This is a genomic window from Acinetobacter sp. P1(2025) (genome assembly GCF_051390655.1).
Taxonomy (GTDB): domain Bacteria; phylum Pseudomonadota; class Gammaproteobacteria; order Pseudomonadales; family Moraxellaceae; genus Acinetobacter; species Acinetobacter junii.
In genome coordinates this window covers 1-57671 of the sequence record NZ_JBPKBJ010000008.1, presented here as the reverse complement: position 1 = coordinate 57671, position 57671 = coordinate 1, and the positions used below count along the sequence as shown (strand labels likewise).

Below are 57671 nucleotides of genomic sequence, written 5' to 3'. Positions count from 1 at the left end.
GAAAATCATGATTTTTTTGCGATTAACCAAGGTTTAACTCAGCGCTATCATGCATTATCAGTTGCTCAAATTAGTGGCGATAATACCGCTGTTGGTATGAGTATTTTTCATAATTTATGCGCAAGAGGGATTCCGTTTAAAATAGACATGCTTGAACGTCATCCTCACGGTTCACAATCCTTCATTCCATTACAACAACAAAAATTTATCATCATCGTAGCGCTACCTTTGAATCACTCACAACCAGATGAACAGCAAATCTTTGCCTTTTTAAGTAATGGTAAGCAGGGGGTTACCTATCATCAAGGGGCTTGGCATCATCCATTAATTACCTTAGAAGCTAAAAGTGATTTTGTAGTGGTGGATCGTATTGGAGGTGGACAAAATTGTGATGTTCATCCTTTGGTTGTATCACGATGGGTTGTTGAATCATGATTAAGGGAAATGGATTCTGGGTATTTCTAGCGTAATTTTTTATTGATTTTTTTAATTCATCTTTTTTGTTATTCTTAGTGCATTGAAAATATGTATAGAACAACAGAACTATTAATTTTATATGTCTAAAAACCGTTATGTATCTCCTGAAGCACTTGAGCAACAAACTAAACAAAAAAAGCAGAATAAAATATTATTCATTCTTTTATTTATTTTATTTATCCCACCACTAGTTTTATTTCCTGCATATCCTAAAAACCAATGGCAATACGATATTTATCGCTATATTACTAATGAGATGCTTGTTATCATCGGAACAGAAGGTCCATTGCCATTTTTTACTATTCTTTCAAGTGTTTATACTACTTTTATTTTGCTTGTTTTTAGCTGTTACTTTTGTTTTGTATTTTATAAAAAAATTGGAATAAACGATGAATTTCAAGTGTTCTTCTTTAGTAAGTTTTTTCAGATTGAATTTGAGTCTTCCAAAAAGTATCCATTTCTTGAAAAACCTATAATAAAAGAAATTATTGTTTCATTAATCTTTGTAGGTTGTTTCTTTCTTGCACTTTATCATTTTGTTGCTTTTGAAAATATTACATTACATGATGGTAGTCATCGAGGTGCTTTAATTCAATTGAGTTATAATTTTAAAATTGGAGTGTTAATTTGGGAGTCTTGTCTTAATCTACTTTTGATTTTTCCAATATTTTATTTTTTATTTTTGATTATTTATCTAATTAATTACTTTGTTAGAGGGTTAGGCTCAGGAAAAATTATTCTTACTCAGAAGACAGGAGCAAAGCCAAAGAGAAGAGGTAAAAGAAAAAATTAGACTAATTCTGGAAGCTTAAAATTCACATGATTCATTTAACTAAATTTTTAGTGTCTATATCATCAAATTATCAATAAATAACGGTTAAATCTTTTTTAGATGAATTGATATAATTTGAGAAAAGTCTTTTGATATATAAGCTTATAAACTCTCGCAAGGATGATGTCTATACCAGTGCTCCGCAATCTGTTGACGAGTACAAATCCATACCCGATCTTGATTTTGCACATAATCCAAAAAGCGCTGTAGTGCTTTAAAACGAGCAGGGCGACCTAATATTCGACAATGCATCCCGATAGATAGCATTTTCGGTGATGTCGTTCCTTCAGCATACAACACATCAAAAGCATCTTTTAAATACTCAAAAAAATCTTCACTACGATTAAAACCAGTCGGAGAAGCGAACTTCATATCATTCGTATCAAGTGTATATGGAATAATCAGATGTGGACGAGTTTCACCATTCTCTTTCGATAGTGTTGTCCAAAAAGGTAGATCATCTCCATAATAATCACTGTCATATTGAATCTGATCATAATCAGCCAAGAGTTGACGCGTATTGGGGCTATCACGCCCTGTATACCAACCTGTTGGATATTTCCCAAATAAATTTTTTAAAATTTGCATGGCTTCAGCCATATGTGCTTTCTCAGTTTCAATATCTACATTTTGATAATGAATCCAACGTAAACCATGCGAAACAACGTCATAGTGATTTTGTTTGATTGCTTCAACCACTAAAGGATTTCGTTGTAATGCCATCGCAACAGCAAAAATCGTCATAGGTAAATGACGTTTAGCAAACTCCTGTTGAATTCGCCAAAACCCGACACGTGAACCATACTCGTAGATTGAATCCATCGAAAGATGACGAGCAGGATAACTATCAGCTCCACTGATTTCAGAGAGGAACTGCTCTGAACCATCATCACCATGCAAAATGTGTCTTTCTCCACCTTCTTCATAATTCAATACAAACTGAACGGCAATTTTGGCTTTATTTGGCCACTGAGCATGTGGAGGATGATTGGCATAACCTAGCATATCTCGAGGATAATCATGGGTGACATGGTTAGTTTGATCTATGAGTGTCATGGGTTTGCCTAAGAAGATAGAAATGTGAAACTTCTCATTAAATTACTTGATGAATTGTTTGGGTGTCAAACAATAAAGTAATATAAATCAAATGTTTGTGTGTTTTATTTTGGTGCGTTAATCGAGTTTATTTACTGAATAATCTCAATCATGCGCAATTTTAGTGCTTCCATGTGTTCAATGATTTGATTCATCATAATTTGTGATATTCGTGAGAGTTGCTGTTTTGGTGCAATACACAAGGCAAGGGTTATTGGATGTAGTCCATTTTCGTGAATCGTTCTGAACTCAAATTCACCATTTTCAATAAAAGCATAGGCATCTAGATAACTCATGATACCAATGCCTAGATTATTTCTAAGCAATGACAGCATCATACGAATATCATTGCATTCAATTTGATGGGGTGGATTAAAATCATGTTTTTTATATAAAGCTATCACATGATCATGAATAATCAGTGGTGCGGCAGCGATAATATGGTTGAATTCCAATGTATCGGAGAAATAGATTTTTTCTTTATTTGCTAAGGGATGTTGTTTGGGAATGACGAAACCAAGTGGCATTTCAATAAAAGAGCTGACTTGCAATTGATGCTGATGTTTCGGATTGAGGATTAAACCAAAATCGAGTTCTGCGTTAATTACGAGTTCAGCAACATAGTCGCTATCTAATACGCGAATATTGAAATTAATCCAAGGATAATCTTGATGAATGGATTGAATAACATCCGTGATAAACTTTCACTGAGCGCGGAAATGACACCAAAATCAATTGAACCACGCTGTAAGCCTTGGATTTCATTCAAACGTTTTTGTGTTATTTGAAAATCTTTTTGCCAACTTCGCAAATCTGCATATAGCAACTCACCAGCCAAGGTCAGTTTTAAGCCATTCCGCAGACGTTCAAATAGAGCTACACCAAGTTCTTCTTCAGCCAAAACGATTTGACGATGTACCGCTGATACTGAAATAAAAAGCTGATCTGCTGCTTTTCTTAAACTACCTGTTTTGGCGACTGCAATAAAATATTCAGCGAAGCGAGAAAAGGGTAATGCCATTACTTGTACGTTTTATAAAAATAAGTATTTATACAAAAGCAATTTTAGTGCTGTTACTGTTCTAATTTTTAGAATGAATGATCAAATTCATTCTAATAGACGAAAAAAATGTTCTGTTCCACACTGCATTTAAGCCATATAGATCCGTGATCTTTAGTAGAAAGAGAACAAAACATGAATGCAATTCCTTCAATCAATCTTCCAAATAAACCTTGTCACAGTCAGTTTGACGATCAGGATTGGCACATATTGGCTCAACATTGGTATCCCGTAGCACGAGTTGAAGATGTAACGACTAAGCCACAGCAAGTCACGTTGCTTGATCTGAATATGGCAATTTATAAAACGGAGTCAGGCAACATTCATTTAGTTCGTGATATTTGTCCACATCGAGGTGTACCGTTAAGCAAGGGTTGGGTTGAAGGCGAAACGATTATTTGTCCTTATCATGGTTTACATTTCAATGAGCAAGGTAAATGCACAAAAATTCCTGCGCAGCCCGATTTAACCAAAATTTCTGATCGTTTTTCCTTAACCAAATTTCCAGTAGTTATAAAATATGGTTTGGTATGGACGAGCATTTTAGGCAGAGATGAAAGCTTGGCAAATTTCCCAGTACTAGATACATGGGATACAGAAGAACACCAAGCAATTCTACCTCCATATGTGGATATTGCTGGTTCGAGTGGTCGTCAATTAGAGGGCTTTATTGATGTGGCACATTTTGCTTGGGTGCATCATGAAGCGTTTGCTGACCGTGAAAATCCAGTTGTTCCGAAATATTTAACTGAACGCACCGATTATGGGTTACATACGGAATATGTCAGTAACGTCAGTAATTACCCGCATGGGATGCAACATTTAGCGCCTGATGATTTTCCTTGGGAGCGGATTTTTGATGTTTATCCACCATTCTCAGCAGTATTGACGATTCATTTTCCAAATGATGGTGTACTAAAAATTTTAAATGCCTGTTGCCCAATCTCACATAACAAAACTCGGTTGTTTGTACCACTGACACGTAACTTTGATACTACTGGGGATTTGCAAGCTGTTTATGACTTTAATGCACAAATTTTTGCAGAAGATCAGGAAATGGTAGAGTCTCAAAAACCTGAAGAGTTACCTGTAGATATTACAATGGAAGCACATTTTGAAGCAGATCGCTCTTCGACCATGTATCGCCGTATATTGGCAGATTGGGGGTTGAGTAAGCGTTATACAGTTTAGGGTTATACAAGTTTAGAATTTTGAAAAACCAAGCAAATGAAATTCAACATTAATTTAATTTTAGAAGTTTAATTGTATAAGCTTGTATATACAAATTGGCGATAATCTATATACAATAGCTCAAAGTATTGTGTATGAGTTTTAGTCAATGTCAAGAACATCCAAGCAAACTGATTTGGATTTATCACTCGGGGAAGACAGTCCTGTACCTTTGTACTTGCGAGTGAAACAAATGATTTCACAGAAAATCTACGAAGGCACATGGACAGTCAATAAAAAGATTCCATCCGAAAGTGAATTAGTCAACTTGCTTGGTTGTAGTCGTATGACAGTTAATCGTGCGTTGCGTGAGTTGACCAGTGAGGGCTTGCTGGTACGCATACAAGGTGTAGGTTCATTTGTTGCAGAAGGACAAGGACGCACAGCTTTATTTCATGTGAATAATATTGCCGAAGAGATTATCGCTCGAAATCATAAACATCGTGCAGAAGTATTGGTGTTGGAACAAATTCAAGCCAACACAGAGCAAAGCGTATTAATGCAGATGCGTGAGGGACAAAAGCTATTTCATTCGATTATTGTGCATTATGAAAATGATGTGCCTGTACAAATAGAAGATCGTTTAGTTGATCCAGTGTTGATACCTGATTATTTAGCTCAAGATTTTACAGCGATTACGCCAAATGCTTATTTGATGTCAAAGGCACCTGTGACTGAGGGTGAGCATGTGGTTACGGCGATTTTAGCATCGGCTCAAGAATGTAAATGGTTGAAGATTAATAAGACAGAACCTTGCCTATTGATTCGCCGTCGCACATGGTCAAATAAACAACTGATTTCAAGTGCACGTTTGATTTATCCGGGCAGTCGTTATTATTTGGAAGGTAAATTTACGCAATGATTCAGCATCTAAGCTCAGCAGATTATAAATGCATGCTGTGGAAAAATGGTGCAGGCTATACAATTGAACTTGCTCGGAGTGAAGGGAGTAGCCTTGAGTTATTTGATTGGCGTATTTCCATGGCGGACGTCAAAACGTCTGGTTCGTTTTCCAAATTTGATGGTATGCAACGCTATTTGACGGTTTTGGAAGGTCAAGATATTTTGCTGAATATTGATCATCAAGTGAAGCATTTACAATATCTGGAATCGATAAAGTTCAGTGGAGACAGTCAGGTTAGTTGTGAATTGCCCAATGGAAAGATTCGAGACTTTAATCTGATATATGATGCTAAAAAATTTCATGCAGATTATGAATGGATGTTCGAGTCTGCTGCTTCTGAAATAAAGAGTTCTGCTGATTTAATTTTTGTTTTTAATCAAAGTTTAGAACCTTTAGAAATTAAAATAAATGAATCTATTTTCTATCTGGAGCATCAAGAAAGTTTAATCATAAAAGATCGGAATTACTTGAAAAGTATTTCTTTTGGTAAGCAGGATAAAAAACAAGTTTGTGCGATTCGACTCACAAAAATTTAAATAATTAACACTTTTTTGAAACCCATACAATTTTTAGTTGTATGGGTTTTTTATGGTCTTAATAAAAATAAATCAATTTATTTCATATGTTTAAAATTTATTTTCATAAATGGAATGAAATGCATCTTTTCAAGATAAAAGATTTGTGTAGTATATGGATGTATATACAAGTTAATACATTGCTATACGTTAAAAGCAGTTTAATTTGCGGTTCAAATCTCAAAGGAAGGAGTCCGATTGTGACTACAATGACAACAAAATTTCGTGACGAAGAAATTCGCGCACCACGTGGTACACAACTGAATGCAAAAAGTTGGTTAACTGAAGCGCCGTTACGCATGCTGATGAATAATCTTGACCCTGATGTGGCAGAAAATCCAAAAGAACTCGTTGTTTATGGTGGGATCGGTCGTGCTGCACGTAACTGGGAATGCTTTGATAAAATTGTTGAAACTTTAAAAAACTTAGAAGCGGATGAAACCTTGTTGGTTCAATCAGGTAAACCTGTTGGTGTATTCAAAACCCATAAAGATGCGCCACGTGTTTTGATCGCAAACTCGAACTTAGTTCCACATTGGGCGAATTGGGAACACTTCAATGAGCTAGATGCAAAAGGTTTGGCAATGTACGGTCAAATGACAGCAGGTTCTTGGATCTACATTGGTAGCCAAGGCATTGTACAAGGTACATATGAAACTTTTGTTGAAGCAGGTCGTCAACATTACAACGGTGATTTAAAAGGTCGTTGGGTACTGACTGCTGGTTTAGGTGGTATGGGCGGTGCTCAACCATTAGCAGCAACATTGGCTGGTGCATGTTCATTAAATATCGAATGCCAACAAACCAGTATCGATTTCCGTTTACGCACACGTTATGTTGATGAACAAGCGACTGATTTGGATGATGCATTAGCACGTATTGAAAAATACACCAAAGAAGGTAAAGCTGTTTCGATTGCATTACATGGTAACGCAGCTGAAATTTTACCTGAATTAGTTCGTCGCGGTGTACGTCCTGATATGGTCACTGACCAAACGAGTGCACATGATCCACTTAATGGTTATTTGCCAGTGGGTTGGACATGGGAAGAATACCGTGAGCGTGCTAAAACTGAACCAGAAGTTGTGGTGAAAGCCGCTAAACAATCTATGGCAAAGCATGTTCAAGCGATGCTTGATTTCCAAAAAATGGGTGTGCCAACATTTGACTATGGCAACAACATTCGTCAAATGGCACAAGAAGAAGGTGTTGCGAACGCTTTTGATTTCCCAGGTTTCGTACCTGCTTATATTCGTCCATTGTTCTGTCGTGGCGTAGGACCATTCCGTTGGGTGGCACTTTCAGGTGATCCAGAAGATATCTATAAAACTGATGCAAAAGTAAAAGAGTTAATCCCTGATGATGAACATTTGCATCGTTGGTTGGATATGGCTCGTGAACGTATTAGCTTCCAAGGCCTACCAGCACGTATTTGTTGGGTCGGTTTAGGTTTACGTGCCAAACTTGGTTTAGCTTTTAATGAAATGGTTCGCAGTGGTGAGCTTTCAGCGCCGATCGTCATTGGGCGTGATCATTTAGATTCAGGTTCAGTATCAAGTCCGAATCGTGAAACAGAAGCAATGCAAGATGGTTCAGATGCAGTATCAGATTGGCCATTATTAAATGCGCTCTTGAATACAGCAGGTGGTGCAACTTGGGTTTCTTTACATCACGGTGGTGGTGTTGGTATGGGCTTCTCTCAACATTCAGGTGTTGTGATTGTATGTGATGGTACAGATGAAGCGGCAGCACGTATTGCTCGTGTATTAACCAATGATCCTGCAACAGGAGTGATGCGTCACGCTGACGCAGGCTATGACATTGCGATCGAGTGCGCTAAAGAGCAAGGTTTGAACTTGCCTATGATTACGCAGTAAACAGACAACAACATTACGATGCTTTTTGCAATTGTGTAAGCAGCATCGTAAGCGAACAATACAATGCAAAACAGGACGCCAACGATGGAACTTTTAATTCAACCCGGCAAACTTACCTTAGCAGATCTTCGTCATGCCTACCTAAATCCAATTAAAGTCAAACTTGATGACAGTGCATCAGCAGGCATTAATGCCAGTGTTGCATGTGTCGAAAAAATAGTGAATGAAGGCCGTACCGCTTACGGGATTAACACAGGTTTTGGCCTGCTCGCTTCAACTAAAATTGCACCAGAAGATTTAGAACAATTACAACGTTCACTGGTACTTTCTCATGCAGCAGGTGTTGGTGAACCATTAGATGATGCGATGGTTCGTTTAATCATGTTGCTCAAAGCAAACAGCTTGGCACGTGGTTTCTCAGGTATTCGCCGTAAAGTGATTGATGCCATTCTTGCGTTGATCAATGCGGAAGTGTATCCACATATTCCACTTAAAGGATCGGTAGGTGCATCTGGAGATTTAGCACCATTAGCACATATGTCTTTAGTGTTATTAGGTGAGGGTAAAGCTCGCCATAAAGGTGAATGGCTTTCAGCTGTTGATGCATTGAAAGTTGCTGGCTTAGAACCTATTTCCCTAGCGGCTAAAGAAGGCTTGGCGCTGTTAAATGGTACACAAGTTTCAACAGCATATGCATTGCGCGGTTTATTTGAAGCAGAAGATTTATTTGCTGCTGCTACGGTTTGTGGTGGTCTAAGTGTAGAAGCGATGTTGGGTTCACGTGCGCCATTTGATGCTCGTATCCATGAGGTGCGTGGTCAACGTGGTCAAATAGATGTTGCTGCGGCTTATCGTGACTTACTCACTGATTCAAGTGAAATTGCACATTCGCATGAAGATTGCAGCAAAGTTCAAGACCCATATTCATTACGTTGCCAACCGCAAGTGATGGGTGCCTGTTTGACTCAAATTCGTCAGGCAGCGGAAGTATTGGAAATTGAATCAAATGCAGTATCAGATAATCCACTGGTTTTCGCAGCTGAAGGCGATGTGATCTCAGGTGGCAATTTCCATGCTGAGCCTGTGGCGATGGCGGCAGATAATTTGGCACTGGCAATTGCAGAAATTGGTTCACTGTCTGAACGCCGTATTTCGATGATGATGGATCGTCATATGTCACAACTTCCACCATTTTTAGTCGCTAATGGTGGTGTCAATTCTGGATTTATGATCGCTCAAGTGACTGCCGCAGCATTGGCAAGTGACAACAAAGCTTTAGCACATCCTGCAAGTGTGGATAGTTTGCCAACTTCAGCAAACCAAGAAGACCATGTTTCTATGGCACCAAATGCTGGTAAGCGCTTGTGGTATATGGCAGATAACGTTCGTGGCATTCTTGCAGTGGAATGGTTGGGTGCTTGTCAGGGGCTTGATTTCCGTGAAGGTTTAAAAAGCTCTCCAAAGCTTGAACGTGCTCGAAAAATATTGCGCGACCAAGTTCCTTACTACAGTGAAGATCGTTTCTTCGCTCCTGATATTGAACAGGCAAGTGAATTACTCGCTAGTGGCTGTTTGAATGAGCTCATCCTCCCAAATCTTTTGCCTAGTCTATCAAACGCTTAATCAAGATAACGGTCACATGGAGTGACCGACTCTAACTATATTTCCTCAAGGATTGGAGATAATAATGTCACAACACTCCACTTTACAGCGGGGATTAAACACCCGCCACATCCGTTTCTTAGCATTAGGTTCAGCGATAGGAACGGGACTTTTTTACGGTTCAGCAACAGCCATTAAAATGGCAGGTCCATCTGTTTTGCTCGCATATATCGTTGCAGGGATCGCAATATATATCGTGATGCGTGCATTAGGCGAGATGGCTGTTCAAAATCCAGTTTCAGGCTCTTTCAGTCACTATGCTTCACAGTACATTGGACCACTTGCAGGTTTTACCACAGGTTGGACTTATGTATTTGAAATGATCATTGTTGCGCTGGCTGATGTGACTGCGTTTGGAATCTATATGGGCTTCTGGTATCCAGATGTTCCTCGATGGATTTGGATTCTGTCACTGATCATGTTCTTAGGTGCAATTAACCTCATTCATGTCAAAGTTTTTGGCGAGCTAGAGTTCTGGCTTTCAATCGTAAAAGTGACCGCGATTGTTGCCATGATTTTGGGTGGCTTAGGGCTGATGATTTATGGTTTCAATGCCGATCAAGCAGGTTTCACAACAGGTATTCAAAACTTATGGATTCATGAAGGCTTTATGCCAAATGGTATTGCGGGTTTGATTGCTTGTTTATCTGTCGTTGTATTTGCTTTCGGTGGTATTGAAATTATTGGGATCACTGCTGGTGAATCTAAAGATCCAAAGACCTCTATTCCTAAAGCAATTAACGCTGTTCCAGTACGTATCTTATTGTTTTATGTGCTAACAATTTTTGTTTTGATGTCGATTTTCCCTTGGAATCAAATAGGTAGCCAAGGTAGTCCATTTGTACAAATTTTTGAGAATTTAGGAATCGGATCGGCTGCAACAATTTTGAATATTGTCGTCATCACTGCTGCGGTATCAGCGATTAATAGTGATGTATTTGGTGCGGGACGTATGCTGTTTGGTATGTCGAGTCGTGGACAAGCACCGCAAGTGTTTCAAAAAATCTCTAAAAATGGTGTGCCATGGATGACTGTCGTTGTTATGGCTGGAGTCTTACTTATCGGTGTGCTTCTCAACTATTTAATTCCAGAAAATGTATTCCTTATCATTGCATCAATCGCAACATTTGCAACGGTTTGGGTATGGTTGATGATCTTACTTTCACAAGTTGCGATGCGTCGTAAGATGTCGAAAGAACAGATTAAAGCACTAGATTTCCCTGTGATTGGTTGGCCGTATGCTCCTGCATTTGCGATTGCATTCATGTTGTTTATCTTGGCAATGATGGGTTATTTCCCTGACTCAAGACCTGCATTATATGTCGGTATTACATGGTTGGTTTTACTGTGTATTGCATACAACATTTGGGTTAAACCAAAACAAGATGCGATCAAGGTTGATCAGGATTTACCACAAAATTTCAAAATGGAAAGCTAATAACCTAACTGTTCAAGAGCGTATAGCTCTTGAACAGGGAGAGGATCTAAAATGAAAAAGCTTTGGAAAAACTGTCATATCGCTACTATGCAGGATGGGAAATACAACAGTATTGAACATGCTGCTTTAGTGACATCTGGACATCGCATTCACTGGATTGGTCGTGAAAGTGATATTCCAAATGACAATTATGCTGAAACCATTAATTTAAATGGATCATGGCTAACGCCCGGTTTAATTGATTGTCATACCCATAGCGTATTCGGTGGCAATCGTAGTGTTGAGTTTGAGCAGCGTTTGCAAGGCGTTAGCTATGCTGAGATCGCGGCAAATGGCGGTGGTATTGCCAGTACTGTTCGTGCAACTCGTGAAGCGAGCGAAGATGAGTTACTTGCTTCAGCACTAAAACGTATTCGCTGTTTACTCAAAGATGGGGTTACCACCATCGAGATTAAATCGGGATACGGTTTGGACTATCTGAATGAACGTAAAATGTTGCGTGTGATTCGTCAAATTGCAAATATTTTGCCAATCACTGTACGCAGTACATGCTTAGCAGCGCACGCTTTACCTCCTGAATATAAAGATCAAAGTGATGCGTATGTTGATCATATTTGTACAGAAATGTTGCCAAAACTACATCAAGAAGGACTCGTGGATGCGGTCGATGCATTTTGTGAGTATTTAGCATTTTCACCTGCACAAGTTGAACGTATATTTAACACAGCACATGCACTCAATCTCCCAGTTAAATTGCATGCTGAACAACTGTCTTCTCTTGGTGGCTCTAGTCTTGCTGCTCGTTACCACGCATTGTCTGCAGATCATTTGGAATTTATGACTGAAGACGATGTCAAAGCAATGGCTGCTTCAGGAACCGTTGCAGTGTTACTACCCGGTGCATTCTATTTCTTGAGGGAAACACAACTTCCTCCACTAGAGAGTTTGCATAAACATGGTGTTCGTATTGCTTTGTCGAGCGACTTAAATCCTGGAACTTCTCCAGCATTGTCATTACGTTTGATGATGAACATGGGAAGTACCTTATTTCGCTTAACACCTGAACAAACATTGGCAGGGGTGACTCTTCATGCTGCACATGCTTTGGGACTACAAGATTCACATGGCAGTTTAGAAGTAGGCAAAGTTGCTGACTTTATTGCTTGGGAAATTGAACATCCATCTGAGATTGTGTACTGGCTAGGTGGAGATTTGCCTAAACGTATTATTCAGCATGGCAATGAAATTTGTGTGTAGTGCAAACAGTTTTAATTAGCGATATTTGATATGAATCATTCATTTACATGGCAAGGACGACATGATGGCGATGGTGAAGAACATCGACGTATCCATCATGTGGTAAATACCACACAACATGCTTCATTTGCCTTAATTGGTTTTGGTTCGGATGAAGGTGTAAAACGAAATAAAGGTCGTTTAGGCGCAGCGGATGCACCTGATATGATTCGAGCACAATTGGCAAATTTACCTGTACACCAATCTGTATCAATTGTTGATATTGGTACAGTCGTATGTGAGCAAGGTCAACTAGAAAAGGCACAAGCTGAGTTAGCAGATCAAGTTGAACGAAGTTTACAACAGGGAATGAAACCGATTGTTCTAGGTGGTGGTCATGAGGTTGCTTTTGGAAGTTTTTCAGGACTGTTCCAATACATCCAACATCATGAGCCGCAGCAAAAAATTGGAATCATTAATTTTGATGCACACTTTGATTTGCGTGAAGCAGAGCAGGTGACATCAGGTACACCATTTTTAAATGCTGCAAAATTATCAGAACAGAATCAAAAAGAATTTCATTATTTGTGCATCGGTGTCGCGAAGCATTCAAACACGAAAGCTTTGTTTGACACGGCAGATCGCCTGAACTGTCAATATATATACGATCAGCAACTTCAACTTTCAGAAATTGACCATTTGATATCGAAAATTAACGGTTTTATAGAAAAAATTGACGCGTTATACATTACAGTAGATCTGGATGTATTTAGTGCCAGCATTGCTCCCGGTGTGAGTGCACCTGCGGTCAAAGGAATTGATCTTTCGGTCTTTGATCCATTGTTTCAAGCCATAAAGAAATCTGGAAAAATTCGAGTTTTCGATGTGGCTGAATGCAATCCACGGTTTGATTTGGATAATCGAACAGCCAAATTAGCCGCTTATATTATTTTTAACTACATTTTTGACTGATGGCTTGGCGTGAGCTGACCCATCTATTTTCTTTTTATAAGGATAGACAATGTCTAATTTATCTTATATCTCTCAAAATAACGGTCCATGGTCAACTTACCTCGAACAAATCGATCGAGTTGCGCCTTACTTAGAGCATTTAAAAGATTACATCGACACATTGAAGCGCCCTAAACGTGCCTTGATTGTGGATGTGCCGATTGTAATGGATGATGGTACGATCCAGCACTTTGAAGGCTATCGTGTTCAACACAATTTATCACGTGGTCCAGGTAAAGGTGGTATTCGTTTTCATCCAGATGTTGACTTAAATGAAGTGATGGCACTCTCTGCGTGGATGACGATTAAAACTGCAGTTTTAAATCTTCCATTTGGTGGTGCTAAAGGTGGTGTACGTGTTGATCCGCGTAAACTTTCACCTCGTGAGTTAGAACGTTTGACACGTCGTTATACCAGTGAAATTAGTCACATCATTGGACCACAAAAAGATATCCCAGCACCTGATGTAGGTACAAACCCAAATGTCATGGGTTGGATCATGGATACATATTCATCTGGCCAAGGTCATACTGTGACAGGTGTTGTAACTGGTAAACCTGTACATTTAGGTGGTTCATTAGGTCGTATCAAAGCAACGGGTCGTGGTGTGTTTATCACAGGTCAACAAGTTGCTGAGAAGATCAAATTACCTTTAGATGGTGCGAAAATCGCAGTTCAAGGTTTTGGTAACGTAGGTAGTGAAGCAGCGTATTTATTCGTTGAGTCAAAATCTAAAGTCGTAACTATTCAAGACCATACAGGTACGATTTATAATCCAGAAGGTATTAACCTTGAAGAGTTAAAAGTTTATCTTCAAACAAATCAAGGTGTGGGCGGTTTTGCTGGTGCGCAAGCGATCAGTGATGAAGCATTCTGGGATGTGGAAATGGATATTTTGATTCCAGCAGCTTTAGAAGGTCAAATCACAGTTGAACGTGCACAAAAATTAACTGCGAAGTTGGTTTTAGAAGGTGCAAACGGACCAACATATCCTGAAGCCGATGATATTCTAGTTCAACGTGGTATCACGGTTGTCCCAGACGTTATCTGTAATGCGGGTGGTGTAACTGTTTCTTACTTTGAATGGGTTCAAGATATGTCGAGCTACTTCTGGTCAGAAGAAGAGATTAACGAACGTCTTGATAAACTGATGATTCAAGCAATCCATGATGTTTGGAATACTGCCAATGAGAAAGTATGTACGCTAAGAACCGCAGCATTTATTCTTGGTTGTGAGCGTATCTTAAAAGCACGTAAAGAGCGTGGTATTTTCCCGGGTTAATACGGGTGAAATAACAATAAGCGACCTTAAGACCATAGTTTTAAGGTCGCTTTTGTCTTAGAAGTTAATCTAAAAAGAAATCTTTTTGTAATTCTGTCTTTCCTTCAATACAAGCATAGCAGCCCAATTCAGTGATCCCAATTCTTGCAAGCGCTTGCTCATCAGTTAAACTTTGTCCTGTGAGTTCACCACGATTAGTCGTATAAATTGCATAAGCTGCATCTGCCATAATTTCTGGTTTGCGACTTAGTTGTAGAGTATTTTCTTCTCCTAGGTTTTTTGAAACAGCCGCAGTCGCAATATAAGTTTCTGGCCATAAGGTATTACAGGAAATTCCATATTGCCGAAACTCTTCTGCCATACCTAGCGTGAGGATAGTCATTCCATATTTAGATAGTGCATAGGGAGAAAGCATTCCTAACCATTTCGGTGACATATTGACTGGTGGAGACAAACTCAAAATATGTGGGTTTGAAGATTTTTTTAAGTAAGGTAGTGCTGCTTGGGCGCAGATAAATGTTGCTCTGTGATTAATAGTTTGAATCAAGTCATATTGTTTCAGTGAAGTTGACTCAACACCAGTGAGAGCGATTGCGCCTGCATTATTGATGAGCACATCTAATCCGCCGAGGGTTTCAACTGTTTGTTGGATAGCAGAATGAATTTGTTGCTCATCTCGTACATCTAAAATGAGAGGAAGTGCCTTACCACCTCCAGCTTTAATTTCTTCTGCAACACTGTATATCGTGCCTGATAATTTAGGTGTTTCGACAGCAGTCTTCGCAGCAATCACGACATTAGCACCTGCTTGGGCGGCCTTTATTGCAATTGCTCGACCAATACCACGACTTCCACCTGTGATAAAAACAGTTCTTCCTTGCATAGTTTTCATTGTAATTTCCTATTTCTAATTCATGTTAAAAATTAAGTTAAAGAATAAAAGGATGTGCAAATTTTTCAGGATTATACAACTGTCGTAGTTTGGCAATTTCGACAATTCGATGGTGCAATTGACGTTTAATTACGGCATAGGTCAGGCGATGTTTCTGTGACATATCTTCTGCAAATCGTAAAGTTTCAGTCTGTAAGGATTCAACAGAAAGTATCTGGCTCACTACTTGAGCTTGTAAACATTCAACGCCTGTCATCGATTTGCCTGTCAACGACATTTCCCAAGTTGCATATTGATTAGGTAGCAGTTGGACAATTTCTGCAATGATATCGGTAAAAGGAATGGTAAGTTTTATTTCAGGAAAACAGAATCGACCTTTATCTGACCGCATAAATCTAAAGTCACAAGCTGATGCTAAGATCGCACCGCCTGCATAAGCATTGCCATTGATTTCAGCAATGACAGGGAGATTCAATAATGCTAAGCGAAGTAACATATCTTCCAGTTGAATAGTAAATGCTTTTTTATCTTCGATAGATTGTTGCATCAACCACGCGAGATCTAAACCATTACAAAACGTTTTGTGATGATCACTTCGAATAATCAGGCTCGCGTTATTTTTATCGTTTTCAATTTCATCAAAAACCGAAATATATTCATCTAAAACGTCTTTGTTGAGCGCATTTTCCTGATCGCCGTTGATTAATGTCAGCACATAAATGGATTGTTGTTTATCGAGATGTAGGCTTGCCATTTAAGCAATTCCTCTAAGTTTATTCATTTATCTATGACTGATTATTCAGAATAAACTGCTCGCCCAATAGGGTAGACTATGCCATATTAATGATCATTTTAGGACACAGGATGTACTATGCGTGATCCTTTTGGGCTGTTTCAAGAAAACATTTCAGTTTCTTATGCCCATGTACTATTAGAAATTACTGAAGCCTATGGCATAGAGAATCAAACTGTTTTACATAATACTGGGTTGGTTCTATCAGCTATGAAACATGCTGTGCCAAAATGAGTGCTCATCAGTGGTCTAAGCTGGTGGTGAATGCATTACAACTCACAGGCAATCATCGCTTGGGTATTGAGTATGGACTCAAACTTCGTCCTACTTCACATGGGGCATTGGGCTTTGCATTTTTAAGTTGTGCTGATGTTGAAACTGCTTTGACACTCTGTCAGCAATATTTCTGTACTCGGATTCTGAACACCTGAATGGACTGTTGATCAGGATTTTGTCTATGTTTATTTAGATGATGTACATCCTGTTAGATTTGGTGATGAGCAACAATCAGCGCAATTACGATCTTTTCTAGTCGAATGTTTGATCTTTGGAGCAATTCATTTTTTAAGTTTATTTTCAAAAGAGCTGATTGAGCAGAGTGAAGTCTTTCTTGATTGGGAAGAAAGCAATGATTACCAGTGTATTGAGCTTTCAAAAGTTAAGATACATTTTAGTCAAAAAAGAAATGGGCTTCGTTTTCCTAAATTCTTCCTTAACTGCAAAAATAAAAATGCTGATCAAGTTTCTTTTCAGCAGGCACTTTTGTATTGTGAAAATGATAAAGGGCGGTTAGTTAAAGAAAATATAAGGGATTTACAGAAAAGTATCCGCTCTGAATTATTGTATAACTCAAGCAATGGTTATCCCACATTGCCCATGATTGCTGAACGTTTGAATATGTCTGAACGAACTCTAAAAAGACATTTACAGGCGCAAGGGACGACTTTCTTACAGATTCTAGCTGATGTACGATTTACGGAGGCTAAAAAAATGCTGCAACACAAACAATATAGCATCCAAGATATTGCAAGTATTGTTGGTTATGAAGAAGCGACCAATTTTATCCGTGCCTTTAAAAAGACATTTGGAGAAACACCAAGCCAATATCGAAAGCGTAGCTTAGCCAAATCTACTTAAATCGAGATTTCTTTATCAATAGCTAGAATAAATTGATCCACCGCATGTTGAATTTGCTCTGTCCATTCAAAAGAACAATTCATTCGAATAAAGTGTTGATGCGAGGGCAATACATTAAATAGCGGACTGGGTGCTATACCAATCTGTTGTTGAATCAGTTGTTCATAGATTTGCATGCTGCTGACTTTTTCAGGCAATTGAATCCAAAGAAAATAACCACTTGGATAATTATATACCTTGCAGTTTTCGGGTAAATGTTGTTTTAGGTATTGAAAAAATTGTTTTTTACTCTTTTCTAATGAGCGTCTGAGCGTTCTTAAATGCTTTTCATAATGATGATGGGTTAAAAAATCAACAAGGGCATTTTGTATGAGCGCATTCGCAGAAATCGTGCTCATCAGTTGTAAATGTTGAATGTGCTCTGAGAATTTACCTGCATAGACCCAGCCCATACGAAAACCAGAACCTAAAGTTTTCGAGAAAGAAGAGCAGTGCAATACCAAATTTTGTTGATCAAAATACTTCATTGGAAGTGGTTTCTGACTGCCATAAAACAATTCTTCATAGACATCATCTTCAATTAAATGAATTTGATGTTCATGCAAAAGTTGAGCAATTTTAAATTTGATTTCATCGCTGACTGTAAAGCCAATTGGATTGTGTGCATTGAGCATAAACCAGCAGACTTTGATTGGATACGTCTTAATTACTTGTTCAAAAGCTTCAATATCAAAACCATGCTGTGGATGCTCAGGAAGTGTAATGACTTTCAATCCTAAACGTTCGGCTGCCTGCCAAGCGCCATAAAAAATAGTTTGCTGCAATAAAATATAATCACCAGGTTGTGTGATCGCTTGCAAAGACAGATTGAGTGCTTCCAAGCCTCCAGATGTGATAACAATATCATCCGCATCGGTTGGAATACCTTGCATACAATAACGTTGGGCGATCAGTTTCCGAAGTTCCAAATTCCCAGGTGGAAGATTGGTGGTTTGGTCGTAACTATGTCGGTTACGGGAGAGTTGTCCCATGATTTGAATCAGCTTGGGTGGATAGAGCAACTGACTATCAGGAAATGCCGAACCTAGCGGACTGACATGTTTAGATTGGATCGATTTTAGATATTTAAATACTAGAGAGTTAATTTCAATTTTGGGATTCAATGCAACAATTGAGTGTGTTTGTGGAATTTGGGTCGATACTTGCTCAGCAACAAAATAACCAGATTTTTCTTTTGAATAAATTAATCCTTGTGCCTCTAATTCTTGGTAAGCATTCATCACAGTGATCAAGCTAAAACCTGAACGTTGTACTTGCTCACGTAGAGATGGAAGTTTGCTATGTGCCTTCCAAGTGCCATTTTCGATCAGTAATTTTAGATTGTGTGCTAACTGTTCAGACTTATACATGAAGTTTGCAGCCCTAATGATATCTGCTTTTATTTTAAAGAAAATCTATCAGGATTTTATAACAGATTTAGTCTAACCGAATCATCTGTTATATTTTTTTAAGCATGCTCTGTAGCTATTCAATACTTTAAGTAACGCTCAAAATAAAACCATGAACGATTAAAACTCCAAACACAAAATTTGAGTTTATTTGGTTCTAAAGAATGTTTCGATTTGACAGGGCGTATTCGATGTTTGTGACCAAAGAACTTAATGCGATGACAGCAGTTTTTGAAGACAGTATGCCTTCATCACTGATTAAGGAAGAATTACAACTTGAATATGTGAATCTTGAAGCGACTTTATTAAGAGCAAAAGTCTTAAGAAATTTTGCTAAAGAGAAAGTGACTTACATTGTGCAAACTCAAATTTATGAGAATGACCAAAATTTAGCATATTTATTTGCGCCGTTTGTGCTTGCCAATTTAAATCAGCCTGTGATTTATACCACGCTCAATTCATCTTCGGTTTTAAAGATATTAAATCAATATTATCAGGCAGAAAAAAGAGTGAAGTTGAATGTCATAGATTTGCTGCAAAGTCTGAAAGTTTATGTAGATGTTGTAGATCAACCCAAAAACCAAGAGGACTTTCTATTTAGAAACTTGGTTAAAGCACTCTGTCGATCAGATATTTCGCAAATTTTTCTGATCACATCATCAGCGATGAATCATCACCAACTTCAACAGTTGCAGGATTTCTTAAGTGTAAAGATTAGTGTCATTCAGACAGTATGTGAAGAAAGTATTGTAAAGGATGAAATGTTAAATACTCGGAAATTGTTGTTTAAAAACAAAGATGATTTCCATCGAAATATTTGTACATTGTTTTCATCTTTAAACGCAAAACTTATTGCACAAATAAGTCAACTTAGTGAAGTACAGGCAGCTCATCTTATTGAAGACATGTTTTATTCGGAACATATTTTTGAAAAATTATCAGTCTATGCCGAATACATGCAGACCCATATCCAAAATGGATCAAGTTATAAAACTTTATCCATGATTTAAAGATTTTAGAACCGAATACTTGTATTTAAATAGGAGTAGACAATATGTCTCAGCAACAATCTAAGTTTCCATACATAACAGTTGGTATCAGTATTTTACTTGGTTGCTTATTTTTAGTTTTCTTCTTCCTTGCGGTCAGTAATCAACCAGATTATATGCCTTCACAACAGAAGCAGAATATTCAAAAGATTCAACCAGCACATTCATCAACTGAATGAACTTAGAATGCTAAATCACTTATATTTTCAAACTTACTGCTGACGTTGTGTCCAACAGTAAGCTTTTTTTAGACGAATTATGAATATCGGCGAGGAGACTTGCCTGTCCATCTTTTGAATGCGGGCGAAAAATTAGTGATGTTGGTATAGCCTAAATGATCTGAAATGTAGTTTAAGCTTAGATTATGATTTCTTAACAACATGACTGCTTTGTTGCAGCGGACTTGCTCCACAATATCTCTAAAGTTCGTTTGTTCATCTGCGAGTTTTCTTTGCATGGTACGTTCTGAAATTTGAAGTTTCTCACAGATCTCCGTGATTGAGCTGATTCCTAAGACTTCATCGTAAACCAAGTCTTGAACAAGACTGCTAAAGGTTGAGTGTTTAATTAAATGCGTAATTGAGTTTTGCATTGTTCTCGCATTAGACGAGCCGTGATTGGATCAGCAGTTGGTAGTGGAATCTCTAAAATTTGTTTGTTAAAAACCAGTCGGGTTGAAGATTGATTAAATCGAACCTCTCCTGGCAACAAGTGTAAGAGTTCATCAAAATACTCTGGACGCTCAAATTGCTCATCAGCAAAGCCTGTTAGTTTATGACCTGATATTGCTTGCCCCATTTGTACGAAACCAAGTAATAAAGCAGTTTGAATCACCTCATCGTATTGATATGGTGTGGTTTGTTCAAAATATAGATACGCAAACTCATCATCAGTGTTTAATTTAATTTTATGTATGGTTGACTGTAGCGCAATAAACTCTTGAGCTATTTTTAAGGCATCATGCACATCTTGAGCTGCCAGTGCTGCAAAACCGATAAGTCCATGGCAGGTCACAGTCATCTGCATACCTAAATAAAAACCGAAAGCAAATGGCTGAGCTTTTGTGAGCAATAACGCTCGATCAATAATATGAATTGTCTGATCAAAATCAGCATGCCACATAGGTTCCAATAGCTTCGCTTGTTCAATCCCTGTGCCATTTAATAATTCTTCTTTTGTGACATTCCAACGCGTCACAACATCCGCAATCAATGCGATGTATGTTCCAGGTACAGTGTTTCTGTATTTGGTTGTGATTTGCATGAAGTGCCCATGTGTGTCGGGAAATGATAATAAGTTGACATATTCTGAACTATTGTCACAAGTTTTTTCTAGGAAAAATAGCAGTCTCTTGGTTAGAGGGTGAAAAGTGATGGCGCATTTAGATACAGTTCAAAAACAAAGCAGTAGAAAACCACTTGGCGCTCAGGTCAATATTCCACCACGACGTATGGATTTTGATTTTTCTAAAGCACCGATCAATGGTTATGCCAATGATGCTTATATGACAACTTTTTGGGCTGCATTTTCTGCACTATTTCCAAAAGGAGAATCTTTTTTCGTTGAGTCAGTACGACATTATCGCAACCAAGTACAAGGCGATATTTTTAAAGCTCAAATTGCAGGGTTCATTGGTCAAGAAGCTATGCATAGTAAAGAGCATGTTTCATTTAATAAGTTCTTTGCTGCACAAGGCTATCCAATGGATCATTTGGACCGAGATGTAGGAAATTTATTGTCCTTAATACAAGAATACGCTCCACATCGACTGCAATTAGCGATCACCGTTTGTTTAGAGCATTACACGGCTATCATTGCTGAATATTGTTTGAAAGCCGACCATATGCATCGCTTGGCTGATCCAGAAATTTTAAAAATATGGTTGTGGCATGCCTTAGAAGAAAATGAACACAAAACAGTGGCTTTTGATGTGTATCAACAAATTGGAGGGCACTATCTTGAGCGCAGCCTAATGATGATTCCAACGACCGTCACTTTGGCATTCATGTTCTTGTGGTTTCATGGACGTTTATTGGCTCATGACAAACGATTATTTTCGATTACCAAAAATTGGCGTGGTATTAAGCATTTTTGGGGACGTGGCGGTATGTTTCAGGGAATCGTTCCACAATTATTAGATTTCTTTAAACCTAATTTTCATCCAAGTCAGCATGACACTGATCAGTTGTTGAATGAGTGGAGAGAAAAGTTATTTGGTGAGTACGGAATTTTAAAAAATGAAATGAATTCCGCAAACAATAAAAAGTTAATGAATTAACTGAAATTCAATAGGAAATAAAATGAGAAAAGGATTTCTATTGATTGCCTTGATGTTGGGCTTTCAATCAGTACAAGCAAAGATAGATATTTGTGTGTTTGATTTGCAGGGTAAAGCAGGAGAATCATATAAAACCGTCGAGGAGTGGGCTTTGGCAGCCAAAGCCTGGAAAGTGGATATGAATCTCATCCCTTATCAAGATGAAGCCAAAGCGCAAAATGATTTTGATGCTGGGAAATGTGATGGTGTTTCCATGACCTCCATGCGAGCACGTAAATATAATAAATTCGCAGGTTCGATCGATGCGCTGGGTGCCGTGCCAAATAATTCGATTGCTAAAAAAGCAATTACTTATGTACTTGATCCTCGTAATAAAAATCGCCTAGTTACAGAAATGGATGGCGATAAGTATGAGGTTGCGGTGATTGTCCAAATTGGACTGGCTTATGTTTTTGTACGGGATAGAAATATTGATACGATCGAAAAGGGTAAAGGGAAAAAGTTTGCTTACTTACATTATGATCAAGCACAAAAGATGATTGTAGAGCGTTTGCAATTGGTTGGTGTGCCATCTGAAATTTCAGACTTTGCAAAAAAGTTTAATCAAAATCAAGTCGATGTGATTGCTGCACCTGCTTATGCATATAAACCTTTAGAAATTGAAAAAGGTATTAGTGCAAATGGGGCGATGTTTAACTTCCCCGTGGTCAATTTAACGGGTGATATTATTATTCGACCGAACAAATTCCCTCAAGGCTTTGGGCTCAAATCACGAGCTTGGGCAACTCAACAGTTGAATAAGAATTTTACGAATATTGCTCGTTTGGAGTCGGAAATACCGACAAAATATAAACGTAGCTTATCAGTTGATGATAAACGCCGTTATCAGCAAATGTTGCGCGATGGACGCATCGAACTGACTAAATTAGGCGTATATGACCGTACGATGATGAGTGTACTAAAGCGTGCTCGTTGTACGGTGGAACGTACAAATTTCGAATGTTCTTTGAGTGGGGAATAATTACAACTACTAATTATTCATGAGGTAGCTGATAGTCTCTAGAGGATTCAAGAGTAATAAGAATTTTTGAATCTACATTAAAAAACAAAAGCCTACAGAAAGTAGGCTTTTCTATGCATAAATTAGAATAAAACAAACTGAATCCGACAAATCATAAATAGAAAAGAATCTCAATTCGTGATAATTCTATCTCCAATATACGAAAAAAAGCTCAAATGAGGGCAAAATGGATAATTCAGAACAAAACATCCACAAGCAAGAAAATCAAGGTTATGCGCGTATAGAGCCATATACTCAACCCGCTGGTGGTTGGGGAGCATTGCTTAGCGTTGCGCGAAACTTAAAACGCCAAGATGTTCTAAAAAAAGGTTCAATCACACTATTAAACATTAATCAGCCGACAGGCTTTGATTGTCCAGGTTGTGCATGGCCTGAAAAAAAAGATACTCATGCCTTTAACTTTTGTGAAAATGGTGCAAAGGCTGTTGCTTTTGAGGCAACTAGTAAAACAGTAACACCAGAATTTTTTGCAAAACATACTGTGAGTTGGTTATCTGAGCAGAGTGATTTTTATTTAGAGGATTTAGGTCGCCTTACTGATCCTATGCGATATGACATCGTGTCAGATAAATATATTCCGATCAGTTGGGATGAAGCTTTTAAGCTGATTGCAAAACATCTCCAAGCACTGGATGACCCCAATCAAGCGGCTTTCTATACATCAGGACGTACCAGCAATGAAGCAGCTTTTTTATATCAATTATTTGTAAGAAGCTTTGGAACCAACAATTTCCCTGATTGCTCGAATATGTGCCATGAGACCACCAGTGTGGGATTAAAGCAGTCGATCGGTTTAGGGAAAGGCACTGTAATTCTAGATGATTTTGATCAGGCTGATGCTATCTTTAGTTTTGGTCATAATCCAGGAACTAACCATCCTCGAATGTTAGCAACTTTAAGAGAAGTTTCTAAACGGGGAGGTAATATTGTCGCAATTAATCCAATTAAAGAGCGTGGTTTGGAGCGTTTCCAAGACCCACAAGCGCCTTTGGAGATGATGACTAACAGCAGTACACCAATTAGTCGTTATTATTTTCAACCTAAAATTGGTGGGGACTACGCATTACTTTTAGGGGTCCTTAAGCATTTATCTGAATGGGATAAAAAAGCATTAGCGCGAGGCAAATCTAGCGTATTTGATCGAAGCTTTATCGAAAAAAATACGGTTGGTTTTGAGCAGATGATTGCTGAGGTTGATCGAACAGAATGGGAGCAAATTCATAAATACACAGGGCTTCCACCTGAACATTTGGAATCAATTGCACAAATGTTTTTAGATGCTAAAACCGCGATTTTTTGTTGGGGGATGGGAATTACTCAACATCGTCACGGTACAGCCAATATTCATATGTTAGCCAATCTGATGTTGGCTCGAGGACATATTGGACGACCTGGTTCAGGTCTATGCCCAGTTCGTGGTCATAGTAATGTACAAGGCGATCGGACAATGGGTATCAACGAAAACCCAAGTGACCAGTTACTTGATAGTCTCGATCGAGTTTTTGGCATTCAATCACCACGAAAACATGGATATGGTGTGGTTGATACCATCAAAGCAATGTATGAGGGTCAAGTAAAGGTCTTTATTGGTTTAGGTGGGAATTTTGCAGTTGCAACACCTGATACGCCGTATACACAAGAAGCTTTACGCAAATGTAATTTGACTGTTCATATCGCAACTAAATTGAATCGCAGTCATTTGGTGTGTGGTGCAGATGCTTTAATACTCCCATGTTTAGGGCGGACAGAAGTTGATCAACAGCTTCATGGACCTCAAGCAATTTCTGTCGAAGATTCCATGAGTAATGTGCATTTATCAGCAGGACGCAATCCTCCAATCTCAGAAAATATCTTATCGGAACCTGATATTGTTGCTCGCATGGCTGAGGCAGTATTACCAACGAGTCAAGTCAAATGGCGATGGTACATTGAAAGTTATGATCGCATTCGTGATTCGATTGCAGATGTATTTGATGAATTCCATGATTTTAATCAACGTGTTTATCAAACAGGAGGTTTCCATTTAGAACATCCAGCTAATCAACATGTTTGGAATACGCCAAGCGGCAAAGCACAATTTTTAATTACCCCTTTGGCGGAAGTGTATGAAGATACCGAACATCAATATGCAGCCGCGTATACTCAACAAAAAGTTTATACCTTAATGACCACTCGATCGCATGATCAATACAACACAACCTTATATGGACTTGATGATCGATATAGAGGTGTTTTTGGTCAACGACGAGTGCTGTTTATGAATCAGTTAGATATCGATTCGGCAGGCTTTGAGGCAGATCAATGGGTCGATATTGAAAGTGTATTCTCTGATGGTGTTAAACGAATTGTGCATAGTTTTCGCATCGTGCCATATAACATACCTGTGGGCAGTTTGGCTGCATATTATCCAGAGACTAATCCATTGGTCGCACTCGGTAGCCATGACAAACAGGCAAAAATTCCTGCATCAAAAAGTGTGCCCGTGATACTACATGCTGGAAAAGCCCCTGAGCATTTTAACTTGGCTGTAGAAGTTGAACCTGAGTTAGCAAATCAACGTGTGAGCAATCTCTAGTGAATAAATTTGATGCTTGTTGAGATGAATGGGAGACTAAATACTGTGGTGGTAGATACATTAGGCTATGAAACTGTAGAGGTACATCGTTTTCATCAGAATACGTCTGAAAATGAAATGGATTATATTGTTCAAGAATATCCTGTTGCATTGATTTATAACGGTATTTCTCATGCAGTGATGATGGCGACACCCGCTGATCTTGAAGTTTTCGCAAAAGGATTTAGCCTTTCTGAAAGTATTATAAATAGTTTAAATGAGCTATATGCAATTGAAATGAATCAAAATGAACTTGGAATCCAAATAGAGATGACGATTTCATCACGTGCTTTTATAGCTTTAAAACAACATCGACGCATGATGGTGGGTCGCACGGGTTGCGGGTTATGTGGAATTGAAAGCCTGAAGCAACTCTATTTAGATCTTCCGAGTATTTCTACACGTTTAAAGCCTTCTTGGTTAAATCAAATTCCAAGTGCGATGGCACAACTCAAGGTGAGACAAACAATCAGTGAACTTACAGGTGGTGCACATGCAGCAGCTTGGGTTGTTAATGGACAAATTGTTGCTTTATTTGAAGATGTCGGTCGGCATAATGCATTGGATAAATTGCTTGGCTATTTGGCTGAGCAAAAGTTAGATGTCGGAGATGGATTTATTGTGATGACCAGTCGTGCCAGTTATGAACTGATTCGCAAATGCGCCCAATACAACATAGCTTTGCTGGCAACGATTTCTGCTCCAACCAGTATGGCGATTGAGATGGCAAAAAAATTAAATTTAACTCTAGCCAGTTTTTGTCGTGGGGATAAGTTTGTTCTATATAGCCAATAATTATCAATATCTAGAATTTTTAAAGGCAATCAATAATTTATGCCTCAGCTTTTGCTAACTCTGTTTCGATATAGCTAATAATCATCGTACTTAAACCTTTAACCATTTCATCAAAGCTAATTTGAGGGTTAGGTAAGATGAGATGACGAGCGACGTTAAAGATACTGCTGTTGATACTGATATAGGCTGTAACGCTCAAATTATTAACTTTTAGATATCGAGGATGGCGCATCATATATTTCATGAGCACTTCCATCAACGCCATTTCAATTTGTCCGATATAGCGTTCATATTTAAGTTCTGTGGCATAGCGTAGACATATAAGATAACGATCATTGTCGCGTGTGAGCAAATCTCGGAACGTATAAAAGATCATCTGAAACAATGGTTCAAGCTCCATTTCCACGATGATAGGAGTAAGTTCTTTCACCATATCTAATACTTCTTTTACAAAAGATTTGGCCATCGCATCATAAATTTCTTCTTTATTCTTAAAGTATTCATAAAGTGAACCTACACTCACTCCAGCAATATCAGCAATATGGCGGGTCGTTGTTCCACTAGTTCCATTGGCAGCAACAGCGATAAAACCTGCTTCGATGATAGTATCAACAGTAACTTTTGAGCGATTTTGACGAGGTTTACGAGTAGCCATTTCAGTGAAAAATAAAATCCGAACATATTGTCAGATTAGCATGCCCTGATATCTCATGAAAGTTCTATTAAATTAATCCGAACAAAAATAATTACTAATTTTTAAATTATGCTTTTGAATTTGTAATAAATACCAGTTTAGATAAGATAAATAAAATTATTTCATTATTTTTTCTTAATTATGTTTTATTTAAATTAATGATAATTATTGTTTTTTATTTTAATTGCTGTGAATTTTTATGATTGAGATTGCTTGTTGGGTCGTATCAATATTAGAAAAATATAGGATAAAAAATCTTCATTTTTACCCGAATTGAATCCGAATATAAGATCGGTTTACATTGGTTCTAGTAGGGAACTAGGTTCAATAAAATCTCCCGAATCTTTTTTCGTAACTTAAAAAAGAATGAGTGTGGCGAAAAGAGATGAACCTAATCCAAAGAATATTAAAGGGCAAATGATGCTCAAGTGAAGTAGGTAGGTGTAGCCATGATTAGCAGCACGTTGAACAAAGGTTTGAGTTTATTTAAATCCAACCCAATAACTGAGCAAATCGATTTTGCGAGTAAAAAAAGCATACCCATTCGACACTTGGCAATCGGATTTGAAGGTAAACAGATTGATTTATCATTCTATATGAATAACCAGTTTGCAACGATTTTCTTTGCAACGCTTTCTGTTTTCTTGACTTATGGTGAAGATTTAGTGATTGAAACAGCACGTCACCATCGTGATTTGCTCAAAGATCCTATTTTAAAACAACGTGTAACCTCTTTGATTGGCCAAGAAGCGATTCATTCTAAATTACATAATGAATTTAACGACGCAATTGTTGAACTTGATTATCCTGTGCGCTTGTATCGTTTTCTTGGTGAAAAGTTTTTTGATCATATTTTCTTGAAATTCCCACAACTATTAAAACTTTCTCTAATGGCTGGAATCGAGCATTTCACGGCCGTGTTAGCAGAATACATGATGGCGCATGAGCAGAACTTCTATTTTTCTGATGATGCAAAGACACGTGCTTTGTGGATGTGGCACATGCTTGAAGAGTCTGAACATAAGGATGTTGCTTATGATGTTTATCAAACATTGAATGGTAATTATGCGTTACGTGTTACAGGATTCTTCCTTGCATATTTCACGATTCTTGGGCTGATTCCATTCTCAGCAACATTAGTTCCAGTCTTGCGTAAACCACAAGAAATGTTAACTGTGAAGTTTTGGAAAGATGCTCGACGTGGTGTGAAATTAATCTTTAGCCCTAAAGATGGTGTGTTCGGTAGTACTCAGGCTCGAATCTTTGATTATTTACGCAGAGATTTCCATCCTAACGATCATGATGCATCAGAATATTTTAAATACTACGAGAAAAAATTGTTATCAGAAGGCGGTGCTTTACATCCTTTCTTTGTGAAAGAGTTTACACCTAAAGTTCAGGCAGCTTGATTGATTTAAAGTTATGCAGTGCGCTAGTGAATTATCGTTTTCGAGTGGCAAAAATGATCAATTCGTTATGAGCAATTTGGTTCTTGTTGGTCATATTTTGCTAGTGCACTATGCATCGAATATCTTGATAAAGACCAGTATTAGATTTTATCGAGATAATGTTTGGCACAAACATTCTTAGAAATTTTTTTAAGAGCTGAGATGTTTCAAATTGCAGAAATAATCTTAAAGACAATTTGATCATTTCATTGGATGTGCCGCTATTAATTTTTATATTACTCTCTCTGTGGGGGACAAGCGATGGTCGCTCAAGTTATTCGAAATGTATTTTCAGACAAACTTAGTACTAAATATCAAGGCATTGTCCAAAATTTAGCGAACAAGGCTCCAATTCCTATTCGTCATTTTGATTTCAAATTTAATCCAGCTGAGTTGGATCAGAAGTTCTTCTTAAATAAAGAGTTGGCGACTTCTTATTTTCATGCTTTATCGATTTTCTTAACCTTTGGTGAGGATGTGGTCATTGAGACAGCTCGTCACCATCGTGAATTTATTAATGATCCGATTTTGAAACAAAGATTGACTTCATTAATTGGTCAAGAAGCAATTCACTCAAAAATTCATAATCAATTCAATGATGAAGTTCTCAAAGAGAATGGTTATCCAGTCGAATTGCTCCGCGCCATTGCAGATAAAGTGTTTGAGTACGGAATTTATAAACTACCGCACTCTATGCAGCTATCTTTAATGGCAGGTATTGAGCATTACACCGCTGTACTCGCTGAATTTATGATGCAGCATGAAGAATATTTACTTGGTTCACAAGATGAAAGACAACGTGCGATGTGGATGTGGCACATGCTCGAAGAATCAGAGCATAAAGATATTGCTTATGATGTTTTTCTAGAGTTATCGGGCGATTACTGGGTTCGTATCACGGGATTCTTACTTGCAAGTTTAACCATTTTAGGTGGTGTTTCTTTAGGTGGTTACTTGATGCCATTTATTCGTAAGCCAAGTAATTTGATCAATCCACGTTATATGAAAGATGTATTAGAAAGTACAGCTTTGTTATTCGGTAGTGAACGAGGTGTATTTGGTAGTAGCTTTATGCATATCTTGGAATATTTACGTCCAAGCTTCCATCCAAACGACCATGACACTACAAAATACATGGAATATTACAAAGAGCGTTTATTAAATCCAGAAACAGGTTTGTTATCACCTTATTTCTTAAAAGAATTTGTGCCACCTGTTCGTGCAGCATCTGCATAACTTGGTCAAGCTGAAACAATATTTTGGAATACAAATATGAAATTATTTGGAAAGAAAGCCAAACCAAGCCAAAACGCATATGCAGTGGTAACTGGTGCGGGAAGTGGGATTGGTCGTAGTTTTGCACTTGAACTGGCAAAGCGTGGCGGGACTGTGGTTTGCTCCGATATTAACTTGGAAGCAGCAAAAGAAACGGTTGCCTTAATCGAGCAATTGGGTTCAAAAGCTTTTGCAGTAAAGTGCGATGTTGGAAATGCTAAACAAGTTGAAAAGCTTGCTGACCAAGCAGAACAACTTATGCAACATCCAACAACACTTGTGATCAACAATGCAGGTGTTGGGTTGGGTGGTAAGTTTGATGAAACCTCTCTGGAAGATTGGAAATGGGTTTCAGATATTAACTTATGGGGCGTGATTCATGGTTGTCACTATTTCGTACCAAAGTTTAAACAACTTGGTCGTGGTGCAATTATCAATGTAGCTTCGGCAGCGTCTTATACTGCGGCACCTGAAATGACAGCGTATAACGTGACTAAAGCTGGGGTACGTGCTTTGTCTGAAACGCTTTCAGCTGAATTGAGAAAACATAACATCAAAGTCAATGTGTTATGTCCAACATTGGTGCCTACCAATATCATCAAAAACGGAAAAGTACCGCACAAGGGTATCTTGGACTATGCACTGACAAACTTGGCCTTCACGACCAGTGACAAAGTTGCCAAGTTGACATTAGACCGTTTGGATAAAGATCAGCTTTATACCATCCCTCAGATTGACGCAAAACTATTCTGGTTAATGAAACGTACTGCTCCGAATTTATATGCAAAATTCTTGGGTACATCATACCGATTAATGAAATAAAACCTGTTTAGGAAAAGATTTTAATTACTGAGATAAGCTTTTTTTAGGTTAATTAATGTTTATTTCAGTTAAATAAATGAAAGGATATTTTGAATGACAGCTCAAGCAAAAAAATTAAATTCTGCTGACAAAAAAGCCCTCCCTCAGCATATTTACGATACGTTTATCGTAGGCGCAGGGATTTCAGGTATTGCAACAGCAATCCGTCTTAATCAAGTTGGTTATAGCAACTATAAGATCATTGAAAAGGCAACACGCGTTGGTGGTACTTGGCGCGAAAACACTTATCCAGGTTGTGGTTGTGACGTACCGTCAGCTTTGTATTCATACTCATTTGCTCCAAGCGCAAAATGGAGTCACTTGTTTGCTCGTCAACCTGAAATTTTGAACTACTTAGAAGAAGTGAGTGAGAATTTTGGCGTAAGTTCAAAAATTGAATTTGGTACAGAGTTACTCAGTGCAAAATGGGATAATGAGCGTAATTTATGGGTGATGGATACTAATAAAGGGCAGTTCTTGTCACGCTCAGCGATCTTCGCAACAGGCCCAATTACAGAAGCTCAAATTCCAAAATTAGATGGTCTAGAGACCTTTACTGGCGAAATGTTCCATTCAGCAAGATGGAATCATGATTATGATTTGACTGGTAAACGTATTGCGGTCATCGGAACGGGCGCATCAGCAATTCAGTTTGTGCCACAAATTCAACCAAAAGCTAAAGAATTATATGTATTCCAGCGTACCGCGCCGTGGGTTGTTCCAAAACCTGATACGGATTTGGGTGATGTAAGTAAAAAATTAATCGAAAAATATCCATTAATTCAAAAAACTTGGCGCCAAGCAGTTGCTCAATCATTGAATGCGATTAACTTTGGTTTACGTAATCCTGCTGTGTTAAAACCAGTGGGTGAGTTGGCTAAACTGATTTTACGTTTCCAAATTGAAGACGCAGAGCTACGTAAAAATGTAACGCCAAACTTCACTATTGGTTGTAAGCGTTTATTGTTCGCAAACAATTATTATCCAGCTTTACAGCAACCAAATACTAAACTCATCCCTCATGGTTTAGTCAAGGTTGAAGGTAATACTGTTGTTGCCGCAAATGGTGAGCGTCATGAAGTTGATGTGATCATTTGGGGTACAGGTTTTGAAGTCTCTCATCCACCGATTGGCAAGCGTGTTGCGAATGAAAAAGGTGAGATTTTAAATGACCTTTGGAAAAGCAGTTCTCCAGAAGCGTATTTAGGTACAAGCATTGAAAACGTACCAAATGCTTTCTTGGTTTTGGGTCCGAACGTTCTGGTATATGACTCTTTTATTGGTCTAGCAGAAGCTCAACTTGATTATATCGTTGATGGTTTATTGAAAATTAGAGATCAAGGTATTGCCAAGTTAAACATCAAACCTGAAGTGATTAAAAAGCACAATGAGTTAGTACAAAAGCATCTTAAAACCACTGTTTTCAATGCTGGTGGATGTAAGAGCTACTATTTAGATGCAAATGGTCGAAACTTTGCTGCTTGGCCTTGGTCGTTGAAAAAGTTAAAGCAACGTTTAAAACAGATGGATTTAAATGATTACCAAGTGACGTATCAAACTGAAAAGACCAACTAATTTTTTAGTCGAGTGATATTAGGGCAGTAAATTTTATCTTAGGATGGAGTTTGCTGCTTATTTTTTGCAAGATAGAAATAAATTAGGAAATAAATATGAAAGATGGACAATCAAGCCGAACGGCTGAGGCGGCTGCGGCATTACGTGCGAATCATTTTCAAAATGCTCAAAATCCAGTTTTTTCTGACCCATTTGCATTTGAGCTAACCAGTAAAGGTTGGCAAAAATTATTGAAAACATCGCTCACCGTTAAAGTGATGAATTCAACTGTATTTAACCGAACTTTAGGTTTACTGACAGGGCAAGTTGTTGGTCGTTCTCGATATGCAGAAGACTTATTGCAGCAAGCGATTCAGCAAGGAACTCAGCAATATGTCTTGGTGGGTGCAGGTTTAGATTCGTTCACGTTGAGACAAGCACAGCGCTATCCTAATCTAAAAATTTTTGAAGTTGATCATCCTGATACCCAAGCGGCAAAACAGTTGAAACTCAAAGAATTTGGTGACATTCCAGTTAATGTTGAGTTTGTATCAATTGATTTTGAAAAAGAGTCGATTGCAGATGCTTTGGCAAGAAGTTCATTTCAACAAGATGGAAAAGCATTTTTTTCTTGGTTGGGTACAACACACTATCTTGAACCACAGACCACACTACATACTTTATCGAGTATTGCTCAAATCGCTAGCGAGGGAAGTGAAGTGGTTTTAGATTATTCAATTGACTATCGTGAGTTGAATGGTGTTGAACGGTTCGGAAGTTTATTTATTTCACAATTTACTCGTTTCTTGAAAGAACCATTAAAAGGTCAGTTTCGACCGAAAGATTTGCATCAAGCTGTGAATGAAATCGGCTATCAGGTCTTAGAGGATTTATCAGGTGATGGTCTAAGTGAGCGCTATTTTTATCAGCGTCCTGATCATATTCGACATACGATAGCAACGCATATGTTGCATTTACTTTTAGCTAAATAGGCATATATATGACTTAGCTCCTAAGAGTTTCGGGGCTAAGTGTCTAAATAAAAAGATGCTTAATTAAAATAAATTCTGTATAAAATCCCATTCGGAAATTAATAAAAATAAATATTGGTAAAGCAAAGCGTTGGAGTATATTGCTAAAATAAATCAATAAAAGAAAGAGTAGCAATTGGGAAGCGTATGTACATTGATCTAAACAGTGATTTAGGCGAGAGCTATGGCTCATGGTCTATGGGTAATGACGAACAAATACTTCCGATTGTTAGTAGTGCCAATATCGCTTGTGGTTTTCATGCAGGCGATCCCAAAAGTATTCTACAAACATTGAAGCAAGCTGCCCAATTAAAAGTGAGTGTAGGTGCGCATGTCTCCTATCCAGACTTAGTGGGTTTTGGCCGTCGTAATATGGATGTGGCATATGATGAGTTATATGCAGATGTCTTGTATCAAATTTCAGCTTTACAAGGTCTAGCACAAGCCGCAGGCACTAGCGTTCGGTATGTAAAACCTCATGGTGCTTTGTACAACACTATCGCTACCAATTTAACTCAAGCAAAAGCAGTTATAGATGCGATCTTGGCTTACGACTCGTCTTTGGTATTAGTCGCTTTAGCTGGTTCACCCTTAATTGAATTTGCAAGAAAGCAAGGTTTAAAAGTCGTATCAGAAGCATTTGCTGATCGTGCTTACCATCGTGATGGGACCTTGGTTTCGCGTCGTCAAGAGGGTGCAGTTTTGCATGATGTAGAAATGATTGCTGAGCGTGTATTAGATATGATCAAAAAAAAGGGTGTCATGTCTATAGAAGGCGAATTTACCCCGCTTAAAGCCGATACAATCTGTTTGCATGGAGATTCGTTAGGAGCATTACAGATGGCAAAAGTGATTCGCCAAACCTTAGCTGATCACCAAATTGCTATACATAGCTTTGTATCTTAAGACTTATAGATCATATCGTTGAGTGCTGGAATGAGATTTTTATCGGTCAATGAAAATGCATTTTTAATTGAATTAGATGCTTTAGAAACAACAATTGCAGTATATCAATCACTCAATCAAGCGAATCATCCTTATATTCAAGAATTAATTCCTGCTGCTCGAACAGTCTTGGTGTATTTCGATCCAATTTGGATTGATCAACTTAGCTTGATCAAATGGATTCGTTCCCAAAAAATTGAATTAAAACGATTTAATTCAACTAAAGAAATTGTTATTGGTGTTCATTATGATGGTTGTGATTTAGCAGAAATAGCCGATCATTTAGGGCTAACAACTCAACAATTGATTCGAAAACATACCGAAACCTGCTGGCAAGTTGCATTCATTGGTTTTGCACCGGGATTTGCTTATTTGATGAGCCATGACCAGCCATTTGGTAGTGTCCCACGCCGATCCTCACCCCGTAAAAAAGTAACAGCAGGATCGGTCGGTTTAGCAGGAGAATATAGCGGAATTTATCCTAAGGAGAGTCCTGGTGGGTGGCAACTGATTGGGAGAACGGATGAAATCATGTGGGATATTCACCGAGAAAATCCAGCTTTGTTACTGCCTTCTGATCAAGTGATTTTTAAAGATATTAGTCGAAACCCAACACAAACCTCTGTTTCAACAACCCTAGTTCATTCAAATTTAGCAACCCACAAACCTGTTTTATTTGAAGTATTAAATACTGGATTACAAGTCTTAGTCCAAGATCAAGGTCGACATCATGTAGCATCTCTTGGAGTTGGAAGAGCAGGCGCGTTAGATCAGAGTTCTTTTGCTGAAGCGAACCTAATCGTTGGTAATCCTAAACACGCAGCAGTGTTAGAAATTTTAAATGGTGGGCTAAAACTTAAAGTCATTCAGCCATCTGTAATCGCAGTGACGGGTGCATTGAGTGAGCTTTGGATTACTTATAAAGAGACAGGTAAAAGACAAGCCAGTTTATCCCAACCAATCGCTTTAGATGAAGGTGATGAGATCTATCTAACACAGCCTAAAGAAGGGTTGCGTAACTATCTTGCAGTTCAGGGTGGAATCTATGCGGAGCAAATTCTAGGTAGTGTCAGTTATGATTCGCTTGCAGAATTGGGTACATCACCTATTCAGGTTGGTGATCAGATTTATTCTGCTCAGTTAAAAACATATCCTGTTGAGTTAAATCATTTTGTTCGAACAAAACCAAAAGTAGGCGATGAAATCATTATAGATGTGTGTTTAGGTCCTCGAACAGATTGGTTCTCTACAGAAAGTTTGGAATTGTTCTTCAATCAGCGTTGGCAAGTCAGTGCCGAAAGTAACCGAATTGGATTGAGATTAAGTGGTGAAAAACCGCTAGTGAGAGAGAGCGACAAAGAGTTACCGAGTGAAGGATGTTGTACTGGTGCGATACAAGTACCCCCAAATGGTCAGCCTGTCTTATTTATGAATGATCACCCAATTACAGGTGGATATCCAGTCATCGCGAGTGTTACAGCATATCATCTTGACCTAATCGCGCAGATTCCAACAGGGTGTTTGATTAAATTTAGACAAATTTCAGATTTTATGGACTTAAAATAAATGTACAGTTCACATAAGCTTTTAATTGCAAATCGGGGTGAGATTGCAGTTCGAGTGATTCAAGCTTGCAAAGATTTAGCGATTAGATCGGTTGCAATCTATGCAGATGATGACATGGCGAGTTTACATGTCAAAATGGCGGATGAAGCTTGGGCGCTATCGGGTTTGACTGCAAAAGAAACTTATCTCGATATTAATAAAATTTTGGCAATTGCCAAAAAAGCTCAAGTCACGATGATTCATCCAGGATATGGTTTCCTTTCAGAACGTGCTGATTTTGCGCAAGCCGTATTGGATGCAGGTCTTATTTGGGTTGGGCCATCTCCTAAGGCAATTCAACAACTTGGTGACAAGATTCAAGCAAGAAAAATTGCTCAATCAGTTGGTGCTCCATTGGTACAGGGCACAGCACAACCACTACAGTCTGCAGAAGAAGCACTAAAGTTTGCTAAACAATATGGCCTCCCGATTGCTATCAAGGCCGCTTATGGTGGCGGTGGACGTGGTTTAAAGGTCGCTTGGGAGCTCGAGGAAGTTGCGAGCCTGTATGAGTCTGCCGTCAGAGAAGCTACAGCAGCCTTTGGACGAGGCGAATGTTATGTTGAACAATATTTGGATAAGCCTAGACATATTGAAGCTCAGATTCTCGCAGATCAGTTAGGTCATATCGTTGTTGTTGGAACACGAGATTGCTCTTTGCAAAGACGTAATCAAAAGCTTGTAGAGGAAGCGCCAGCACCGTTTATCTCAGATGAGATTTATCAACAAATTGTAAGTTCATCGATCAAGCTGTGTCGTGCAGTTGATTATGTCGGGGCAGGTACAGTCGAATATTTATTGAGCCAAAATAGCAAGCTGTCATTTTTAGAGGTTAATACACGATTACAAGTTGAACATCCCGTGTCTGAACAAACTTCGGGACTAGATATTGTTGTGGAACAAATAAAAATTGCATTAGGTGAACCGCTTTCAATCCAAGCTACGCCGAAAGTTCAAACACATGCAATTGAGTTTCGTATCAATGCCGAAGATCCTGCACGTGGATTTATTCCCTCATTTGGTCAAATATCCAAATTTATGGCGCCATCTGGTATTGGAATTCGTCTAGACACAGGCGTTATGCAAGGAAGTGAAGTCTCCTGCCATTTTGATTCTTTACTTGCAAAATTAATCGTGACGGGACCAACACGTGAGATTGCCATTCAACGAGCTAAAAGGGCTTTAGCTGCTTTTGAAATAGAAGGTATAGCCACTGTTTTACCTTTTCATAAAGCAGTATTGCAACATCCAGATTTTGTTGACGAATTTAAAGTACATACGCGATGGATTGAGCAAGATTTTTCTCACGAATATGAAGTTCAACAGCGAAGTATGATTCAGGATGATCATCAATTTGCACGCTTCATGATTGAAATAGATGGGAAGTTACAACAAATTGGATTGCCGAAGGAGTTTTTAAATTTTCAAACCGTTCAACAGAATGTAAAACCTACAGAAGAAGTTAAAGTATTTGATGAAAAAACACTGCTTGCTCCAATCTCAGGTGTAATTACAGCTTGGAAAGTAGAAGACAATCAAATGGTAGAAAAAGGTGATGTAGTTGCAGTGATGGAGGCAATGAAAATGGAAGTTCAGGTAACTGCTCATCGTAGTGGACAGATTAAGCAATTAGCACAGATCCATCAAAATTATTCAAACGATGAGAAAATAGCTGAGATTCATGCTCTGAGAGCATTATAATAAAAAAGCCACTAGATCATTATCTAGTGGCTTTGTATGGCTTAACGACGGCTTTGATTGTACACAGCCATAGCTGCTGGTAGGTTCTTACGCATATCGCCAATACGTTGAGTATTTGATGGATGCGTTGATAAGAATGATGCACCGCCAGGACCATCAAGACGATTCATTTTTTCCCATAAGCTGATTGCCGCGTTAGGATTGTATCCAGCGCGAGCCATTAACATTAGACCGCCGTAATCGGCACGACTTTCGAGATTACGAGAATAAGGTAAACCAATACCAATTTGGCTACCTAAGTTAATTGCTGCATTTCCAGCTTCACCAATATTAGCGCCTGCATAGCTGGTACCAATACCAATGGCTAGGCTAGTCAGTGCTTGAGCCCCAATTTTGCTTTTAGCATGCTCTTCAAGGGCATGGGTCATTTCATGTCCCATAATTGCAGCGATTTCATCATTGGTTAAATTAAGCTTATTTACGATACCTGTGTAGAAAACAACTTTACCGCCAGGTGCGACATAAGCATTCACGTTGTCAGATTTCAACACTGCAAGCTGCCAATCAAAGCGTTGTCCAGTTTGATTCATTCGATCTGCGTAAGGTTTTAAACGTAAGAAAACCGTATTGATACGTTGATAAGTGCTAGAACTAGTATCAAGTTGGTTTTTAGCACGAGCTTCTTGAGTCATTTTAGAGAAACTTTGTGCTGATTGAGCATTCAAAGTTGCACTATCTGCACCAGCCATATCAGCAAAAGAAGCACAACCAGAAATGGTCATCACTGATGCTGCACAAAGGCTTAAAGCCAGCTTCTTCATACTTATTCTCTCCAAATCAGTATCTTATTGGTTTAATCTTTCATTAGAATTATAAAAAATGTTTGAAGCGCATAACATTCTGAATCTCTCTATAATCATTGTAATTATGTAATCAAACTGAAAATGATATTTGAGATAAATCAAAAAATTAAAGCCAGTGTGAGGCACTGGCTTTGTTAAGAGTCACTTGAAGCGTGTAACGATTATTCTTCGTCGTCAAACTCTTCTTCAGTAAATGCATTTTCTTCTAATGACGTATCAAAAATTAAAATTGCTTTACCATCAATTTGAATCATGCCTTGATCTTCAAGCGTCTTAAGAACACGTCCAACCATTTCACGTGAACAACCGACAATACGACCAATCTCTTGGCGAGTAATACGGATTTGACGACCATTTGGTAAGATCATTGCTTCTGGTTGCGAAGATAAATCAATTAAACAACGTGCAATACGACCAGATACATCAATAAATGCAAGGTCAGTTACTTTACGTGTTGTATTTTTTAAGCGGCGAACTAATTGAGCAAATACCGCGTAGCTCAAATCAGGATATTGTTTGCTTAATTCGTGGAAGTTGTCGTATGAAATCTCGGCGATTTCACAAACATCACGAGTTCTTACTTCCGCAGTACGTTGTGGGTTCTTCTCAAAAAGACCCATTTCGCCAAAGAAATCCCCAGGGTTTAAGTATGCAACGACAATCTCACGTTCATCATCTTCACGTAAAATAATTGACACCGAACCTTTTAATATTAAATACAGTGATTTTGATTCCGTTCCAGCGTCAACAATCGTGGTGCGTTTAGGCTATCTGTTAATATGAGCACGTTTTAGCAAGGCTTTAACAGATTCAGGTAATTGACCTGGTGATAAAGCATCAGTACTAAGCTGTGAAAAATTTGAAGTCATGCTTAAAATTTCCGAATTTGGATAAAACCGATCGCACAGGCCTTGTTAGAGCCTTTTCTACACAGAAGAGATGAAATTCCTTATCAACTCATTTTATGTTAGTGTACAAGAACAGAGTAAATTTATAACGTTTTTTGGGTAGTTGCAATGCAAACAAGTGTACATTGGTTAGAGAATGTTGCTTTTGAAGCGAAATCAGAAAGTGGTCACACTGTGCTGATGGATGGTTCCGCTGAATATGGGGGTGAAAACCGTGGTCCACGTCCTATGGAGTTGATTTTAATGGGACTTGGTGGTTGTGCTTCGTTTGATATTGTGACCATTTTAAAGAAATCTCGTCAAGATGTGACGAATGTCGTGTGTCAGTTAAAAGCTGAACGTGCTGACGCGATTCCAGCAGTATTTACCAAAATCCATTTGCACTTTATTGTGACTGGAAAAGCTGTCAAAGAAAAGCAAGTTGAGAAGGCAGTTGAACTTTCTGCTGAAAAATATTGTTCAGCAAGTAAAATGTTATCTGATGGTGGTGTCGAAATCACGCATGATTTTGAAATTGTTGAAACTGCCGAAGCTTAAGATTGTTTAGATTTTCTAAAAGGTGATCAATATCGATCACCTTTTTTATTTTAAAAATAATTGTGGATCAACTCGTGCATTATTTAAACTCATACCCCAATGCAAATGTGCGCCTGTCACTCGTCCAGTTTTTCCTACAAGACCGATAAGTTGACCTTGACGAATAGTTTGACCTTTTTCAACATCAATTTTACTTAAGTGGCAATACATGCTGATTAAGCCCTGACCATGATCAATCATGATGGTATTACCATTGAAAAAGTAGTTTCCAGTCTGAACGACAATACCATCAGCAGGTGCAATTACTTTTTGTCCTACAGGTGCAGGAATATCTAATCCAGAATGTGGAGCACGTTCTTCTCCATTAAAAAAACGCTTCCGACCAAAAGAATTACTGAATTTACCTTTAGTTGGACTGATAAAATTGGGAAATTGAGTCCAAGTACTGTTTGTAAAAGAGTCGTAAATATCATTTTGTTCTTTGGCTTCGCGAGCATAGCGGTCAAGTTGCGCTTGAGTAGGATTTACATAATCCTGATTTTTTACGTTTAAACGTTGCTCAGCATATGAGAATGCATTGATCTCAATTTGAATTGGGGCGATATTCGTTTCTAGGCTCAATATTCCAGCAGGAGCAGATAAAGGAATACCGAAAACAGCATATCGTTTAGAATTTTCACGGGAAATTAAAACAGGTTTATGGTTATAAAACACCTGCGTTATTTGGTCTGATAATGGTATTACCGCAATTCCTCCCGCTCGACGCGAGTCTTTAGGTAATTCAGCTACTGAGACTGATGAAAGTGTAATAAGAACAGAAGAAATAACAAACTTATTAAAATACATTGCTTTCAATGACATGAAATTATTTATGTCAAAGTAGGTCAGATTGAAATTATAAGCAATAGTCCATTTGTGATATTTCAACACATTAAAAATTTATAAAATTATACTTGAAATAGGGCGTTTATAGTCCCATATTATTACTGAGTTTTATTAATGATGATTAATATAAATTTTTGAAATATATATAAATTTTATTTGAAATTTAAAAATTAGTTCCCATCTTAATTACAAGTTGAAAATTTGTTGTGAGGAATAACAAGAATGCGTTTTGAAAAATTTACAAACCGTTTACAGCAAGCTCTTTCAGATGCTCAATCGTTAGCAATGGGTAAGGATCATACAGCGATAGCAGGAATTCATATTCTGACAACCTTGTTAGAAGAGCCTGCTAATTTAAGCTTATTACAACAGGCTGGCGCTCGCTTACCTGAGTTAAAGCAGAAATTAGAGCAAGCTTTAAAAAATGCTCCGACATTAGCAAACCCAACAGGTGATATTAATCTTAATCCTGAAGCAGTAAAGGCATTGAATCTTGCGGATCGCTATGCACAGAAAGTTGGTGATGAGTTTTTATCAACAGATTGGGTGTTGTTGGGTTTAGCGGAGACAGGCGAAACCAAAACTATTTTGAATGGTGTTGGTGTTACAGCAGAGAATTTACGTAAAGTCATTGAAAATATTAGAGGAAATGACAAAGTTATGAGTAATAATCACGAAGATCAACGTGACTCATTAAATAAATATACGATTGATTTAACTGAGCGTGCATTGGCAGGTAAGTTAGACCCTGTGATTGGACGTGATGATGAAATTCGCCGTACCATTCAAGTGTTGTCGCGCCGTACCAAGAATAACCCTGTGTTAATTGGTGAGCCTGGTGTGGGTAAAACCGCAATTGTAGAGGGGTTGGCACAACGAATCATCAATGGTGAAGTACCTGAAAGCTTGAAGAATAAGCGTGTACTCTCTTTGGATTTGGGCTCATTACTTGCGGGTGCAAAATATCGAGGTGAGTTTGAGGAGCGCTTAAAAGCCGTTCTAAAAGACCTTGCGAAGCATGAGGGTGAAATCATTCTCTTCATCGATGAGTTGCATACACTTGTTGGTGCTGGTAAGGGTGATGGTGCGATGGATGCAGGTAATATGTTAAAACCTGCTTTGGCTCGCGGTGAGTTGCGTTGTGTTGGTGCAACGACTTTAGATGAATATCGTCAATACATTGAAAAAGATGCTGCACTTGAGCGCCGCTTCCAAAAAGTCTTGGTAGATGAACCGAGTGTGGAAGATACGATTGCAATTTTACGTGGTCTTAAAGAGAAATATGCAACACATCACGGTGTACAAATTCTAGACTCAGCGATTATTGCTGCTGCGAAAATGTCTCATCGATATATCACTGATCGTCAGTTACCAGATAAGGCGATTGACTTGATTGATGAAGCTGCATCGCGCATCAAAATGGAGATCGACTCTAAACCTGAAGCTTTAGATAAATTGGATCGCCGCTTAATTCAGTTAAAAATGCAACTAGAAGCGGTGAAAAAAGATGAAGATGCGGGTAGTAAAGCTGAAGTTAATCATTTAGAGCAACAGATTGCTGAAAAGCAAAAAGAGTACAATGATCTAGAGGAAATTTGGAAAGCTGAAAAAACACTGGTCGAAGGTGATAAAAAGGCTCAAGTTGAACTTGATCAAGCACGTGTTGCTTTAGAAAAAGCAAAGCGTGAAGGTGATTTAGCTGAGGCTGCACGTTTGCAATACGGTGTGATTCCAGAGTTACAAAAACGTTTGGAACAAGCTGAAGTCGCAGAAGAAAATGAGGAACCAAAGCTCATTCGTACTAAAGTGACTGAAAATGAAATTGCTGAAGTGGTAAGTGCAGCAACAGGAATCCCTGTTTCAAAAATGCTTCAAGGCGAGCGTGAGAAACTTCTTAATATGGAAGAGTTTTTACATAATCGTGTAGTTGGGCAAGATGAAGCAGTAGTTGCCGTATCGAATGCAGTTCGTCGTTCACGTGCAGGTTTGTCAGATCCAAATCGCCCAAGTGGGTCATTTTTATTCCTTGGTCCAACTGGGGTTGGTAAAACTGAGTTGACTAAAGCATTAGCAAACTTCTTGTTTGATAGTGATGATGCGATGATTCGTATCGATATGTCTGAATTTATGGAGAAGCACTCAGTTAGCCGATTAGTCGGTGCACCTCCAGGTTATGTTGGTTATGAAGAGGGTGGTGTTTTAACTGAAGCTGTACGTCGTAAACCTTATAGCGTCGTACTGTTTGATGAGGTGGAAAAAGCACATCCAGATGTATTCAATATCTTATTACAAGTGTTGGATGATGGTCGTTTAACGGATTCGCAAGGTCGTGTGGTTGACTTTAAAAATACGGTTATCGTAATGACATCTAACCTTGGTTCACAAGATGTTCGTGAATTAGGAGAAGGCGCAACTGATGATGAAGTAAGAACTGTTGTGATGAGTGCTGTAAGTCAGCATTTTCGTCCAGAGTTTATCAACCGTATTGATGAGCTAGTGATCTTCCACTCACTACAAAAAGCTCAGATACGTGGTATCGCAGATATTCAGTTAGATCGTTTACGTTCTCGTTTGAGTGATCGTGATATGGGCTTAACTGTTGATGATACAGCGTTTGATCTGTTAATTGATGCTGGTTTTGACCCGATCTACGGAGCTCGACCTTTGAAACGTGCGATACAACAGCAAGTTGAAAATAGTCTTGCTCAAAAAATATTATCAGGTGAGTTCCAACCAGGAGATAATATTTTGATTAAAGCTGAGGGCGGACAACTGGTATTTGACAAAATCAAACTCAGTTAAATTTTGAAATCTTCAAGTTAAAAAGATGGTGACATAAGTCACCATCTTTTTTTGTATTAAGCAATTTATCAGATTTTTCAATGAATATTACCAATGACATTGCGACATTATGAAAAACTTGATACTTTCTGAGCAAATAAGAAAAAAATTCAGGATGAATTGCAATGGAAAAAAAGCAGCACTATTACACCAATATCGGTGTAATTTTGTTCATAACCGCTCTGCCTTTGAAAGGTTGGGCTGTTCAGCCACTATCAGAAAGGATTCTTGCTCAACAAACATCTATATTAAACAATACCTTACCTTATATTATTCAGAAAGCTGAACAAGATGCTCAGAAGCCTGAGGAAGAGCGGTGGCGTGCTCAGCGAATTTTAAGTGATAATTATTTGCGAGAAATTCGTATTGAAACGCTTTTAGATGGTGTTCTGTCGCCATACGAAGAACAAAAGAAAAATAATGTCGCTGACTTGCGAGAAAAGAAAAAGGCAACGATCAAGCCTCATGCACAAGATCCAGATCGCTTTACGATATATGAGTTTGAATCATCAAATATCAAAGGTGAGATTCGGATTACTGTCAAGTAACCCGATCTCTTGGATGATTTACTTAGATTTGTTGATGTTGGATTTTCCAAGCACGATGGATTTTGTGATTTCGTTTGAAATCTAAACCGATGGTTTCAGACGTGATTTCCTCAATCTGATACATCGCTTCAATTTCTTCATCTAACTCAAACCCACGATAGTTGTTTGAGAAATACAAAGTACCATCACTTGTTAGGCGATTCATTGCACGTTTAATTAATGAAACATGATCTCGCTGAACGTCAAAAGTCCCGTAGAATTTCTTTGAGTTTGAGAAAGTAGGTGGATCAATAAAGATTAAATCATATTGTTCATGACCTTCTTTTAACCACTCAAAGCAATCACTTGCAAAGAACATATGTTGTTCATCGGCATGATCAACAGTTAATCCGTTCAATACAAAGTTTTCTTTAGACCAGCTCAAGTAAGTATTAGATAAATCCACACTCGTTGTGCTTGCTGCACCACCCAAAGCGGCATGTAAGCTTGCTGTTGAAGTATAACTATACAAATTAAGGAAGTGTTTTCCACGTGCTTCTTTTGCAATTCGTAAACGCATTTGACGATGGTCTAGGAATAGACCTGTATCCAAATAATCAGTCAAGTTTACTAAGATACGTGCTTTACCTTCTTGTACGATAAAGCGTTTTGATGCTGTACTTTGCTTGGTATATTGATTTGTACCCGTTTGTCTAGCACGTGTTTTGATAAAAATCGCATCACGATTTAGACCTGTAACTGCACGAATAGCAGCTAAAGCTAAATTGAAACGTTTTTTAGCTTTTTCAGGATCAATACTTTTTGGTGGGGCATATTCTTGTACGTGTAATCGATCACCATAAAGATCGACAGCAACATTAAAATCAGGCAAATCTGCATCATAAATACGTAAACAGAATACGTTTTCTTTTACAGCCCATTTTTTTAGGTTTTGCATATTTTTTTGCAAACGGTTTGAAAAATCTTCTGCACCTTCAATTTTTTCAAATTGTTGAGGTTGCCATGTCGCTAGAAATGGTTGAGTAACTGTTGCTGGTTTAATTGTTCCGAATCGCGTGTAGATCGGCAATTTACCATTCATCAAACGTAATGTTTGAGGGTCATTAAATGCCAAAACATCCGCTTGTTCAATTTGCGCAGCGATGATTGCAGCACGTTGATTTGGAAAATTTTTCTGTAATAAGCTAGATAAACCTAGATAAAGTGAGCGGTTAGATGCTTTATCACCTAAACGTTCACCATAAGGAGGATTCGTTACGATAAATGCTTTTTTACCTTCAGCATGGAAATCATCCCAATCTGCTAAAGTACGTTCTTCAATCTGGATTTGATCCAATAGTTTTTCGAAGCCTGCAGCAATAATATTTTGACGCGTCGCTTTAACAGCTTCCCAATCAGCATCGTAAGCATAAAATGTTGGTAAATCTTGTTCTAGCGCTTTTTCATGGCGTTCAGCAGCTTCGGCTTTGAGTGATAACCATAAATCACGATCATGTCCATGCCAACCATTGAATCCAAAACGTCTCACTAATCCTGGTGCACGATCAGTGAGTATCATGAGTGACTCAATGATAAATGTCCCTGAACCACACATTGGATCTAAAATAATATCAGGTCGATAATTTGCTAAATCTGCTTTTAGTAATATCGCAGCTGCAAGGTTTTCTTTGATCGGAGCGTCAGTCATAAAGCGGCGATAGCCACGCTTGTGCAATGAGTCACCCGATAAATCTAAGCAATAAGTATGTTCAGTTTTTCCAGCCAAAGCATAAAGGGTAATTTCAGGCTGTTTAATATCGATACTTGGACGCTTACCAACAGCTTCCATAAACGAATCGACAACACCATCTTTCACACGTAAAGTTGCAAATTGAGTGTTTACTTTAATGTCTCGTTCAACATGTAAACGCACTGCGAAGGTGCTTTGCGGTGCAAAAATGAGAGACCAGTCAAAGCTGATTGCACCTTCATAGAGTTCTTCTGCGACATCACGGGCATCGTGAGTATGTTCTAATTCGTGAGTGTGGATCGGTAACAACACGCGAGAAGCAAGTCTAGACCACATACAAACACGATATGCATTTTCTAGTGTACCTTTAAATACCAAACGTCCAGCAAAGCGTTGAATGTTTTGAATACCTAAATTTTCAAGTTCTTGTTGTAATAAGGTTTCAAGTCCATCCGCACAGGTCACCCAATAGTTTGTCAGACGTTGTGTAGAATTCATGCACATTTCCAAAAAAGCAGTTCAGCAATCGGCTATTTTAACTGATTTTTAATGAAACTGTCGGTGCAAATTTGTGTGATCGACCGCATTATTGACTATTATTTTTACTATTTTTAATCAATTTTCATAAAAATATTATTTAAGTTAAATATGTTTTTAATTATTGGTACATATTTTGCTTTCTCTGTGATGAATCAAGAATATACATTTCTCCCAACGACGTGAGGACTTTATGAAAGAAAGCATGAATAGTGAAATTAAGGTAAATGCTGAAGCTTTTGCTATCGCAACACAAATGTATGTTCGTTTAAGACGTGTATCCAGTCGTGTAATTGATGTGATGTACTTAGTTAACAATAAAGAATATGCAAAACACATTATAGAAATTGCTTTGGAAACAAGTGACGAAGAGTTGGCTCACTATGTTGATCGTTTACGTCCATTAATAGATTTATATCCAGAGCCTACGTTAGCCATAGTTGAAAATAAAAAGCTAGAAGAAACAGAAGAAAGCTATTTTATGGAAGTTACAGAAGAAGAAATTTATAAAGCTCAAGTCGCTCACCATTATATTGGTGCATTGCGATAAGTGATAATAATAAAAAAAACAATAAGTGAAAAATAATTACAGCGTTACAAGGGTGTAGAGCTTTTTCTACATCCTTATTTTTTTTGATTTTCTTTTCATCAAATTACCATGCAGAGAAAATATTAAATCGTTATTGAAGATCACCACTAAAAAGTTTTGCTGAGTGCTGAAAACTTCAACGACGAAAGAAATATAAAATCTGTATAATGCGTTAACTTAACGTATAAGGAATCTCTTATGCACGTGGCAGCATTGCATACTTTGAGTCAGATACAGCTCAATCAACAAGGAAATCTCAAGCATTTTTTAACGATTGAGGGGCTTTCAAAAGAAAGTCTGACTAAGATTTTAGATACAGCACAAAGCTTTTTAGATGATAATAATAATTTGATTAATCGTCCGCTTCTAGAAGGGCGCACGGTAATGAATCTATTTTTTGAAAACTCTACTCGTACACGTACTACCTTTGAAGCAGCAGCTAAACGTTTATCCGCAAATGTATTAAATATTGATATTGCACGCTCAAGTACATCTAAAGGTGAAACTTTGCGTGACACTCTGTGGAATTTAGAAGCTATGGCTGCGGACGTATTCGTCGTGCGTCATTCCTCTTCAGGTGCTGCACACTTCATAGCAAAAGATGTATGTCCAAAGGTCGCAATTATTAATGCAGGTGATGGTCGTCATGCGCACCCAACGCAAGCGATGCTAGATATGCTGACCATTCGCCGTGAAACTAAAAAGCCTTTTGAGCAATTAAGCGTTGCAATTATTGGTGACATCAAACATTCACGTGTTGCACGTTCAAATGTCGCTGCTTTGCAGACATTGGGCTGTAAAGACATTCGAGTGATTGCACCGAATACTTTGTTACCTGTGGGTTTTAATGAATACGGTGAACATGTTCGCTTGTTCAATCAAATGGATGCAGGTGTGACTGACTGTGATGTCATCATTGCATTACGTATTCAGAATGAACGTATCGACTCTCCAGCATTATCATCTCAATCTGAGTTTTACAAGATGTATGGTTTAAATAAAGAACGTCTTGCTTTAGCTAAACCAGATTGTATTGTGATGCATCCTGGACCGATGAACCGTGGCGTTGAAATTGATTCGAGTGTCGCTGATGGCGATCAATCAGTGATTTTAAAACAGGTCACGAATGGTATTGCGGTTCGCATGGCAGTATTGGCACTTGCGATGCAAGGTCAGCTCCAAGAAGAAGGTTTAATTGAAGCGATTGCTGTATAAGGGTGCTACACATGTGTATTGTAAAAATTGAAAATGTCCGTGTACTCGATCCAATTCAAAAAACAGATCAAGTTAAAACTGTTTATGTAGAGAACGGTAAAATTGTTGATGCAGCATCTCAAGTTGATCAGACGATTGATGGTCAAGGTAAATGGTTAATGCCAACTATGGTTGATCTCTGCGCGCGTTTGCGTGAACCAGGACAACAACAGCATGGCACATTAAAATCTGAGGGGAGAGCTGCGCGAGCAAACGGTATTTTGCATGTAATTACACCTCCTGACTCAAAGCCGATCGTGCAAGATAATGGTGCGTTAATCCATGGTCTAATTGAGAAAGCTCAACTAGATGGTGGTATTTATCTTCAAATTATTGGTGCTCAAACTCAAGGTTTAAATGGCAAGCAACCTTCTAATATGGCTGGTCTAAAAAAAGGTGGCTGTACTGCGGTTTCAAATGCTAATGCCGCCTTTGAAAATGATGATGTTGTGATTCGTACGCTTGAATATGCTGCTGGTCTAGATTTAACAGTAGTATTTTACGCAGAAGAGCCGCAAATCGCGAAAGATGGTTGTGCACACGAAGGCTTTATTGCATCGCGTCAGGGTTTGCCAATGATTCCTGCGATTGCTGAAACTGTTGCGATTGCTAAATATTTACTCATGATCGAAGCAACAGGTGTAAAAGCCCATTTTGGTTTATTGTCATGTGGCGCGTCTATTGATTTGATTCGTGCTGCGAAAGCCAAAGGTTTGCCAGTAACTGCGGATGTAGCAATGCATCAACTTCATTTAACTGAACAATTGACGGATGGATTTAATTCTCTAGCACATGTTCGTCCGCCACTGCGCTCTGAACAAGATAAAGCTTTGTTGCGTCAGGGTTTAAAAGAGGGCGTGATTGACGCTATCTGTACCCATCACGAACCATTAAGTAGTTCAGCAAAAATGGCTCCATTTGCTGAAACTCAGCCAGGTATTACAGCGTTCGATACCTATGTCGGTTTGGGTGTTCAGCTTATCCAAGAAGGTGTTTTTGATGCTTTAGAATGGGTCGAAAAAGTTACCTTAAATCCTGCTAAAGTTGCCAATATGACTGAACGTTGGAAACAAGAAGCAGGTTGGATACTGGTTGATCCACAACTAGAGTGGACTGTTTCAAAAGAAACAATTTTATCTCAAGGTAAAAATACACCGCTGTTAGGTCAAACCTTGAAAGGCAAAGTGCTTCAGACATTTATCTAAACTTTATTTCTGAGCAGAATAGGTCAAGTTACTTATTCTGCTTAACTATTTCAATTAGTTAATTCATTATTGTGATCTTTTCTTAAAGAGTTTATTGGTAGATTATTTCGCTTCTAAAAAGGTTCTATAAAAATGAGAATTACATTCATTGGTGCAGGGCGTGTTGCCTATCATTTAGCAAAAGTACTCCATCCTGATCACCAGATTGTACAAGTTTTTAGTCGTGATTTAGAAAAAGCCAATCGTTTAGCATCGTTAGTGGATGCTGTTGCCATCAGTGATTTTGAGCAGTTAAGTTCTGATATTGATCTAGTGATCATCGCTATTTCTGACCAAGCAATAGTTCAAGTTATTCAAAAAATTAGCGCTTCTTTGCAGCAAGTATTAATTGTACATACTTCAGGAAGTACAAGTTTAGAAGTTCTTTCTGTAGTTCACGACAAATCAGGTGTATTTTATCCTTTACAAACATTTAGTTATGAACGAGAGATTGACTGGACTGCAACGCCTGTGTTTGTCGAGGCTGTAAACAATCATGATTTGGATTTACTCACCTCATTAGCAGGTAGTTTGACTCAAAAGGTTTACCAATATAGTTCTCAACAACGTCAGACATTGCACATGGCTGCTGTTTTTGCATGCAATTTTAGTAACTACTGTTACGACATTGCAAAACAAATTGTTGATGAACAACAGGTCGATTTTTCTTTACTTCACCCATTGATATTGGAGACTGCACAAAAAGCAACAATCAATGACCCTAAAGAAATGCAGACAGGCCCAGCCATGCGTGGTGATGAAAATATTTTAAAAATGCATCATAAGTTATTAGAAAAAGATGCAAGAAATGATCTTGTTGATGTTTATCAGCTCTTAAGTGAGGGCATTAAGAGCCGTCATTTACATTGAAGATGACCATTAATGTATAAATTATATAATTTTTTTTGTCTAAACTAAGTTCGGTCGTGTTTGCATTTTTTTATAATTAATAACAAGGGGAGCAGGTTGAATAATGCCTGTATTAGAAAACTTAAGTATTGTTTATAAACACATTTAGCTGATATGAGTTGTTTAAATATCAGCTTAGAAATTAGGTAAATGTGTCTTGAACTTAATCAATTCTTTTGTTTAAAACGATGTTTGCATTTTAGACATAAATAATCTTGAAAAATATTCTTGTCGATCACGACACCCGCTTTTTTTCCGAAAATATTACCAACGACGCCACCTGTAATCCCGACACTAATTGCACCCACGAAAGTTCCAATAGTTCCACCAACAATTACACCCAATGGACCTGCTACAGTTCCTATAGCTGCTCCAACTGATGCACCAGTTGCTGCGCCACCTACTGTACCAGCAGTTGTGCCAGCAGCAGTCATTAAAACGCCACCTGTAGTTTTAAGTAATTTGTCATGATCACGTACTTCGATTTCTGTAGAACCACATTTGGGGCATTGCAGAGTTTTTTCCATAAAACCAACCTATCTTCATCTTTGGGCTAAATCATTGCACTGAATAGAGCACTCATTGTTTATGAAACGATAATTTCTTCATTTGGGATCAAAATGATTCATTATTTATTTTAGCTAAACATGAGCAAGAAATATTTATAGATCATGTAAATAGAGGGCTGTAAATTTGATCACATTTGATTTTACAAAGTAAGCATATAGGCTTGATAGGTACTGCTTTTATAAGTTGTTTTAATAATTCACTTTTCGTCTTTTATATTTGAAATTTAAAATTGAGTTGGTTTTTAAGAGATTGAAATAGCATTAAATGTTGATATTTAATGCTATTTTTTAATTTTGATGAATTACTACTTTATTTTTTTGAAAATAAAGTCATTGATCTTATGACCAGATTCAAGCCCACGACGTTCGAATTTGGTCACTGGACGCCATTCAGGGCGAGGGTAGCTATTACCTTTACCTGCTAAATTTTCCATATCAGGACGATTGTCCAAAATATCAAGCATCCATTCTGCGTATGGTTCCCAGTCAGTAGCTGCGTGGAAAGTCCCACCAAGTTCCAACTTCTGTTCGACTAATTGCATACGCTCATGTATCACGAAGCGGCGTTTAAAATGACGCTTCTTCTGCCATGGATCTGGGAAATAAAGTTGTACACAGTTAATACTGTTGTCTGGCATTTCACGTAATACTTGGATTGCATCAGCATCCAATACAAATAAGTTCTTTAAACCTGCCATGCCTGCTTCATAGACACATTGTGCGATACCAGGAACATGCACTTCAATGCCGACAAAGTTGCGCTCAGGATTTGCTTTAGCCATGAGTACTAAAGAACGTCCCATGCCAAAACCGATTTCAACGGTTAATGGACGTTCGGGATGCTCAAAGTGCTGACGTAAATCACCAACAGGGTATTCCAAAATTAAATCACGATAATCTTCTAAAGCAGTACGTTGTGACGTATTGAGCGGAGCTGAACGACGCATAAACGTCACAATTTCACGGTGCTCAGGCAAATTGTCGAGTTCCGTAATTTGCGTTTCTAACTGATCGTTTGACATGATTCTGGAGATATAAATATAGAAATGCCGTATTTTAAGTGTTCAGGTGTTCAAGTCAAACTTTTAAATCGTTTTATTTACTTGAAACTTTTTAGTAGTGATTAAAATTTGTCAAAAAAGCTTCATAGAGTTGTCATAGAAGTTGCATAGCCTAATTGCAATTTAAAATACTTAGTAAAAAACTATGAAAAATTTTAATTACCATTCGCTTGCAATTTGTTTAGGTCTGTTAGGAGCTTCTTCTACATTTTCTATTGCACATGCGCAACTCATGTTTAGCCAATATGTTGATGGTAGTAGCAACCGTAAAGGTTTAGAAATCTATAATCCTGATGCGACAACAGTAAATTTAGCAGATTATGAAATCCAACAATTTAATAATGGGGGAACAGTCAAAACAGCAGCATTTCCTTTACAGGGGGCTTTAGCCAGTAAACAGAAATATCTAATCGGGCGTTCAGAATTACAAACACAATTAGGCAACAAAGTGAATCAAGTAGCAGGTCTATCATTCAATGGAGATGATGCGATTGTATTACTTTATCGCGGTACGCCTGTAGATCGTTTTGGACGGATAGGTGAGCGTCCAACTTCAGGTTGGGGCACTACAGTCTATAGTGTTGCTAATAGTTTTAAACGTGTACAAACTGATAATCCTGTGATCAGTGTTGATCCGACCAGCCCATTTGATTTAGATCAGTCTTGGCAAGCTTGGTCAGATCGAAATGATTTTTCGAATTTGACAGGTTCAACAACAACGCCTCCAGTCAATGAATCAGTCAGCTGTAGCAGTGCGGATACTCCAATTGCGAACTTAGCACAGTCAACCCAAAATCAAAATTATACGATTCGTGGGGTGATCACGGCGGACTATCGCTATAGCAATGGATTTTCAGGTTTCTATATACAAACACCTGATAGCAAGGCAACACCTAATGTGAGTAATGCTATTTTTGTTTATATTCCTGCGAGCAGTGCTGTCAAAGGTGGACAAATCGGCGATGAGGTGATTTTACGCGGTCGTCTCACTAACTATCAAAACCAACTTCAAATTGATCAATTACAGCAAGACATACAAACCTGTAATCAAAATATGGCATCGCTAATTCAGCCACTTGATCTTAATTTGCCATTTACGAGTTTGACTGAAAATACAGGTAATACACCAAAACGCTATCAAGGGATGTTGGTGAAATTACCGCAAACTTTAACTGTCAGCGAGAACTATAATTTTGGGCGTTATGGTGAGTTGTCCCTGAGTCTTGGTCGGCTATTTATTCCAACCAATCTATATCCAGCTTTATCGAATGAAGCGAAGGCATTGGCACAACAAAATTTGCTTTCTAAAATCATTTTTGATGATGGCTATAATAATCAAAATCGAGCGCCATGGTTGCCACAAAACTTTAGTGCTTTAAACACTTTACGTTCTGGATATCAATTAAAGAATGCACAAGGTATTTTGGAATATCGCTTTAATGCTTGGCGTGTACAACCAATTGCAGGTGCAAACTTGCCTGAAGTCGTTACCACGACTAATCCACGTACGACAATTGCTGTGAAACAAACTAAACATATTCGTGCTGCAGCATTTAACGTGTTGAACTATGACAATGGCAAGAATGGTTTCCCAACTGAACGTGGTGCGAACAGTCAGGCTGAATTTGATAAGCAACATGCCAAAATCATAAGCGCATTAAGATCCATTGATGCTGATGTTTATGGTTTGATGGAGATTGCCAATAATGGTTATGGTAGTGATAGTGCGGTTGCTTATTTAACCAAAGCTTTAGGACCAGATTGGAAATATGTAATTCCTGAAGATTTAAATCAATTAGGCACAGATGTGATTGCTGTGGCGATTATTTATAATAGCAAACGTGTTCAACCAGTGAATAAAGCAGCCGTTCTAGATCTGGGTGAAAAGAATCGTTCAACTATCGCACAATCATTCAAACCAGTGCATGGTGGACAAATTTTCACAGTGATTCCAAATCATCTTAAATCTAAAAGTTGTTCGGGCGTTGACTTGAACTCGCTTGATGCTGATCAAAAAGATGGTCAAGGCTGCTGGAATCCGACTCGTGTTAAAGCCGTCGAACAGCTCACTCAGTGGATTGCAAAGAATCCTACCCAAGTCAAAAATCCAAATATTTTGTTGCTTGGTGATATGAATAGCTATGCCAAAGAAGACCCAATTTTAGCTTTTGAAAAAGCCAACTACAAAGTTCTACTCAATGACAGCAAAATCGGAGAGGGTACGAACGCTTATAGTTACGTCTTTGGGGTTTCCAGTAATAGTGATGGTTATGGTGGAGCAGGTAATCTTGATCATGCGATTGCTGATGCAAATCTCTATAAACGTGTAGTTAAAGCTTTTGCTTGGCATATCAATGCTGATGAGCCGACAGTACTTGATTACAATGAAGAATATAAAACTGATGAGCAAAAAGAACTTTTCTTTGCTGCTGATCCATATCGTTCATCTGACCATGACCCTGTCATTGTAGACTTAGACTTAAAAACACCGGATGCTCAGCTAGAACCGAATCAGAAAAATATCATTGTCGAGTTCTTAAATTCTCTATTTGAGTGGTTAGGTAAGCTTTTTGGTCGAGCTTAACTACATTCCGTGACATTGTGCAGTTTGTTTTTTCATAAATTAATCAATCGTCACGGAATATAACTTGCAAGCTAGAAAAAAATTCATTAATAGTAGATGTGTAGATGTTTTTAGCATTAGAGCTATTATAAATTTAAATCTATATCTGTTCTCGATGTTCATTCGAAGTTCAAGAGCATAAGTAGTTAGATAACAAGGATTAGAGATGAAGTTGTATTATTCACCAGGCGCATGTTCGTTAGCGGCACACATTATTTTAAATGAAATAAATGTTGATTTTGATTTAGAACGAGTTGATTTAAAAACGCATAAAACTTCTAAAGGTGCAGATTATTACGAGATTAATCCTAAGGGTTATGTCCCAGCACTAGAAATTAATCCAGGTCTAATTTTGACTGAAAATGTAGCGATATTACCATTCTTAGCACAACACGATCCAAAGCAAGATTTGATTCCACCATCAGGGATGGGGCGAGCTAAAGTATTGGAATGGTTGGGTTATTTGAATTCAGAACTTCATGATGCATATGCTGTTTTCTTTGGTGGTAAACTTACAGATGATGAAAAGACCAAAGCATACGCAGAAGTAGATCGTTTACTTAAATATATCGATAATTATTTAGCTGAATCTGAATATGATTATCTAGTTGATGATAATTTTGGTCCAGCGGATGCATATTTATTCGTACTGACAAACTGGTCAAATCATATTGAGCATGATTTAACGCCTTATACCAATATTATCGCGCTTCGAAATAAAGTTGCAGAACGTCAGTCTGTACAAATTGCAATGCGTGATGAAGGTTTGTTTAATTAAAACTGTACAAATAAAAAAGCCTCTGTATACAGAGGCTTTTTTATTATCAACAAATTATTGTTGAGCTTTTTCTTTCACTTCAGCTGCACCTGATTCTACAGCACCAGCAACATTCGCAGTTGCATCACGTGCAGCAGCTTCAGTTTTAGCAGCAGCTTCAGCAGTTGCATGAGCAGTATGATCAGCAGCAGCATCGATTTGATCAGCAGCAGTATCAACTGCTGTAGCTACATTGGTTGTTGCAGCATCAGCAGCATTTTTCACATCAGCGCCAGCTTGTTCAGCAGCGTTTTCTAAATGTTCACCCGTTGTTGCACCAGTTTCAGGTGCTTTATCTTTATTACAGCCTACAAGAGCAACAGTAGCAGCTAGACCTAACGCAACAAGTAATTTATTCATTTTCATATTTCCTTTTCGTTGTGGCATCCAACAAGTATGGATATCGAAAATATAAACACAAAGCGAGTGAATAAGAAAGTTACAAATTTGTTGATAACTTGTAAAAACACACACTTACATTGTTAAATGTAAGTGTGGTCACAAAACAAGATATTGACTTAATTCGTAGAACGAATCATGTAATCAAAGGCAGATAATGCAGCTTTCGCACCTTCGCCTGTTGCGATGATGATTTGCTTGTATGGTACTGTCGTACAGTCACCTGCAGCAAATACACCCTGTACATTGGTCTCATTACGATCGTTAATCATAATCTCACCACGATTGCTCAGTTCAACTGCACTGTTCTTTAGGAAATCCGTATTTGGCAATAAACCAATTTGTACAAAGATTCCCGCAAGTTCTACTGTGTGTTCTACATCAGTCGCACGATCTTTATACTTCAATGCTGTCACTTGTGAACCATCACCAACCACTTCAGTACTCAAGGCATTGGTGATAACGGTAGTGTTCGGTAAGCTATTCAACTTATCCTGTAAGACTTGGTCAGCACGAAGTTTGGTATCAAACTCAACCAAAGTCACATGCTCAACAATCCCTGCTAGATCAATCGCAGCTTCTACACCCGAGTTACCTCCACCAATCACTGCAACACGTTTACCTTTGAATAATGGACCATCACAGTGTGGGCAGTACGCAACACCACGTGTACGGTATTCAGCTTCACCTGGAACATTCATTTCTCTCCAACGAGCACCAGTTGAAAGAATGATGGTCCTAGACTCAAGCTTAGCACCATTTTCTAGTTCAACTTCAACCAAACCATTTGCCGTTTGGTCTGCGCCTGTGATTTTGCTTACTCTTTGTAAGTTCATGATGTCCACGCCATATTCACGAACATGCGCTTCCATATCTTGAGCAAACTTAGGACCAACTGTTTTTTGGATCGTGGTAAAGTTTTCAATATCCATGGTATCCATGACTTGACCGCCAAAACGTTCAGCCACAATCCCAGTTTTGATCCCTTTACGCGCTGCATAGATCGCTGCTGTACCGCCTGCAGGACCACCACCAATTACCAATACATCAAAAGCATCTTTTGCATTGAGAAGTGCTGCATCTTTCTCCGCTGAGTTGCTATCTAACTTCGCGATGATTTCTTCCAAAGTCATACGACCCTGACCAATATGTTCATTGTCTTGGAACAACATTGGGACTGCCAAGATTTTGCGTTCTTCAACTTCTTCTTGGAAGAAACCACCATCAATCATGGTCGTAGTTGCATCTGGGTTATAGATCGCAATCAGGTTCAAAGCTTGAACCACATCTGGACAGTTGTGACAACTCAAAGATACAAACACATCAAAGTTTGATTTTAAGTTCAAACCTTTAATCTGATTTAACACCTCATCCGACACCTTCGGTGCATAACCTGAAACTTGTAACAATGCCAAGATCAAAGAGGTGAACTCATGTCCCATCGGTAGACCAGCGAAGAACACACGAGGTTGTTCACC

At 38.3% G+C, this 57671-nt stretch carries 46 protein-coding genes and 4 pseudogenes (1 of these 50 running past the window's edge); 35 read left to right on the top strand and 15 right to left on the bottom strand.

The window, feature by feature from the left end; translation table 11 throughout:
• Window positions 1-435: the 3' portion of an ureidoglycolate lyase gene (locus ACSC97_RS03640; protein WP_436659364.1), read on the top strand. 72 nt of this gene lie to the left of the window's left edge; 435 of the gene's 507 nt are visible here — the last part of the coding sequence; its start codon lies off the left edge, out of view; it ends in the stop codon at window positions 433-435.
• Window positions 436-556: 121 nt separating this feature from the next.
• Complete coding sequence (locus ACSC97_RS03635; protein ID WP_436659362.1) at window positions 557-1270, top strand: hypothetical protein; 714 nt, start codon at window positions 557-559, stop codon at window positions 1268-1270.
• 141 nt (window positions 1271-1411) lie between these two features.
• Here the strand turns inward: ACSC97_RS03635 and puuE are convergent, their stop codons facing one another.
• A complete protein-coding gene (gene puuE / locus ACSC97_RS03630) occupies window positions 1412-2365 on the bottom strand; it encodes an allantoinase PuuE (RefSeq protein ID WP_436659360.1) in 954 nt (317 codons plus the stop codon).
• Between the two features lie 131 nt (window positions 2366-2496).
• A pseudogene (locus ACSC97_RS03625) lies at window positions 2497-3425 on the bottom strand (LysR family transcriptional regulator).
• A 174-nt stretch (window positions 3426-3599) separates the two neighbouring features.
• On the opposite strand from ACSC97_RS03625, the gene ACSC97_RS03620 reads away from it, so the two are divergent.
• The 9 genes from ACSC97_RS03620 to ACSC97_RS03580 all read left to right on the top strand — a co-directional run bounded on the left by ACSC97_RS03620 (window position 3600) and on the right by ACSC97_RS03580 (window position 14679).
• Window positions 3600-4655 (top strand): Rieske 2Fe-2S domain-containing protein, encoded by a 1056-nt coding sequence (locus ACSC97_RS03620; RefSeq protein ID WP_436659358.1) that lies wholly within the window; start codon window positions 3600-3602, stop codon window positions 4653-4655.
• Between the two features lie 148 nt (window positions 4656-4803).
• A complete protein-coding gene (hutC, locus tag ACSC97_RS03615; RefSeq protein WP_039047261.1) occupies window positions 4804-5556 on the top strand; it encodes a histidine utilization repressor in 753 nt (250 codons plus the stop codon).
• Window positions 5553-6134: a HutD/Ves family protein gene (locus tag ACSC97_RS03610; protein ID WP_378222235.1), complete on the top strand. Its 582-nt coding sequence runs from the start codon at window positions 5553-5555 to the stop codon at window positions 6132-6134. The genes hutC and ACSC97_RS03610 overlap by 4 nt, the downstream gene beginning before the upstream one ends.
• A 248-nt stretch (window positions 6135-6382) precedes the next feature.
• Window positions 6383-8050: a urocanate hydratase gene (gene hutU, locus ACSC97_RS03605; RefSeq protein ID WP_436659394.1), complete on the top strand. Its 1668-nt coding sequence runs from the start codon at window positions 6383-6385 to the stop codon at window positions 8048-8050.
• 84 nt (window positions 8051-8134) lie between these two features.
• On the top strand, window positions 8135-9673 hold the full coding sequence (gene hutH, locus ACSC97_RS03600) for a histidine ammonia-lyase (RefSeq protein WP_436659354.1): 1539 nt from the start codon (window positions 8135-8137) through the stop codon (window positions 9671-9673).
• Window positions 9674-9737: 64 nt separating this feature from the next.
• Window positions 9738-11150 carry an amino acid permease gene (locus ACSC97_RS03595; protein WP_042892891.1) on the top strand — a complete coding sequence of 471 codons (1413 nt, stop codon included), beginning with the start codon at window positions 9738-9740 and terminating at the stop codon, window positions 11148-11150.
• 51 nt (window positions 11151-11201) lie between these two features.
• The gene (gene hutI, locus ACSC97_RS03590) at window positions 11202-12407 is read left to right on the top strand and encodes an imidazolonepropionase (protein ID WP_436659352.1); all 1206 of its coding nucleotides are present in this window, start codon (window positions 11202-11204) and stop codon (window positions 12405-12407) included.
• 30 nt (window positions 12408-12437) lie between these two features.
• Entirely contained in the window at window positions 12438-13358 is a 921-nt protein-coding gene (gene hutG, locus ACSC97_RS03585; protein ID WP_099948495.1) for a formimidoylglutamase, read from the top strand.
• Between the two features lie 49 nt (window positions 13359-13407).
• A complete protein-coding gene (locus tag ACSC97_RS03580) occupies window positions 13408-14679 on the top strand; it encodes a Glu/Leu/Phe/Val family dehydrogenase (protein WP_436659349.1) in 1272 nt (423 codons plus the stop codon).
• Between the two features lie 64 nt (window positions 14680-14743).
• On the opposite strand, the gene ACSC97_RS03575 is transcribed toward ACSC97_RS03580, so the two are convergent.
• Entirely contained in the window at window positions 14744-15571 is an 828-nt protein-coding gene (locus tag ACSC97_RS03575) for an SDR family oxidoreductase (RefSeq protein ID WP_436659347.1), read from the bottom strand.
• 37 nt (window positions 15572-15608) lie between these two features.
• Complete coding sequence (locus ACSC97_RS03570) at window positions 15609-16325, bottom strand: enoyl-CoA hydratase/isomerase family protein (RefSeq protein ID WP_436659345.1); 717 nt, start codon at window positions 16323-16325, stop codon at window positions 15609-15611.
• Between the two features lie 117 nt (window positions 16326-16442).
• Here ACSC97_RS03570 and ACSC97_RS03565 point away from each other — a divergent pair.
• Window positions 16443-17501 (top strand): annotated as a pseudogene (locus ACSC97_RS03565) (helix-turn-helix domain-containing protein).
• Here the strand turns inward: ACSC97_RS03565 and ACSC97_RS03560 are convergent.
• Window positions 17498-18910, bottom strand: coding sequence for a PLP-dependent aminotransferase family protein (locus ACSC97_RS03560; protein ID WP_436659343.1), 1413 nt, complete (start codon window positions 18908-18910; stop codon window positions 17498-17500). The pseudogene ACSC97_RS03565 and the gene ACSC97_RS03560 sit on opposite strands and share 4 nt — an antisense overlap.
• 230 nt (window positions 18911-19140) lie before the next feature.
• On the opposite strand from ACSC97_RS03560, the gene ACSC97_RS03555 reads away from it, so the two are divergent.
• The gene (locus ACSC97_RS03555; protein WP_436659341.1) at window positions 19141-19959 is read left to right on the top strand and encodes a hypothetical protein; all 819 of its coding nucleotides are present in this window, start codon (window positions 19141-19143) and stop codon (window positions 19957-19959) included.
• A gap of 44 nt (window positions 19960-20003) precedes the next feature.
• Window positions 20004-20177 carry a cbb3-type cytochrome oxidase assembly protein gene (locus tag ACSC97_RS03550; RefSeq protein WP_164978084.1) on the top strand — a complete coding sequence of 58 codons (174 nt, stop codon included), beginning with the start codon at window positions 20004-20006 and terminating at the stop codon, window positions 20175-20177.
• A 77-nt stretch (window positions 20178-20254) separates the two neighbouring features.
• Here ACSC97_RS03550 and ACSC97_RS03545 read toward each other — a convergent pair.
• Window positions 20255-21261 (bottom strand): annotated as a pseudogene (locus tag ACSC97_RS03545) (AraC family transcriptional regulator ligand-binding domain-containing protein).
• A 109-nt stretch (window positions 21262-21370) separates the two neighbouring features.
• Here ACSC97_RS03545 and ACSC97_RS03540 point away from each other — a divergent pair.
• The 4 genes from ACSC97_RS03540 (at window position 21371) to fdhD (ending at window position 26766) form a co-directional block, all read left to right on the top strand.
• Window positions 21371-22276: a metal-dependent hydrolase gene (locus ACSC97_RS03540; protein ID WP_436659339.1), complete on the top strand. Its 906-nt coding sequence runs from the start codon at window positions 21371-21373 to the stop codon at window positions 22274-22276.
• A 22-nt stretch (window positions 22277-22298) separates the two neighbouring features.
• Window positions 22299-23297: a putative solute-binding protein gene (locus ACSC97_RS03535; protein WP_336949282.1), complete on the top strand. Its 999-nt coding sequence runs from the start codon at window positions 22299-22301 to the stop codon at window positions 23295-23297.
• A gap of 226 nt (window positions 23298-23523) precedes the next feature.
• Window positions 23524-25932 carry an FdhF/YdeP family oxidoreductase gene (locus ACSC97_RS03530; protein ID WP_436659336.1) on the top strand — a complete coding sequence of 803 codons (2409 nt, stop codon included), beginning with the start codon at window positions 23524-23526 and terminating at the stop codon, window positions 25930-25932.
• 24 nt (window positions 25933-25956) lie between these two features.
• On the top strand, window positions 25957-26766 hold the full coding sequence (fdhD, locus tag ACSC97_RS03525; RefSeq protein WP_436659334.1) for a formate dehydrogenase accessory sulfurtransferase FdhD: 810 nt from the start codon (window positions 25957-25959) through the stop codon (window positions 26764-26766).
• Window positions 26767-26803: 37 nt separating this feature from the next.
• On the opposite strand, the gene ACSC97_RS03520 is transcribed toward fdhD, so the two are convergent.
• Window positions 26804-27421, bottom strand: coding sequence for a TetR/AcrR family transcriptional regulator (locus ACSC97_RS03520; protein WP_004953586.1), 618 nt, complete (start codon window positions 27419-27421; stop codon window positions 26804-26806).
• 488 nt (window positions 27422-27909) lie between these two features.
• Between ACSC97_RS03520 and ACSC97_RS03515 the strand changes: the two genes are divergently transcribed.
• From ACSC97_RS03515 to ACSC97_RS03480, 8 genes are all read left to right on the top strand, one after another.
• Window positions 27910-28869 (top strand): metal-dependent hydrolase, encoded by a 960-nt coding sequence (locus ACSC97_RS03515; protein ID WP_436659332.1) that lies wholly within the window; start codon window positions 27910-27912, stop codon window positions 28867-28869.
• Window positions 28870-29169: 300 nt separating this feature from the next.
• Complete coding sequence (locus ACSC97_RS03510) at window positions 29170-30144, top strand: metal-dependent hydrolase (RefSeq protein WP_017395081.1); 975 nt, start codon at window positions 29170-29172, stop codon at window positions 30142-30144.
• Between the two features lie 36 nt (window positions 30145-30180).
• Window positions 30181-31005, top strand: coding sequence for an SDR family NAD(P)-dependent oxidoreductase (locus tag ACSC97_RS03505; protein WP_004639500.1), 825 nt, complete (start codon window positions 30181-30183; stop codon window positions 31003-31005).
• A 93-nt stretch (window positions 31006-31098) separates the two neighbouring features.
• Window positions 31099-32619, top strand: a complete 1521-nt coding sequence (locus ACSC97_RS03500) for a flavin-containing monooxygenase (protein ID WP_436659329.1) — start codon at window positions 31099-31101, stop codon at window positions 32617-32619.
• Window positions 32620-32714: 95 nt separating this feature from the next.
• Window positions 32715-33590, top strand: a complete 876-nt coding sequence (locus ACSC97_RS03495; protein WP_436659327.1) for a class I SAM-dependent methyltransferase — start codon at window positions 32715-32717, stop codon at window positions 33588-33590.
• 186 nt (window positions 33591-33776) lie between these two features.
• Window positions 33777-34535 carry a LamB/YcsF family protein gene (locus tag ACSC97_RS03490; protein WP_436659325.1) on the top strand — a complete coding sequence of 253 codons (759 nt, stop codon included), beginning with the start codon at window positions 33777-33779 and terminating at the stop codon, window positions 34533-34535.
• A gap of 30 nt (window positions 34536-34565) precedes the next feature.
• Window positions 34566-36140: a 5-oxoprolinase/urea amidolyase family protein gene (locus ACSC97_RS03485; RefSeq protein ID WP_436659323.1), complete on the top strand. Its 1575-nt coding sequence runs from the start codon at window positions 34566-34568 to the stop codon at window positions 36138-36140.
• Complete coding sequence (locus ACSC97_RS03480) at window positions 36141-37880, top strand: biotin carboxylase N-terminal domain-containing protein (protein ID WP_436659321.1); 1740 nt, start codon at window positions 36141-36143, stop codon at window positions 37878-37880.
• 41 nt (window positions 37881-37921) lie between these two features.
• Here the strand turns inward: ACSC97_RS03480 and ACSC97_RS03475 are convergent, their stop codons facing one another.
• Window positions 37922-38701, bottom strand: a complete 780-nt coding sequence (locus tag ACSC97_RS03475) for a M48 family metallopeptidase (protein WP_004915079.1) — start codon at window positions 38699-38701, stop codon at window positions 37922-37924.
• Between the two features lie 203 nt (window positions 38702-38904).
• Window positions 38905-39612 (bottom strand): annotated as a pseudogene (gene crp, locus ACSC97_RS03470) (cAMP-activated global transcriptional regulator CRP).
• 147 nt (window positions 39613-39759) lie between these two features.
• Here crp and ACSC97_RS03465 point away from each other — a divergent pair.
• Window positions 39760-40188 carry an OsmC family protein gene (locus ACSC97_RS03465; protein WP_004953612.1) on the top strand — a complete coding sequence of 143 codons (429 nt, stop codon included), beginning with the start codon at window positions 39760-39762 and terminating at the stop codon, window positions 40186-40188.
• Window positions 40189-40233: 45 nt separating this feature from the next.
• Here ACSC97_RS03465 and ACSC97_RS03460 read toward each other — a convergent pair whose 3' ends face one another.
• On the bottom strand, window positions 40234-41034 hold the full coding sequence (locus ACSC97_RS03460; RefSeq protein WP_436659392.1) for a peptidoglycan DD-metalloendopeptidase family protein: 801 nt from the start codon (window positions 41032-41034) through the stop codon (window positions 40234-40236).
• 261 nt (window positions 41035-41295) lie between these two features.
• Between ACSC97_RS03460 and clpB the strand changes: the two genes are divergently transcribed.
• Both clpB and ACSC97_RS03450 read left to right on the top strand, forming a co-directional pair.
• The gene (gene clpB, locus ACSC97_RS03455; protein ID WP_004953616.1) at window positions 41296-43875 is read left to right on the top strand and encodes an ATP-dependent chaperone ClpB; all 2580 of its coding nucleotides are present in this window, start codon (window positions 41296-41298) and stop codon (window positions 43873-43875) included.
• Window positions 43876-44039: 164 nt separating this feature from the next.
• Window positions 44040-44462, top strand: coding sequence for a hypothetical protein (locus tag ACSC97_RS03450; RefSeq protein ID WP_005402769.1), 423 nt, complete (start codon window positions 44040-44042; stop codon window positions 44460-44462).
• A gap of 22 nt (window positions 44463-44484) precedes the next feature.
• Here ACSC97_RS03450 and rlmKL read toward each other — a convergent pair whose 3' ends face one another.
• The gene (rlmKL, locus tag ACSC97_RS03445) at window positions 44485-46689 is read right to left on the bottom strand and encodes a bifunctional 23S rRNA (guanine(2069)-N(7))-methyltransferase RlmK/23S rRNA (guanine(2445)-N(2))-methyltransferase RlmL (protein ID WP_436659316.1); all 2205 of its coding nucleotides are present in this window, start codon (window positions 46687-46689) and stop codon (window positions 44485-44487) included.
• A gap of 232 nt (window positions 46690-46921) precedes the next feature.
• Here rlmKL and ACSC97_RS03440 point away from each other — a divergent pair, with 232 nt between their 5' ends.
• The 4 genes from ACSC97_RS03440 (at window position 46922) to ACSC97_RS03425 (ending at window position 50685) form a co-directional block, all read left to right on the top strand.
• Window positions 46922-47278, top strand: coding sequence for a hypothetical protein (locus ACSC97_RS03440; RefSeq protein ID WP_112986832.1), 357 nt, complete (start codon window positions 46922-46924; stop codon window positions 47276-47278).
• 237 nt (window positions 47279-47515) lie between these two features.
• On the top strand, window positions 47516-48532 hold the full coding sequence (locus ACSC97_RS03435; protein ID WP_436659313.1) for an aspartate carbamoyltransferase catalytic subunit: 1017 nt from the start codon (window positions 47516-47518) through the stop codon (window positions 48530-48532).
• 11 nt (window positions 48533-48543) lie between these two features.
• On the top strand, window positions 48544-49776 hold the full coding sequence (locus ACSC97_RS03430) for a dihydroorotase (protein ID WP_436659311.1): 1233 nt from the start codon (window positions 48544-48546) through the stop codon (window positions 49774-49776).
• 132 nt (window positions 49777-49908) lie between these two features.
• Window positions 49909-50685, top strand: a complete 777-nt coding sequence (locus ACSC97_RS03425) for a Rossmann-like and DUF2520 domain-containing protein (protein ID WP_436659309.1) — start codon at window positions 49909-49911, stop codon at window positions 50683-50685.
• A gap of 206 nt (window positions 50686-50891) precedes the next feature.
• Here the strand turns inward: ACSC97_RS03425 and ACSC97_RS03420 are convergent, their stop codons facing one another.
• Together ACSC97_RS03420 and trmB are read right to left on the bottom strand one after the other, a co-directional pair.
• Window positions 50892-51251, bottom strand: coding sequence for a hypothetical protein (locus ACSC97_RS03420; RefSeq protein ID WP_004915115.1), 360 nt, complete (start codon window positions 51249-51251; stop codon window positions 50892-50894).
• A 347-nt stretch (window positions 51252-51598) separates the two neighbouring features.
• On the bottom strand, window positions 51599-52315 hold the full coding sequence (gene trmB, locus ACSC97_RS03415; RefSeq protein ID WP_004662584.1) for a tRNA (guanosine(46)-N7)-methyltransferase TrmB: 717 nt from the start codon (window positions 52313-52315) through the stop codon (window positions 51599-51601).
• Window positions 52316-52499: 184 nt separating this feature from the next.
• Here trmB and ACSC97_RS03410 point away from each other — a divergent pair, with 184 nt between their 5' ends.
• Together ACSC97_RS03410 and ACSC97_RS03405 are read left to right on the top strand one after the other, a co-directional pair.
• Window positions 52500-54938 carry an ExeM/NucH family extracellular endonuclease gene (locus ACSC97_RS03410; RefSeq protein ID WP_436659306.1) on the top strand — a complete coding sequence of 813 codons (2439 nt, stop codon included), beginning with the start codon at window positions 52500-52502 and terminating at the stop codon, window positions 54936-54938.
• Between the two features lie 205 nt (window positions 54939-55143).
• Window positions 55144-55755, top strand: a complete 612-nt coding sequence (locus ACSC97_RS03405; RefSeq protein ID WP_004915125.1) for a glutathione binding-like protein — start codon at window positions 55144-55146, stop codon at window positions 55753-55755.
• A 54-nt stretch (window positions 55756-55809) separates the two neighbouring features.
• Here ACSC97_RS03405 and ACSC97_RS03400 read toward each other — a convergent pair whose 3' ends face one another.
• Together ACSC97_RS03400 and ahpF are read right to left on the bottom strand one after the other, a co-directional pair.
• A complete protein-coding gene (locus tag ACSC97_RS03400; protein ID WP_004915129.1) occupies window positions 55810-56154 on the bottom strand; it encodes a hypothetical protein in 345 nt (114 codons plus the stop codon).
• A 158-nt stretch (window positions 56155-56312) separates the two neighbouring features.
• The coding region (ahpF, locus tag ACSC97_RS03395; protein ID WP_436659303.1) for an alkyl hydroperoxide reductase subunit F at window positions 56313-57671 on the bottom strand (1359 nt) is incomplete at its 5' end.

Coding starts and splice junctions, on each gene's coding strand:
- ACSC97_RS03410 (WP_436659306.1), top strand. CDS start 52,500: ATGAAAAATTTTAATTACCATTCGCTTGCAATTTGTTTAGGTCTGTTA.
- ACSC97_RS03560 (WP_436659343.1), bottom strand. CDS start 18,910: ATGTATAAGTCTGAACAGTTAGCACACAATCTAAAATTACTGATCGAA.
- ACSC97_RS03550 (WP_164978084.1), top strand. CDS start 20,004: ATGTCTCAGCAACAATCTAAGTTTCCATACATAACAGTTGGTATCAGT.
- clpB (WP_004953616.1), top strand. CDS start 41,296: ATGCGTTTTGAAAAATTTACAAACCGTTTACAGCAAGCTCTTTCAGAT.
- ACSC97_RS03485 (WP_436659323.1), top strand. CDS start 34,566: ATGAGATTTTTATCGGTCAATGAAAATGCATTTTTAATTGAATTAGAT.
- puuE (WP_436659360.1), bottom strand. CDS start 2,365: ATGACACTCATAGATCAAACTAACCATGTCACCCATGATTATCCTCGA.
- ACSC97_RS03515 (WP_436659332.1), top strand. CDS start 27,910: ATGATTAGCAGCACGTTGAACAAAGGTTTGAGTTTATTTAAATCCAAC.
- ACSC97_RS03400 (WP_004915129.1), bottom strand. CDS start 56,154: ATGAATAAATTACTTGTTGCGTTAGGTCTAGCTGCTACTGTTGCTCTT.
- hutI (WP_436659352.1), top strand. CDS start 11,202: ATGAAAAAGCTTTGGAAAAACTGTCATATCGCTACTATGCAGGATGGG.
- ACSC97_RS03495 (WP_436659327.1), top strand. CDS start 32,715: ATGAAAGATGGACAATCAAGCCGAACGGCTGAGGCGGCTGCGGCATTA.
- ACSC97_RS03465 (WP_004953612.1), top strand. CDS start 39,760: ATGCAAACAAGTGTACATTGGTTAGAGAATGTTGCTTTTGAAGCGAAA.
- trmB (WP_004662584.1), bottom strand. CDS start 52,315: ATGTCAAACGATCAGTTAGAAACGCAAATTACGGAACTCGACAATTTG.
- ACSC97_RS03540 (WP_436659339.1), top strand. CDS start 21,371: ATGGCGCATTTAGATACAGTTCAAAAACAAAGCAGTAGAAAACCACTT.
- ACSC97_RS03440 (WP_112986832.1), top strand. CDS start 46,922: ATGAAAGAAAGCATGAATAGTGAAATTAAGGTAAATGCTGAAGCTTTT.
- ACSC97_RS03480 (WP_436659321.1), top strand. CDS start 36,141: ATGTACAGTTCACATAAGCTTTTAATTGCAAATCGGGGTGAGATTGCA.
- ACSC97_RS03405 (WP_004915125.1), top strand. CDS start 55,144: ATGAAGTTGTATTATTCACCAGGCGCATGTTCGTTAGCGGCACACATT.
- ACSC97_RS03450 (WP_005402769.1), top strand. CDS start 44,040: ATGGAAAAAAAGCAGCACTATTACACCAATATCGGTGTAATTTTGTTC.
- ACSC97_RS03595 (WP_042892891.1), top strand. CDS start 9,738: ATGTCACAACACTCCACTTTACAGCGGGGATTAAACACCCGCCACATC.
- ACSC97_RS03460 (WP_436659392.1), bottom strand. CDS start 41,034: ATGTATTTTAATAAGTTTGTTATTTCTTCTGTTCTTATTACACTTTCA.
- ACSC97_RS03535 (WP_336949282.1), top strand. CDS start 22,299: ATGAGAAAAGGATTTCTATTGATTGCCTTGATGTTGGGCTTTCAATCA.
- ACSC97_RS03520 (WP_004953586.1), bottom strand. CDS start 27,421: ATGGCTACTCGTAAACCTCGTCAAAATCGCTCAAAAGTTACTGTTGAT.
- ACSC97_RS03435 (WP_436659313.1), top strand. CDS start 47,516: ATGCACGTGGCAGCATTGCATACTTTGAGTCAGATACAGCTCAATCAA.
- ACSC97_RS03635 (WP_436659362.1), top strand. CDS start 557: ATGTCTAAAAACCGTTATGTATCTCCTGAAGCACTTGAGCAACAAACT.
- ACSC97_RS03490 (WP_436659325.1), top strand. CDS start 33,777: ATGTACATTGATCTAAACAGTGATTTAGGCGAGAGCTATGGCTCATGG.
- ACSC97_RS03610 (WP_378222235.1), top strand. CDS start 5,553: ATGATTCAGCATCTAAGCTCAGCAGATTATAAATGCATGCTGTGGAAA.
- fdhD (WP_436659334.1), top strand. CDS start 25,957: ATGAATGGGAGACTAAATACTGTGGTGGTAGATACATTAGGCTATGAA.
- ACSC97_RS03475 (WP_004915079.1), bottom strand. CDS start 38,701: ATGAAGAAGCTGGCTTTAAGCCTTTGTGCAGCATCAGTGATGACCATT.
- ACSC97_RS03430 (WP_436659311.1), top strand. CDS start 48,544: ATGTGTATTGTAAAAATTGAAAATGTCCGTGTACTCGATCCAATTCAA.
- ACSC97_RS03505 (WP_004639500.1), top strand. CDS start 30,181: ATGAAATTATTTGGAAAGAAAGCCAAACCAAGCCAAAACGCATATGCA.
- ACSC97_RS03530 (WP_436659336.1), top strand. CDS start 23,524: ATGGATAATTCAGAACAAAACATCCACAAGCAAGAAAATCAAGGTTAT.
- ACSC97_RS03425 (WP_436659309.1), top strand. CDS start 49,909: ATGAGAATTACATTCATTGGTGCAGGGCGTGTTGCCTATCATTTAGCA.
- hutU (WP_436659394.1), top strand. CDS start 6,383: ATGACAACAAAATTTCGTGACGAAGAAATTCGCGCACCACGTGGTACA.
- hutG (WP_099948495.1), top strand. CDS start 12,438: ATGAATCATTCATTTACATGGCAAGGACGACATGATGGCGATGGTGAA.
- ACSC97_RS03555 (WP_436659341.1), top strand. CDS start 19,141: ATGTTTGTGACCAAAGAACTTAATGCGATGACAGCAGTTTTTGAAGAC.
- rlmKL (WP_436659316.1), bottom strand. CDS start 46,689: ATGAATTCTACACAACGTCTGACAAACTATTGGGTGACCTGTGCGGAT.
- ACSC97_RS03570 (WP_436659345.1), bottom strand. CDS start 16,325: ATGGCAAGCCTACATCTCGATAAACAACAATCCATTTATGTGCTGACA.
- ACSC97_RS03420 (WP_004915115.1), bottom strand. CDS start 51,251: ATGGAAAAAACTCTGCAATGCCCCAAATGTGGTTCTACAGAAATCGAA.
- ACSC97_RS03620 (WP_436659358.1), top strand. CDS start 3,600: ATGAATGCAATTCCTTCAATCAATCTTCCAAATAAACCTTGTCACAGT.
- hutH (WP_436659354.1), top strand. CDS start 8,135: ATGGAACTTTTAATTCAACCCGGCAAACTTACCTTAGCAGATCTTCGT.
- ACSC97_RS03500 (WP_436659329.1), top strand. CDS start 31,099: ATGACAGCTCAAGCAAAAAAATTAAATTCTGCTGACAAAAAAGCCCTC.
- ACSC97_RS03575 (WP_436659347.1), bottom strand. CDS start 15,571: ATGAAAACTATGCAAGGAAGAACTGTTTTTATCACAGGTGGAAGTCGT.
- ACSC97_RS03510 (WP_017395081.1), top strand. CDS start 29,170: ATGGTCGCTCAAGTTATTCGAAATGTATTTTCAGACAAACTTAGTACT.
- ACSC97_RS03580 (WP_436659349.1), top strand. CDS start 13,408: ATGTCTAATTTATCTTATATCTCTCAAAATAACGGTCCATGGTCAACT.
- hutC (WP_039047261.1), top strand. CDS start 4,804: ATGTCAAGAACATCCAAGCAAACTGATTTGGATTTATCACTCGGGGAA.